General features: G+C 52.5%; 35 protein-coding genes, 1 tRNA gene and 3 pseudogenes (1 of these 39 running past the window's edge). 12 read left to right on the top strand and 27 right to left on the bottom strand.

The window, feature by feature from the left end; genetic code table 11:
- Positions 1–103 precede the first annotated feature (103 nt).
- Positions 104–397 (top strand): annotated as a pseudogene (locus BQ5591_RS04090) (transposase); the annotation flags it as partial.
- A 303-nt stretch (positions 398–700) separates the two neighbouring features.
- Here BQ5591_RS04090 and BQ5591_RS04085 read toward each other — a convergent pair.
- The 5 genes from BQ5591_RS04085 to thrA form a co-directional block, all read right to left on the bottom strand.
- Positions 701–774: transfer RNA gene (locus tag BQ5591_RS04085), tRNA-Asp, on the bottom strand.
- Positions 775–1031: 257 nt separating this feature from the next.
- Entirely contained in the window at positions 1032–1901 is an 870-nt protein-coding gene (locus BQ5591_RS04080) for a mechanosensitive ion channel family protein (protein ID WP_071148603.1), read from the bottom strand.
- Between the two features lie 196 nt (positions 1902–2097).
- The gene (thrC, locus tag BQ5591_RS04075; RefSeq protein ID WP_071148532.1) at positions 2098–3438 is read right to left on the bottom strand and encodes a threonine synthase; all 1341 of its coding nucleotides are present in this window, start codon (positions 3436–3438) and stop codon (positions 2098–2100) included.
- Between the two features lie 22 nt (positions 3439–3460).
- Positions 3461–4714, bottom strand: a complete 1254-nt coding sequence (locus BQ5591_RS04070; RefSeq protein ID WP_071148531.1) for a cofactor-independent phosphoglycerate mutase — start codon at positions 4712–4714, stop codon at positions 3461–3463.
- A gap of 106 nt (positions 4715–4820) precedes the next feature.
- Positions 4821–7253: a bifunctional aspartate kinase/homoserine dehydrogenase I gene (gene thrA / locus BQ5591_RS04065; protein WP_071148530.1), complete on the bottom strand. Its 2433-nt coding sequence runs from the start codon at positions 7251–7253 to the stop codon at positions 4821–4823.
- A gap of 458 nt (positions 7254–7711) precedes the next feature.
- Here thrA and BQ5591_RS04060 point away from each other — a divergent pair, with 458 nt between their 5' ends.
- The gene (locus BQ5591_RS04060) at positions 7712–8749 is read left to right on the top strand and encodes an asparaginase (RefSeq protein WP_071148529.1); all 1038 of its coding nucleotides are present in this window, start codon (positions 7712–7714) and stop codon (positions 8747–8749) included.
- Between the two features lie 147 nt (positions 8750–8896).
- Here the strand turns inward: BQ5591_RS04060 and BQ5591_RS04055 are convergent, their stop codons facing one another.
- The gene (locus tag BQ5591_RS04055; protein ID WP_071148528.1) at positions 8897–9439 is read right to left on the bottom strand and encodes a beta-class carbonic anhydrase; all 543 of its coding nucleotides are present in this window, start codon (positions 9437–9439) and stop codon (positions 8897–8899) included.
- A 158-nt stretch (positions 9440–9597) separates the two neighbouring features.
- On the opposite strand from BQ5591_RS04055, the gene radA reads away from it, so the two are divergent.
- From radA to BQ5591_RS04040, 3 genes are read left to right on the top strand one after another with little or no spacing between them, the layout of a single operon-like run.
- Complete coding sequence (gene radA, locus BQ5591_RS04050) at positions 9598–10965, top strand: DNA repair protein RadA (protein ID WP_022161581.1); 1368 nt, start codon at positions 9598–9600, stop codon at positions 10963–10965.
- A gap of 47 nt (positions 10966–11012) precedes the next feature.
- Positions 11013–11399: a GxxExxY protein gene (locus BQ5591_RS04045; RefSeq protein ID WP_022161582.1), complete on the top strand. Its 387-nt coding sequence runs from the start codon at positions 11013–11015 to the stop codon at positions 11397–11399.
- 39 nt (positions 11400–11438) lie between these two features.
- Positions 11439–13040, top strand: coding sequence for an NAD(P)/FAD-dependent oxidoreductase (locus BQ5591_RS04040; protein WP_071148527.1), 1602 nt, complete (start codon positions 11439–11441; stop codon positions 13038–13040).
- A 143-nt stretch (positions 13041–13183) separates the two neighbouring features.
- On the opposite strand, the gene BQ5591_RS04035 is transcribed toward BQ5591_RS04040, so the two are convergent.
- On the bottom strand, positions 13184–13672 hold the full coding sequence (locus BQ5591_RS04035; RefSeq protein WP_022161967.1) for a DUF805 domain-containing protein: 489 nt from the start codon (positions 13670–13672) through the stop codon (positions 13184–13186).
- Between the two features lie 250 nt (positions 13673–13922).
- On the opposite strand from BQ5591_RS04035, the gene BQ5591_RS04030 reads away from it, so the two are divergent.
- Positions 13923–14540, top strand: a complete 618-nt coding sequence (locus BQ5591_RS04030; RefSeq protein WP_022161968.1) for a response regulator transcription factor — start codon at positions 13923–13925, stop codon at positions 14538–14540.
- Between the two features lie 86 nt (positions 14541–14626).
- Entirely contained in the window at positions 14627–17077 is a 2451-nt protein-coding gene (locus BQ5591_RS04025) for a TonB-dependent receptor (protein ID WP_071148526.1), read from the top strand.
- A gap of 330 nt (positions 17078–17407) precedes the next feature.
- Here the strand turns inward: BQ5591_RS04025 and BQ5591_RS04020 are convergent, their stop codons facing one another.
- The 7 genes from BQ5591_RS04020 to BQ5591_RS03990 form a co-directional block, all read right to left on the bottom strand.
- Positions 17408–18478 carry a hypothetical protein gene (locus BQ5591_RS04020; RefSeq protein ID WP_071148525.1) on the bottom strand — a complete coding sequence of 357 codons (1071 nt, stop codon included), beginning with the start codon at positions 18476–18478 and terminating at the stop codon, positions 17408–17410.
- Between the two features lie 39 nt (positions 18479–18517).
- Positions 18518–20401 carry a peptidase U32 family protein gene (locus BQ5591_RS04015; RefSeq protein WP_071148524.1) on the bottom strand — a complete coding sequence of 628 codons (1884 nt, stop codon included), beginning with the start codon at positions 20399–20401 and terminating at the stop codon, positions 18518–18520.
- On the bottom strand, positions 20398–21315 hold the full coding sequence (metA, locus tag BQ5591_RS04010) for a homoserine O-acetyltransferase MetA (RefSeq protein ID WP_071148602.1): 918 nt from the start codon (positions 21313–21315) through the stop codon (positions 20398–20400). The genes BQ5591_RS04015 and metA overlap by 4 nt, the downstream gene beginning before the upstream one ends.
- A gap of 108 nt (positions 21316–21423) precedes the next feature.
- Positions 21424–22743, bottom strand: a complete 1320-nt coding sequence (gene fucP, locus BQ5591_RS04005; protein ID WP_071148523.1) for an L-fucose:H+ symporter permease — start codon at positions 22741–22743, stop codon at positions 21424–21426.
- Between the two features lie 341 nt (positions 22744–23084).
- Entirely contained in the window at positions 23085–23804 is a 720-nt protein-coding gene (locus BQ5591_RS04000; protein WP_022163516.1) for a hypothetical protein, read from the bottom strand.
- A 103-nt stretch (positions 23805–23907) separates the two neighbouring features.
- Entirely contained in the window at positions 23908–24555 is a 648-nt protein-coding gene (locus BQ5591_RS03995; protein WP_071148522.1) for an outer membrane beta-barrel protein, read from the bottom strand.
- Between the two features lie 23 nt (positions 24556–24578).
- A complete protein-coding gene (locus BQ5591_RS03990) occupies positions 24579–25079 on the bottom strand; it encodes a hypothetical protein (RefSeq protein WP_113740838.1) in 501 nt (166 codons plus the stop codon).
- Positions 25080–25688: 609 nt separating this feature from the next.
- On the opposite strand from BQ5591_RS03990, the gene metF reads away from it, so the two are divergent.
- The 4 genes from metF to BQ5591_RS03970 all read left to right on the top strand — a co-directional run bounded on the left by metF (position 25689) and on the right by BQ5591_RS03970 (position 30053).
- Positions 25689–26642 (top strand): methylenetetrahydrofolate reductase [NAD(P)H], encoded by a 954-nt coding sequence (metF, locus tag BQ5591_RS03985; protein ID WP_071148521.1) that lies wholly within the window; start codon positions 25689–25691, stop codon positions 26640–26642.
- Positions 26643–26708: 66 nt separating this feature from the next.
- Positions 26709–27875, top strand: coding sequence for a DNA polymerase III subunit delta' (gene holB / locus BQ5591_RS03980; protein ID WP_071148520.1), 1167 nt, complete (start codon positions 26709–26711; stop codon positions 27873–27875).
- Between the two features lie 56 nt (positions 27876–27931).
- Complete coding sequence (gene ricT, locus BQ5591_RS03975; RefSeq protein WP_071148519.1) at positions 27932–29548, top strand: PSP1 domain-containing protein; 1617 nt, start codon at positions 27932–27934, stop codon at positions 29546–29548.
- A complete protein-coding gene (locus BQ5591_RS03970) occupies positions 29526–30053 on the top strand; it encodes a gliding motility lipoprotein GldH (protein WP_071148518.1) in 528 nt (175 codons plus the stop codon). Before ricT ends, BQ5591_RS03970 begins: the two co-directional genes overlap by 23 nt.
- Here BQ5591_RS03970 and rodA read toward each other — a convergent pair.
- From rodA to BQ5591_RS03915, 11 genes and pseudogenes are all read right to left on the bottom strand, one after another.
- The gene (gene rodA / locus BQ5591_RS03965) at positions 30007–31467 is read right to left on the bottom strand and encodes a rod shape-determining protein RodA (RefSeq protein ID WP_071148601.1); all 1461 of its coding nucleotides are present in this window, start codon (positions 31465–31467) and stop codon (positions 30007–30009) included. The two genes, BQ5591_RS03970 and rodA, sit on opposite strands and share 47 nt — an antisense overlap.
- Positions 31468–31603: 136 nt before the next feature.
- The gene (gene mrdA / locus BQ5591_RS03960) at positions 31604–33469 is read right to left on the bottom strand and encodes a penicillin-binding protein 2 (protein ID WP_022163508.1); all 1866 of its coding nucleotides are present in this window, start codon (positions 33467–33469) and stop codon (positions 31604–31606) included.
- 55 nt (positions 33470–33524) lie between these two features.
- On the bottom strand, positions 33525–34028 hold the full coding sequence (mreD, locus tag BQ5591_RS03955) for a rod shape-determining protein MreD (protein WP_022163507.1): 504 nt from the start codon (positions 34026–34028) through the stop codon (positions 33525–33527).
- Positions 34029–34035: 7 nt separating this feature from the next.
- The gene (mreC, locus tag BQ5591_RS03950; protein ID WP_022163506.1) at positions 34036–34878 is read right to left on the bottom strand and encodes a rod shape-determining protein MreC; all 843 of its coding nucleotides are present in this window, start codon (positions 34876–34878) and stop codon (positions 34036–34038) included.
- A gap of 88 nt (positions 34879–34966) precedes the next feature.
- Positions 34967–35989, bottom strand: a complete 1023-nt coding sequence (locus BQ5591_RS03945; RefSeq protein WP_071148517.1) for a rod shape-determining protein — start codon at positions 35987–35989, stop codon at positions 34967–34969.
- Positions 35990–36166: 177 nt separating this feature from the next.
- Positions 36167–37693, bottom strand: a complete 1527-nt coding sequence (gene purH, locus BQ5591_RS03940) for a bifunctional phosphoribosylaminoimidazolecarboxamide formyltransferase/IMP cyclohydrolase (protein ID WP_071148516.1) — start codon at positions 37691–37693, stop codon at positions 36167–36169.
- An 833-nt stretch (positions 37694–38526) separates the two neighbouring features.
- A complete protein-coding gene (locus BQ5591_RS03930; RefSeq protein WP_071148514.1) occupies positions 38527–40563 on the bottom strand; it encodes a M13 family metallopeptidase in 2037 nt (678 codons plus the stop codon).
- A 48-nt stretch (positions 40564–40611) separates the two neighbouring features.
- Positions 40612–40860: pseudogene (locus tag BQ5591_RS22140) on the bottom strand (ABC transporter ATP-binding protein); the annotation flags it as partial.
- 158 nt (positions 40861–41018) lie between these two features.
- Positions 41019–42615 (bottom strand): annotated as a pseudogene (abc-f, locus tag BQ5591_RS03925) (ribosomal protection-like ABC-F family protein); the annotation flags it as partial.
- 136 nt (positions 42616–42751) lie between these two features.
- Complete coding sequence (locus BQ5591_RS03920) at positions 42752–43327, bottom strand: flavodoxin family protein (protein WP_071148512.1); 576 nt, start codon at positions 43325–43327, stop codon at positions 42752–42754.
- Between the two features lie 612 nt (positions 43328–43939).
- Complete coding sequence (locus BQ5591_RS03915; protein ID WP_159434429.1) at positions 43940–44470, bottom strand: hypothetical protein; 531 nt, start codon at positions 44468–44470, stop codon at positions 43940–43942.
- A 145-nt stretch (positions 44471–44615) separates the two neighbouring features.
- Here BQ5591_RS03915 and BQ5591_RS03910 point away from each other — a divergent pair, with 145 nt between their 5' ends.
- Entirely contained in the window at positions 44616–44882 is a 267-nt protein-coding gene (locus tag BQ5591_RS03910; protein WP_071148510.1) for a YajG family lipoprotein, read from the top strand.
- A 34-nt stretch (positions 44883–44916) separates the two neighbouring features.
- Here the strand turns inward: BQ5591_RS03910 and BQ5591_RS03905 are convergent, their stop codons facing one another.
- Positions 44917–46521, bottom strand: coding sequence for a hypothetical protein (locus BQ5591_RS03905; RefSeq protein ID WP_071148509.1), 1605 nt, complete (start codon positions 46519–46521; stop codon positions 44917–44919).
- Between the two features lie 7 nt (positions 46522–46528).
- Positions 46529–47108 carry the 3' portion of an HlyD family secretion protein gene (locus tag BQ5591_RS03900; protein WP_083380868.1) on the bottom strand. Its footprint extends 455 nt past the window's final position, so only the last 580 of its 1035 coding nucleotides appear in the window; its start codon lies off the right edge, out of view; the stop codon is at positions 46529–46531.

Raw genomic sequence — 47108 nt, 5'->3', positions numbered from 1 at the left:
TGTTGCTAATACAGAATGAGTTGATGGAAACTCCTTTGGGTTCGCCCTCGGTCTTGTAGAGGAACCACAGTCTTTCAAAATCTTTTTCGCTAAACATAATCTTTCGAGTTTTAAGTTTAGCACGAAGGTAAAGGAAAGGGACATACTAGTCAATACGCCAATTTTGGAAGCTTACCTGATGAGTATTGCCGACAAGATCTTGCTCAGAAAAAGAGCCCTGATCGAAACGGTCAATGACGAATTGAAGAACATTGCACAGATAGAGCACTCCAGACATCGTTCATTCAATAACTTTATAGCTAACTCTTTGTCGGCTATCGCAGCATACTGCTTTTTTGAAAAGAAGCCAGCTATTGATATAAATTTTGTCAATGACAGACAACTTTCTTTTTTTTGATTTTATATCGAACTCACGTTAAGTTAATACAAAGCAACAAAATTCTATGGCAAAAATAGCAAAAGCACGCAAAGAACAAAACAGTTCTTACAGGATTAACAAAGATAAACTGTCCACATTCATACAATATTTAAACGCAACTTGTTTTAAATCGCTCCATTCCATCTGTCAATACACCTATCCAATTCCATTCCCCCTTAATTTTCGTAGAACTACAGAATTTCATTTCCACCGAGGAAAATAAAAAAAGCTCCAATTCTACTATAGAATTGAAGCTTTTCTAAACTTATTTATTTACTTTCGCGGTGCGTACGGGACTCGAACCCGTGACCCCATGCGTGACAGGCATGTATTCTAACCAGCTGAACTAACGCACCATTATTTCATTGTTTTGTTGCTATCTCTCTCGATTGCGGTTGCAAAGGTAGGCATTTATTTCTAATCCGCAATAGAAGAACGATATTTTAACAGTATTTTATAATTTAAAATTATACCCTGCAAATAGAGGCGTCTTTATATCATCCTTATTTCTAGGCACATAAGCATCTAAAGGCATTTATATAGGAAGTCCGGAAACACTTCGATGAAATATGTTTCCGGACTATTTGAATCAGAAAAAGATTCCACAACCAAATCAGTCTGCGGCCTGGTGAACCGTCAGTTGCGGGAACGGGAAGCCAATGCCTTCCTTATTGAACTCGGCATAAATGTTCTTGTTCATATCGAAATAGACATTCCAGTAGTCTGAAGTCTTCACCCACACACGTATCACCACATTTACACTGCTGGCATCCAATGCATGTAAAGCCACATAAGGTTCGGGAGTAGTCAGAATACGTGGTTCAGCAGCTATGAGGCTACGAACGGTTTTCTCTACCTTGTCATAATCTTCTCCATATTCCACACCTACTATCCACTCTACACGACGATTTTCTTCACGGCTGTAATTGACAATCGTTCCGCTGCACAAGGAACCGTTAGGGATATAAATTACCTTGTTGTCGGCAGTAGTCAGCAAAGTATGAAAAATCAGAATTTCGCGCACGGTACCGGCTTGACCCTGACTCTCAATCCAGTCGCCCACTTTGAAAGGGCGCAAAATCAATATAATCAGTCCACCGGCAAAGTTCTGCAAATTGCCCGACAGCGCCATACCAATAGCCACACCGGCCGATGCCAGCAAAGCAGCAAACGAGGTAGTCTCAATGCCCAGCTTTCCGATAATAGCCACTACCAACAGAATTGTCAGCAAAATACTCATCACATTCCTGACAAAGCTCTGTATACCTGGATCTACCTTCCTCTTTATCATGATATTTGCAACCATCCGTTGCAAGAAGGAGATCAGAAAACGTCCCACTATGAAAATGATAATTGCACTGATCAGGTGTTTACCGGCATTGATGCCCCAGTCGTACATTTGTTCCGCAAACACCTGCAAACGGCTCAATTCATTTGTAGTTTTTTCAGCAGTCGCCGCTGCCGTTAACAAAATAGATAACATATACATTCTTCTTTTTTTAATAACTGATGCTAAACTAACAAAAAAGCAGCATTTTCGTTCACATTTCTCTCTGTTTTTCCGTAAAAAAGCAATATCCTCTTCACGCATGTCCGCCAATTTTCCTTTTCTGAAGATTTATAAGGAAAATCGGCGGACCAAGTTTCCGACTGTTCTGCAAACAGTCTCTACATATCTCTTATACCGTCATCAAGTACTGCTTGAAAGCTGCAAACTCCTTCGACATCGGGATGCTCTGTTTCTCGCCGCGCATAAAAGCCTGCAACTTCTCGGGGATGCTGATGGATTCGCCCAGAATACCCTCCACTGTGTCCTTAAACTTGGCCGGATGGGCTGTTTCGAGGAAGATACCAGTCTCTCCCGGTTGCAAACCTTCGCTAAGGGCACGATACCCGCAGGCGCCATGCGGATCGAGCAGGTATTGATGCTCCTTCCACACACAGCGCATAGTGTCGGCTATCTGCTCGTCGGTATAGGTAGCTCCGCTGATCTCGGCTGCAATGGCTGCATGACTATGTCCGTAGAGGTCGAGTACCCGGGCAAAGTTGCTGGGGTCGCCCACATCCATCGCATTGGCAATGGTAGCGATGCTAGGACGGGGGGTATAGATTCCCGTGCGAAGATACTGATAAAAAATGTCGTTACGATTGTTAGCAGCAATGAAGCGACTGACGGGAAGTCCCATACGCTTGCCGAACAGACCGGCCGTGATGTTGCCAAAGTTGCCGCTGGGCACACAGACTACAGGACCACGCGACAATACCGCAGCAAGCTGTTCGCCCTCGCCAAAGCGTGCCTTCATTTGCTTTACCCACTGGGCATAGGCATAGAAATAGTAGAACGCCTGAGGCAGGAAACGGGCCACGTTGATCGAATTGGCACTAGTTAACTGCAGATGCTCGTTCAGCTCACGATCCATGAAGGCCGACTTAACCAGTGCCTGGCAGTCGTCGAAGGTACCGTCCACTTCAAGGGCAGTGATGTTCTGCCCCAGCGTAGTGAATTGTTTTTCCTGTATCTCGCTGACCTTGCCTTTGGGATAGAGCACATACACGTGAATGCCCTCTACACCCAGAAAGCCATTGGCCACGGCACTGCCCGTATCGCCCGAAGTAGCTACCAGTACATTGACCTGCCGTTTGCCTTCCTTACGGATAAAATAACCCAGCAGACGGGCCATGAAGCGGCCGCCCACATCCTTGAAGGCAAGCGTCGGGCCGTGAAACAGTTCAAGCGAGAAGATGTTGTCGGTAACTTTGACCAGCGGCACGTCGAAGCTCAGCGTATCATATACAATCTGCTTCAACGTATCGGCGGGTACGTCCTCGCCAAAGAAGGCATCGGCCACCCGATAAGCTATTTCCTGAAAGCTCAACGTATCTATCCGGTCGTAAAACTCTTGCGGCAAGGCTTTGATGACATCGGGCATGTAAAGTCCCTTGTCGGTTGCCAGCCCTTTTACCACCGCGTCTTCCAGACTGACGTTGTTTTCCTGTTTATTGGTACTGTAGTATTTCATAGTTTCTGTTTCTGTGAGTTGCTTATGCTTGTTTCATAAATTCGTTGATAAACTCGTCTTCCTTCATCAGCCCATAGATGCCGTTGCAGGCAGCCACTTCGTCGAAGGTCTGCACTTCGTCGGGTTCGATGCCCGGATACCAGACGAGGAAAGGCACTGGCTCGGCCGTATGCGTACGCAGTTTGCAGGGCGTGGGATGGTCAGGCAGCACGGCGATGGCTACCGGTTCGTCCCAGTCTTTCACGGCTTCGTAGATAGGGCCTACGGCACGCTTGTCCAGATTCTCGATGGTACGCATCTTCAGTACGATGTCGCCCTCGTGTCCGGCTTCATCGCTGGCCTCGACGTGCAGATAGACAAAGTCGTCCGTCTTCAATGCCTCAAGGGCGGCGGCCACTTTGTTTTCGTAGTTGGTATCGTACAGTCCGGTAGCACCTTCCACGTTCAGGCGGCGCAAACCGGCATAGTAGCCGATGCCGTTGATCAGATCGACTGCCGAAATGACGGCTCCCCGCTTCACTTGCGGAAAGGTATGCGAGAACGGTTCCATCTGCGGACGATAGCCCGGACTCCAGGGCCAGATGCTGTTGGCGGGGTCCTTGCCTTCGGCCATGCGTTTCAGGTTGACGGGATGATTCTTCAACAATTCCTGCGAGCGGAAGATGAGGTCGTTCAGCAGGTCGGCCGTTTGTGTCGGCGTCAGGTCGGCATTGCCTTCGGGCACGCTAATGTGTTCGGTGCCTGCCTGCGGCTTCACCATGAGCGGGCGGAACGGCTTCAGAGGCACATCGTGAGGCGGTGTGCAATCGATACGTTTGTCCCCTCCTCTGACTACCAGCAGATGACGGTATTGCACGCCTGTATAGAAATGGATGCGGTCGTCGCCCAGCTGCTCTTGCAGGTAGCGCACCAGTTCGTCGGCCTCTTCGGTAGTGATGTGTCCGGCGGAGTGGTTCTTGATGTGGTCGCCTTCGATGCAGATAATGTTGCAGCGCATGGCCATTTCGCCCGGCTTCAAGTCCACACCGATGCTGGCGGCTTCGAGTGGTCCGCGGCCTTCGTACACCCGCGGCAGATTATAACCCAGTACAGACATATTGGCCACTTCGCTTCCCGGATGGAAACCATCGGCCACCGTTACCAGCCGGCCCGTGCGTCCCATGCGGGCCAGCCGGTCCATGTTGGGCGTGTCGGCTGCCTGCAGCAGCGTCTTGCCCCCCAACGAGTCAACAGGCCAGTCGGCCATGCCGTCCCCTAATATGATAATGTGTTTCATTTTTTAATGGATCATTGAGATTGGAAAATGGAATATGGGAAATGGCTGCCGCACCGATATTTGATATTTGCGAATGATCCATTAACCATTGTCCATTCTCCATTATTTATACGTTTGCAATGCTCATGATGTCGGCAAACACGCCGGCGGCAGTCACGCTGGCTCCGGCACCGTAGCCTTGTATCATCATCGGATATTCCTTGTAGCGCTCGGTGGTGAGCAGAATGATGTTGTTGCTGCCCTCCAGACCGTAGAACGGATGCCCCATGCCTACTTCCTGCAGACCAACCGAGGCCTTGCCGTCCTCCAGCTTGGCTACGAAACGCCAGTGCTTGTGCTCGGCTTCGAGCACCTTGCGGCGGGCTTCGAAGTCGGCGTCCAGGCTGGGCACCTTCTTCCAGAAGTCGTCCAGCGAACCTTCGAAGAAGTCGTCGGGTACGAAGAGGTGTTTCTCCACGTCGCTCTGCTCCAGGCGATAACCGGCTTCGCGGGCCAGGATGACCAACTTGCGGATAACGTCCTTACCGCTGAGGTCGATACGCGGATCGGGTTCGGAATAGCGCTCTTCCTGCGCCATGCGAATGGTACGGCTGAAGGGGATGTCGGCACTGATCTTGTTGAAGATGTAGTTCAGCGTACCGCTCAACACGGCTTCTATCTTCAATATCTTGTCACCACTATGGATGAGGTCGTTAATGGTATTGATGATGGGCAGACCGGCTCCCACGTTAGTCTCGAACAGATACTTCACACCACGCTGACGGGCAATCTGCTTCAGCGTGCGATAGTTTTCGTATTCGGACGAGGCGGCTATCTTGTTGGCTGCCACTACCGATACGTTGTGTTGCAGCAGGTCTTTGTAGAGCGAAGCTACTTCGGCACTCGCCGTACAGTCGACGAAGACGGAGTTGAAGATATTCATTCCGATAATCTCGTTGCGCAAAATGCCTACAGTGCTTTCCTTACCCTTTGCGGCGAGTTCTTCACGGAAGTTGGCCAAGTCGAGCCCCTCGCGGGCAAACATCGCTCTGCTGGCATCGGCGATACCTACAACATTGAGTTGCAGACCGTTTTCCTGCATCAGTTTCTGCCGCTGGCTGTGAATCTGCTGTATCAGGCTGCCGCCCACGGTACCAATGCCGCAAATGAAGAGGTTGAGTACCTGATATTCAGAGAGGAAGAACGAATCGTGGATAACGTTAAGCGACTTACGCAACGACTTGCTGTCTACTACAAACGAAATGTTGGTCTCCGAAGCTCCCTGCGCACAGGCTATCACATTAATACCGTTGCGTCCCAACGTGCCGAACAGCTTACCGGCGATACCTGGGGTATGCTTCATGTTCTCGCCTACGATGGCTACGGTAGCCAGGTTCTTCTCGGCCTGTATAGGCGAGATCTCGCCCATCACAATTTCTTTGGCAAACTCTTCGTTCAGTACTTCGCAAGCCAGGTCGGCATCGGCATTGCGCACACCGATGGATGTCGAGTTCTCCGACGATGCCTGCGACACGAGGAAGACACTAATGCCATTCTTGGCCAATGCCTTGAATATGCGGTAGTTGACACCGATGACGCCCACCATACCGAGACCCTGCACGGTAATGAGGCTCGTATCGTTGATCGAAGAGATACCCTTGATGGCCTTACTCTGCGGATCGGAAACTTCCTGCTTGATGATGGTACCTTCGCCCTCGGGATTGAAAGTGTTCTTTATCAGAATAGGAATGTTCTTGTGGCAGACGGGATAGATGGTAGGCGGATAGACTACCTTGGCACCGAAGTTACAAAGTTCGGTAGCTTCCACGTAGCTCAACTCCTTGATGGTGTAGGCAGTGGAGATGACACGCGGATCGGCGGTCATGAAGCCGTCCACATCGGTCCAGATTTCCAGACTGTCGGCATCGAGCGCAGCGGCCACAATGGCTGCCGTGTAGTCCGAACCTCCGCGACCCAGGTTGGTCACGACGCCCGTCGTCTTGTCGGTAGCAATGAAGCCCGGTATCAGCGTACGGCGAGGCAATTCGCGGAAGGCCTCACGCACCAGGCGATAGGTCTGGTCGGCATCGAGAATGTGTTTCGAGAATTTCTTTTCTGTCTTGATGAACTGACGCGAGTCGCGCCATTCGGCCCCTGTCAGACGTGCCGCGATGAGCGACGACAGGCGTTCGCCATAGCTTACGATGGTGTCGCTGGTCTTCTGCGACAGGTCTTTTATCAGGTATACGCCCTGAAAGATGTCCTTCAGTTCGTTGAGCAACTCGCCCACTTCGCGTTGCAAGGTCACCTGCTCTTCGCCTGCCGGAATAATTTCCTTCACCATCTCGACGTGGCGGTAGACTATTTCCTTGAATTCGTTCTCGTACGAAGCGTCGCCTGCCGCTGCCAGCCGCGAGGCATTGAGCAACTTATCAGTAATGCCGCCCAGGGCCGATACGACAACGATGACCGGCTCATCGACTGCTTCTACTATTTTCTTCACACTCAGGATACTGCTTGCGGTTCCTACGGACGAACCGCCAAACTTCATTACTTTCATTATATTAGACTGTTTTTATTGACGATAATAGATAATTGAAAAAGGAAACGAGACGAAAGAAAAAAGATCTTCTCTCCTCGCATCAAAAAAATAAAGCTGTTTTGAAATGGTGTAACACGTAGAAACACAAATACTATCCCCTAACCCCTAAGGGTCATGGTCCACATGGATGTGACGGTATGTTGGAAGTACTTGTTCATAGCTCTTGTTTCTATCGTTTCTGATAAGTGTTGCAAAAGTAACAATAAAAACGTTCATTCTATCACTTTTTGCCACTTTTTTACGATAAAAATATAGAAAGAGCCCAAAATATGCAGAAATATGCCGAATCCACAACTGACAAACTGTGCCGTTTACAGTCCTCGGAAAGAAGATTGGGATGTTCTTTTCTTACACTTTGTTAGAATTTACGATATATATCATTATCTTTGCACAGTAGAACCGAAAGAAACGAGCGTATGACCCCAGAGAACACTTCCGTTTTGTTAATATACACCGGTGGAACCATCGGAATGATCGAGAATCCGGAAACGGGCGCGCTGGAGAACTTCAATCTGGAGCAGCTCCAAAAGCATGTGCCCGAACTCCAGAAGTTTGCCTTCCGTATCGACACTTACCAGTTCGACCCGCCTATGGACTCGTCGGACATGGATCCCGAAGCGTGGCGAAGGCTGGTACGCATCATCAGCGACAACTACCAACAATATACAGGCTTCGTCATCCTGCACGGCACCGATACGATGGCCTTCACGGCCTCGGCCTTGAGCTTCATGCTCGAAGGGCTGAACAAGCCCGTCATCCTGACCGGCTCGCAACTGCCCATCGGCGTGCTGCGCACCGACGGTAAGGAAAACCTGCTGACCAGCATCGAGATAGCCACAGCCTGCCACAGCAACGGCCGCCCCATCGTGCCCGAAGTATGTATCTTCTTCGAGAACCACCTGATGCGTGGAAACCGGACAACCAAAATCAATGCCGAAAACTTCAACGCCTTCCGCTCGTACAACTATCCTGTACTGGCTTCGGCAGGTATACATATTAAATATAATAATGTGCAGATTCATCCCCACGGCATCCGCCGCGAACTGAAACCGCACTTCCTGCTCGACACCAACATCGCCATTCTGAAGCTGTTCCCCGGTATTCAGGAGAACGTCGTGCGCTCGCTCTTCGCCACCGAAGGACTGAAAGCCGTCGTACTGGAAACCTACGGTTCGGGCAACGCTCCCCGCAAGCCGTGGTTCCTACAGCTGCTGTCCGATGCCAGCCGCCGGGGCATCGTCATCGTCAACGTGACGCAATGCAGCTCGGGCACCGTCGAAATGGAGCGGTACGAAACCGGTTATCAACTCATCAGCGCAGGCGTCGTGTCGGGTTACGACATCACTACCGAATCGGCCGTGGCCAAGCTGATGTTCCTGCTGGGACACGACTACGAACCAGCCAAGGTAAGAGAGTTGATGAAGCGACCGCTGGCCGGCGAAATCACAGTATAAAAAACGTTTTTGAACCCCACTTGCAAGTGCCGCGAGCCACACTTGCAATACATTTGTGGGACACTTGCACGGCTCGCGAGCCGTACAAGTGTTGCTCGCGAGCCGTGCAAGTGTCCCACAAACCGGTCTCACAACCCCTTCAGGAAGCTATTCTACGGGAGTCAGCTCACCCGTTACGGAGTCTATGATGTAACCCGACACACGAATGTCGTGCGGAATAAGCGGATGATTCAGGATGGCACTGACCGTTTCGCGGACCGACTTCTCGGTATCGCCAAAACCGTAAAGCCACGATTCGAAGTCCACGCCGCAGAAACGTATCATGTCGATGGTCTCCTGATGGATGCCGCGGGCCTTCATGTGCTCAATCATCTGCTCGCTGCTCATGTGACACGCGCCGCAGTCCGAATGGGCAACCACCATCACCTCCGTCACGCCCAGCTCGTAAATGGCTACCAACAGGCTTCGGATCACACTGCCGAAGGGGTGCGAGATGATGCCTCCCGCATTCTTAATCATTTTCACATCGCCGTTCTTGATGCCCAAAGCCGCTGGCAGCAACTCCGTCAGCCGGGTGTCCATACACGACAGGATGGCAATCTTCTTGTCGGGATATTTCGTCGTGATGTACTTCTCGTATCCCTTGTCGGCCACAAACTGCTTGTTGAATTTCAGAATTTCGTCTATCATAATTTCAGTTGTTAAAGAATCGGTTCATATTCACATCGCGGAACACTGCCGTCGGCCCGTGCACCGCACGAACAAAAGTAAAAAAACTCCGTGAAACTCTGTGTACTCTGTGGTGAATAAAGTACCTTTGAGGCCACAATTCATTAAATCTTCCGATTATGGCCAAAGAGAAAACCGTCTACGTATGCAGCAACTGCGGACAAGAGTCGCCCAAATGGCAGGGCAAGTGCCCCGCGTGCGGACAGTGGAATACCTTCGTCGAAGAAATCGTACGCAAGGAGCCCACCAATAAACGCCCCGTTTCGGGCATCGAGACCGTCAAGTCCAAGCCCGTCACCCTAGACGAGATTGAAGCGGCCGACGAACCCCGCATCGACCTGCACGACGCCGAACTGAACCGCGTACTGGGTGGCGGACTGGTGCAAGGGTCGCTGGTGCTGATAGGCGGAGAGCCGGGCATCGGCAAGTCGACACTGGTGCTGCAAACCGTCCTGCGGATGCCCGAGAAACGCATCCTCTACATCTCGGGCGAGGAAAGCGCGCGACAGCTGAAACTGCGTGCCGAACGGCTGACGAAACAATCGTCGGACTGTCTCATCGTGTGCGAGACGTCGCTCGAACAGATCTACGTCCACATCAAGAACACACGCCCCGACCTGGTCATCATCGACTCCATACAAACCATTTCGACCGAAGCACTGGAATCCTCGCCGGGCAGCATCGCCCAGGTGCGCGAGTGTGCCGCCAGCATTCTGCGCTTCGCCAAGGAAACGCATACAGCAGTCATCCTGATTGGCCACATCAACAAGGAAGGCAGCATCGCAGGTCCCAAAGTGCTGGAACACATCGTCGATACCGTCCTTCAGTTCGAGGGCGACCAGCACTACATGTACCGCATTCTGCGCAGCATCAAGAACCGCTTCGGCAGCACCGCCGAACTGGGCATCTACGAAATGCGTCAGGACGGTCTGCGCCAAGTGAGCAACCCCTCCGAACTGCTGCTGAGTCAGGATCACGAAGGCATGAGTGGTGTGGCCATCGCCTCGGCCATCGAAGGTGTACGTCCTTTCCTCATCGAGACACAGGCACTGGTCAGTTCCGCCGTCTACGGCAATCCGCAACGCTCGGCCACGGGCTTCGACATCCGCCGCATGAACATGCTGCTGGCCGTGCTCGAAAAGCGTGTAGGCTTTAAGTTGGCGCAGAAAGACGTTTTCCTCAACATTGCGGGCGGCCTCAAGGTGAATGACCCGGCCATCGACCTGGCCGTCATCAGCGCCATCCTCTCCAGCAACATGGATGCGGAGATTGAGCCGGGCGTCTGCATGGCAGGCGAGATAGGTCTCTCGGGCGAAATCCGTCCCGTGAACCGCATCGAGCAACGCATCGGCGAGGCCGAGAAACTGGGTTTCAAACAGTTCCTCCTGCCCAAATACAACCTGCAGGGGCTGAACACGAAGAAACTGAGCATCGAACTGGTGCCGGTGAGGAAGGTGGAAGAAGCATTTAGGGCACTGTTTGGATAGAGATATAAAACGCAGATTAACGCAGATTGACGCAAAGTAAATTTACTATGGTAAATATAGATAAAGAAACAAACGAATTATCCTATCAAGTACTGGGATGTGCATATAATGTACATAAAGAGCTGGGACCTGGTTTATTGGAAAGTGTGTATGAAGCCTGTCTGTGTTATGAGCTGAGTGGAAAAAATATCCATTACGAACGGCAAAAGCCCTTACCGGTCTTATATAAAGGTATAACATTGGATTGCGGTTACCGCATCGATATCTTAGTAGAGAACAAAATCATTATCGAACTGAAAACTGTGGAGAAAATTTTACCTATCCATACAGCACAGATAATGACTTATTTAAGATTGAGCCAAGTTCATTTAGGCTTGCTTATTAATTTCTATAATATGAATTTGCAGAATGGCATAAGAAGATATGTCCTTTAATTTGCGATAATCTGCGATAATCTGCGTTTAATAAAACATATGATACAAGAATATAACATCAGAGTGCTACCCGAAGTAGCCGCCAACGAACAACGCCTGATTGACTATCTGGTCAACGAAAAAGGCTTGAACAAGAAAGAAATAAACGCCACCCGCATCCTGAAGCGGAGCATCGACGCCCGCCAGCGGACGGTGTTTGTCAACCTCACCGTACGTGCCTACGTCAACGAAGTGCCCAAAGACGACGAATATCGGCACACCGTATATAATAATGTAGAAGGCCGCCCCCAGGTCATCGTCGTAGGTGCTGGCCCCGGCGGACTATTCGCCGCCCTGCGCCTCATCGAACTGGGACTGCGCCCCATCGTGGTAGAGCGCGGCAAGGACGTACGCGAACGCAAGAAAGACCTCGCCCAGATAAGCCGCACGCAAGCCGTAAACCCTGAGTCGAACTACAGCTTCGGCGAAGGCGGCGCAGGTGCCTACTCCGACGGCAAACTATATACCCGCAGCAAGAAGCGCGGCAACGTGGACAAGATACTCAACATCTTCTGCCAGCACGGCGCATCCACCTCCATTCTGGTGGACGCCCACCCGCACATCGGCACCGACAAGCTGCCCCGCGTCATCGAAAACATGCGCAACACCATCCTACAGTGCGGTGGCGAAGTTCACTTCCAGACCCGTATGGACGCCCTGCTCATCGAAGGCGATGAAGTAAAGGGCATCGAAACCAACACGGGACAGACATTCCTCGGTCCTGTCATCCTGGCTACCGGCCACTCTGCCCGCGACGTCTATCGCTGGCTGGCCGCCAACAACGTAGAGATAGAAGCCAAAGGTATCGCCGTAGGTGTGCGACTGGAGCATCCCGCCCACCTCATCGATCAGATACAGTATCACAACAAAAACGGACGCGGCAAGTATCTGCCCGCAGCCGAATACAGTTTTGTCACGCAGGTCGAAGGCCGTGGCGTTTATAGCTTCTGCATGTGCCCCGGTGGCTTCATCGTGCCCGCAGCCAGCGGTCCCGAACAGATTGTGGTGAACGGCATGAGTCCCAGCAACCGTGGCTCGCGCTGGAGCAACAGCGGAATGGTGGTGGAAATCAGACCGGAAGACTTGGAGAATGAAGAATTAGGAATGAAGAATGAAGAATTACTACAGACAGGCGAAGGAGGTTCTTCTTTGAACATGCTTTTCCTGCAGGAACACCTTGAACGCCTCTGCTGGCAGCAGGGCAACCGCCGTCAGACGGCACCAGCCCAGCGCATGGCCGACTTTGTGAACCGCCGCCTCAGTGCCGACCTGCCCGAGTCGTCGTATGCTCCGGGGCTGATAGCTTCGCCCCTACACTTCTGGCTGCCTCCGTTCATCGCCAACCGCCTGGCCAAAGGTTTCCAGCAGTTCGGCCGCAATGCCCGCGGCTTCCTGACCAACGAAGCCGTGATGATAGCCGTCGAAACCCGTACATCGGCACCCGTACGCATTGTACGCGATCGCGACACCCTGCAACACGTCCGCCTTCGCGGCCTCTTCCCCTGCGGCGAAGGAGCCGGTTATGCAGGCGGCATCGTCTCTGCCGGAGTAGACGGAGAACGGTGTGCCGAGGCGGCAGCACAGTATTGCGAAGTTCTTTAAAACTATATACAGCCTATAAAATACCTGTACAAAAAATATCCGCAACTTCCTTCAAAGCTTCGGAAAGGCAACGGATAAACCCCGTATTGCCCTGTCCTTTGCGAATGATAGTTGCGGATATTCTTAATTCCTCAGAAGGAACGTTATTTTACCTCTTCTCCTTCGGCGGGAGCTGAAGAAGGAGCCTGCGAAGCCTGACTGGCTGTTTTTTCGCCACCTACGTTCACTGTTACGTTGATGGAAGAGGGCTGTTGCTGGTAAGGCATACGGTTCTTCGGGTCGGGACCATATTGGTTAGGACCTACCGTACCATCGGCAAACAGCATGTACAGACCCAGAATGATGTTAATAAGCGGAATAAGACCCAGCAAAATGAACCATCCGGACTTGTCAACATCGTGCAGACGCTTCACACCCTGCGCCAGACCGAACCATGCATCGGCAATGAGGACAACGAAACCAATCAGCACACCAAAACCAAAACCGCCAGCCGAATTGGAAGCTGCGCCTAAAAACATGGTTCCTACGCCCAGCGCCATAGCTATACCACCAAAAACAGAACTGATAACGGCAGACAGAAAATACTCGATTCTACGAATACGTCCGTCGAAAGAGAAAGGAGCTTTAAACATAATGATATTAAATTTAAGTAAATAATAAGTTTTGCGTCTTAATTGTGATAAGCAACAAAGATTATACAAATATACTAAAGAATGCACAAAAAGCAAACAATTATGTTCTTTTTTCCACCCGATTCTGAATGTCAGTCAGCTTTAGAGGAAATTCTTTATCAGCCTGTCACCGGTATTTTTGTTTCTGCCATTTGCCGGTTTCCGCAAAAATGACGTTCTTTGCAGACACATCAATCATTAATTCCAAAGTATGCCCTCGCCCGAAATCGCCATTATCGACCCGAACACACTGAGCAGCCTAGGCCTGTGCGGCCTGCTTGAAGAGCTCATACCGGGTGCAGTCATCCGCATGTTCCCCTCGTTTGCCGCCTTCGCAGACGACACGCCCGACATGTACGCGCACTACTTCGTTTCGGCGCAGGTCTATTTTGAGCATACGGTTTTCTTCCTGCCGCGGCGCCCCAAAACCATTGTGCTGGCAGCGGGCGAAGGCAACCCGCAACTGGCCGGCGTGCTGACACTGAACATCTGCCAGCCCGAGAAGGACCTTGTACGAAGCATCGTACACCTGCACGGCCACGGACACAAACACGGGCATCCCGGTAAGCTGCCCGCACCCGCCATGCCCGTCGGAGAGAAACCCGCCAACATGCCCGCCGGTCACGAACTGACGGCGCGCGAAATCGAAGTACTGGTACTGGTGGTAAAAGGCCTCATCAACAAAGAGATAGCCGACCGTCTGAACATCAGTCTGACCACCGTCATCAGCCACCGCAAGAACATCACCGAGAAGCTGGGCATCAAGTCCGTCTCGGGGCTTACCATCTATGCCGTGATGCACGGCTATGTGGAAGCCGACGCCATCTGACCCACCCCGATTTCCTCATAAGTGAGGATTGCACGTTCCGCCGATTTGCCTTTACTTTGCGGCCTGAATAGACAATACATCAGCTCATGAAGAAAATCATCCTGAACGTACTGGCGTTGCTGGCCATCGGAGCAACGCAGACAGTCCGCGGAGAAGAAGTTCCACAGGACACCACCAAAGTGGTCGATATCGAAGAAGTAGTAGTCATCGCCACACCGAAAGAGAACAGCCGACTGCGCCAACAGGCCCTCTCGGCCACATCGCTGTCGCAGGCCGACATGCGCAACAACGCCGTGCAGTCGGTCAAGAACCTGTCGGCCCTTGTGCCCAACCTGTTCATCCCCGACTACGGTTCGAAACTGACTACTTCGGTCTACGTGCGCGGCATCGGTTCGCGTATCAACACGCCCGCCGTCGGACTGTACGTGGACAACATTCCCTTCATCGACAAGTCGGCCTTCGACTTCAACTACTCCGACATCGAACGCATCGACGTGATGCGCGGCCCGCAGGGTACCCTGTACGGACGCAACACGATGGGCGGACTGATACGTGTCTTCACCAAATCGCCCTTCACTTATCAGGGCACCGACCTCACGCTGAGCGCCGCCACCTACAACAACTACAAGGCCAGCGTCAGCCACTACCATCGCATCAGCCAGCAGTTTGCCTTCTCGGCCAACTTCTTCTACGAGCATAAGGGCGGGTTCTTCAAGAACGCAGCACTCAATAACGAACGGGTGGACAAGGACGACGAGTTCGGCGGACGCCTGCGCGCCATCTTGTTGCCCAACGAGAACCTGAAACTGGACTTCACCCTGAACTACGAATACACCCATCAGGGCGGATATCCCTACGAATATACCGGCGTGACCGAAGGCGAGGAAGACCGTGCCGACTACATCGGCCGCATCGCCTACAACCACCGGAGCGGCTACAAACGTAACTTGCTGAACGGCGGTCTGAACCTGGAGCACCAGGCCGACAACTTTGTGCTGAGCAGCGTGACGGGCTTCCAGCTGCTCGACGACCACATGGATCTGGACCAGGACTTCACCGAACAGAACATCTACACCATGATGCAAAAGCAGAACTCGAAGACGCTGAGCGAAGAATTGGTACTGAAGTCAAAGCCCGGCCGCCGCTGGCAATGGACAACGGGAGCCAGTGCCTTCTACCAATGGCTGCACACCGATGCCCCCGTCACCTTCCAGAGCGACGGCATGGCATGGCTGAACAGCATGACCAACGACAATGCCAACCGCTACCTGCCCACCATCTCGCAAGGTCCCATGACCATGCAATTCGTGTTCAGCGACGTGATTGGCGGCAGCACATTGCCCATCAGCGGCGTGTTCGACACACCCGTGCTGAACGCCGCCCTCTTCCACCAGTCCACCTTCAACGACCTCTTCGGCGCCGAGGGTCTCTCGCTCACACTGGGTCTGCGCATGGACTACGAACGTCTGAAGCTGGACTACAACACTGGTTGCACCTATTCGCACACCTACTCGCTCAGCGGCAAGCTGACACCAGGCGACCGCGTCATCCCCATGGTGCCCGAAACCCGCTTCGACCAGAGCCTCAGCTACCGCGGCAAACTGAACCACGACTACATCCAGCTGCTGCCTAAAGTAGCCCTGCAATACGACTTCGACCGCCGCAACAACATTTACGCCAGCGTTTCCAAAGGCTACCGTTCGGGCGGCTACAACATACAGATGTTCAGCGACCTGCTGCAGACCGACATGCGCAGCGCCAACATGGGCGACGTGGCATCGGCCACCATCCCCGTCATCGAAGGCGTGGGCATGATAGACGACGCCACCAAACAGAAGATCATCGGCATGCTGAACGGCATGGCACAGAAAGCCGAAACCGACGTACGACAAGCCACCCTCTACCGCCCCGAATATTCGTGGAACTACGAAGTAGGTACCCACCTCACCCTGTTCGACGGACGCTTGCAGACCGACCTTGCCGCCTTCTACATGGACACGCGCGACCAGCAGATTTCGCGCTTCGCCGCCAGCGGACTGGGACGCATCACCGTGAATGCCGGAAAAAGCCGGAGCCTGGGAGCCGAAGCAGCCCTGCGCGCCCAGCTGACCAACGACCTGACGCTGAACGGCAGTTACGGCTACACTTACGCTACATTTACCGACTACGTCGTGAGCGACGAAGTGAACTACAACGGCCGCTACGTGCCCTTCGTGCCCAAACACACGTTCAACATCGGTGCCCAATACATCATCGGTCTGAAGAAAGGTGCCTGGCTGGACAACATCACCCTGAACGCCCACTACAAAGCTGCCGGACGCATCTACTGGACCGAGGAGAACAACGCCAGTCAGGCCCTGTACGGCACCCTGAACGGCCGCATCAGCCTGAACAAAGGCAACGGACAGATAGCCCTGTGGGTGAACAATGCGCTGAATACCTGCTATCAGGCTTTCTGGTTCGAGACCATGAGCCGCGGCTTCGCTCAGATGGGACGCCCCGTACAGATAGGCATCGACCTGCGCTGCCGTTTCTGAAAAATAAACATTTCATAGGTTCCCGCCTGTCGCCGTTACCCCCATCCGGGCTTGTGGCTGCAGGCGGGAATCTGTGTTTTCTACCCGCCGTCCACCTGCGCCACATCTACCCTTTTCAAGCCACTTGCAAACCGTTTGAGCAACACAAGTGTGGCTCGTGAGCCGTGCAAGTGTTGCTCACGAGCCGTACAAGTGTCTCTCACGAGCCACACAAGTGTTCTACAAACCGGGCACAACAGAGCTGCGCAGTTTGCGGGAATAACAAACAGATTATCAGAAGATTAAAACTGAAAAGTACTCAAAAAGCGAGCATCCGAAACAAGGTTGTCGTTACTCGTTCACCGCTCCGCAATGCGGGCATACACCTTTGTGCATCATCTTACCTCCGCAGTTGCCGCAACGGTAGCGGTCGGCACGCAATGAGAGCCGTAACCGGCGTACAAATATCCAGACAAAGACAGCCAGAAACAGATAGCCCACGTAGATGTGCGTGGTCAGGATGAAGAAGAAATAGCAGAAGATACAGCACGAAGCCAACCCCAACAGATAGCATACGGCAGCTGCTGGCGAAAGCTGGCGGAAAAGGTCGTCGAGCACGGCCAGCAACACGATGAGGAACAGCCAGATGCTGGTGAGGAACACCGACAACACGAACGGCACTTTGAAGGGCGACAACGTCGGATTGTAATAGAAGTGTTCCCACGTTGCGGGCACAAAAACCTGCATCGACTCGTAAATTGTGGCACTGAAGGCCATCAGCAGGCAGAGCAACAACGGATATACACTGTCAATATCGTCGAAGTAGACCAGTTTCAGCTGTTTCTTGCGGAATGCCCGGAACAGCCACACGGCTACGAACAGCGCAAATACGATGACGAAATAGGATGCATGCGTGTCGCTAAACAGGTAGATGGCCTGCGAAATGCTGTCGGTAGGCGCAAAGGCACGCTTCATGTCGCTTTGGCGTAACCATCCCTGCACCTCTTGCGTGTGGGCCAGCTTCACCCATACCGAGTCCACCGAGTCGGCCGGATGAATGGCAAACTCGGCCACTACCACACGGTCGCCCTTGTGGAGCGTCTTGTAGCTGTCCTTCACCGGCAGGCAGGCCAGCTCCACCGAGTCGGTCCGAAGCTCCAGATTGGTGTTCCACGCATAATTGTACTTGTACAGACATGCCAACGAATCGCGCTGACGTCCCGTCAGTTCCTCCGAATCGAGCGCAATGCGCGGATAGTGGCAGGAAGACAGCGAGAAAAGGAAGAATAAAAAAAATATATACCCGATCCGGGTATACAAAGAATGGGAAAAGGCACACAAAGTTTCGCCGACCTTCTTCAGACCGCCTGTCAGTATGCTCTTCAGTGTGCGTTCTCCCTTTACAAATTCTTCATTCCTCATGCTTCATTCTTTCTTTCAATACATTTTCATTGGCCGTTCTCACTCTCCCCTCTCTTTGGAAGTGGGGCCGGAAGCCAGGCTTACTTTCATCTGACACCGTTTGCAGTCAAACTCCAACCGGAAGCGGCGTCCGTCGGTTCCCACCAGATAGTAGGGCTCGCGATAGGGCGAACGACCGTGCTGATGCGTGGGACACCAGCCCATGCTGTAGCGCAGACAGTGCTTGCAAAACATCAGCACAGCCTCGGGCACCGACTGTTTCTCGAACGCCGGATCAATGGACTGTAGTCCGTGTTCCTGGTAAAAGCTTTGAGCAGCGGCATTCATCACGTTGCCCAGATATGTCAGCGAAGTGGCCGGGAAACGGTGAGTGGTAGGTTTCCACACCGCCAGCTCGCGACAGTAACCTGCGCGACGTACGGCTGTCAGTCGCTCCACCACCTGACGACGCCAGTCGGTCAGCACCGACGAGGGGATGAACCAGTTGTCCGACAAACGCAGCGCGATGTCGGGTGCACCCGTCTTCTTGTCCGTTGCCACTTCGAAGGGGCTGTTGCCCAGCTTGGACAGCTGTGTGCGCAGGTTGTCGGCCTGCGGGGTACGTGCCGGCTGCTTGTCGCTGGCAAATCCCAAGGTAACATGATAGCCGTCTTCGTCGGTCGCCGTCAGGGCAAATCCCCAGGGCGTATCGGCCAATTCCCAGCCGAGGGCGATTTTCCGCTCGGCCGACTTGCGTCCCAACAGTCGTTCAAAGTCCTGGTCGTAGTTGCGGAAGAGCGGCGTGCGCGGACGTATACGGGGCATTTCGCCCGCCGGATACAGTTTGTTGCCGTCCACACGGTTGATGCGGACCCCCTGCAGACGCCCCTGTTCGTCCAGATAGCAGACGCCGTCACCGTTGTGGAAAGGCTTGACACCTGCCACGCTGATCCAGCCGCCGCGCTGTTCCTTCATTGTTCCCATCGCCTCGCCCAGCGACTTGGGGGTATCGAACGAGGCGATGTCGCGCTCGCGTCCTTGCAGAAAGTAGTGGGTAAATCCACGGCTGAAGCTTTTGTCCAGACGGGGAGTAAACGTATAATGACACCGGCCCGACGAAGCACGTGCATACTCCGGACGGCGTGCCAGGATTTCGTCCAGCTTCTGCCGATAGGCTGCGGTGACGTTCTTTACGTAGGTCACATCCTTCAGCCGGCCTTCGATTTTCAGCGAAGTGGCGCCTGCGTCCAACAGTTGCTCCAGCAGTTCGCTTTGATTCAGGTCTTTCAGCGACAGGAGATGCTTGTCACGGACAATCACCTTTCCGTCGGCATCGACCAGACTGAAAGGCAGACGACAGAACTGCGCGCACTCGCCTCTGTTGGCACTACGTCCGAAGCAGGCCTGGCTGACATAGCACTGCCCACTGTAGCTGACGCACAGCGCACCGTGTACGAATACTTCCAACGGTACGTCGGGACAGGCACGGTGGATGCCTTCAATCTCGTGCAGCGACAGTTCGCGCGCCAATACCACTTGTTTGAAACCGGCATCGGCCAGGAAGCGCACTTTCTCGGGCGTGCGGTTGTCCATCTGCGTACTGGCATGGAGGGGGATGGGTGGCAGGTTGAGCCGCGTGATGCCCATGTCCTGCACAATCAGCGCATCTACGCCGATGCGGTACAGGGCATCGATCATGCGTTCCGTTTCCTGCAGTTCCTCGTCCTTCAGGATGGTGTTCACCGTCACATAGACGCGCACGCCATACAGGTGGGCATAGTCCGTCAGGGTCGCAATGTCTTCCAGCGAGTTGACGGCAGCAGCCCTCGCACCGAACTTGGGTGCACCGATATAGACAGCGTCCGCCCCGTGATTTACGGCTTCTATCCCGCATTCCAGATTCTTGGCGGGAGCCAGCAGTTCGATTTTCCGTTGTCTGATCATTCTATTTCGTTGATGTTATACGGAGTTTCCTGATATACAAAGTAATTCAACCAGTTGGAGAACAGCAGATTGGCATGGGCACGCCAACGCACAAGGACACCTTTTTCGGGGTCGTCGTCCACATAGTAGTTGCGGGGCATCTCGATGGGCAGGCCTTTGGCCAAGTCGCGGCGATATTCGGTATCCAGGGTCAGTGGAGAATATTCGGAATGTCCGGTAACGAAGAACTCACGGCCTCCGCGTGCCATCACCAGGTGTACGCCGGCATCGTCCGATTCGGAGAGCAACGTCAGTTCGGGCACCTTCAGAATGTCTTCCTTGCGGACTTCGGTATGGCGGCTGTGGGGCACGTAGAATACATCATCGAATCCGCGGAAGATGGGATGGAGCGGTTGCAGCGGACGGTGGGCAAAGATGCCGAACATCTTCTTGTCCAACGGATACTTGGGCACACCATAGTGGTGATAAAGTCCGGCTTGCGCGGCCCAGCAGATATACAGGGTCGAGGTGACATGCGTGCGTGCCCAGTCGAAGATGTCGGTGATTTCGTCCCAGTAGGTCACTTCCTCGAAGTCCATCTGCTCGACCGGCGCACCGGTGATAATCATGCCGTCGAACTTCTCGGCACGCATTTTCTCGAAGTCGGTATAGAACGCCTTCATGTGTTCGATGGGGGTGTTCTTCGAAGTGTGACTCTTTATTTTCATGAATTGTATCTCCACCTGCAACGGGGTGTTCGAGAGGAGTCGAATCAAGTCTGTTTCGGTGGTTATTTTCAGCGGCATCAGGTTCAGAATGACGATGCGCAACGGGCGGATGTCCTGCTGGGTGGCACGGGAGGTATCGATGACGAAAATGTTCTCCTCCTTCAGCAACTCGATGGCAGGCAGCTTATCGGGTAAATTTAATGGCATAACGTATTGATTTTCTTTAATCGGCAAAGGTAGCGTTTTTCCCCGAAAGGGAACGAATTTTACCCTTGCTTTTTAAGAACAGGCTATGCCCCGCCCGCACCCGACCTTCTAACGAATGCGCCTTACGCGGTGGCCGTAGATCACAATCACCACAAAGCACACCAGCGGCAGCACAAACGACAGGTTGACAGCAGGCATACCCATCAGCACCTTGCAGTCGATGATAGCAGCCTGTACCGGCGGCAGTACCGAACCTCCCAGAATGGCCATAATCAGTCCGGCGGCACCAAACTTGGCATCGTCGCCCAAGCCGTTCAGGGCTATACCGTAAATAGTGGGGAACATCAGTGACATACAGGCCGATACGCCCACCAGGCAATACAAGCCAAAGATGTTATGCAGGAACATGACTCCAAGAGTCAGTACACAAGCTACCAGCGCAAGCACCTTCAGCAGCGTGCCCGGATTGAGATACTTCAGCATAAAGGTACAAATGAAACGGCTGATGCAGAATATCACCATAGCCACGATGTTGTACTTTTGCGAAAGCACCTCGGCTGCCTGCTCTTCCATACCCTGCGACATGAAAAGATGTGTACCGTACTGGATGATAAACGTCCAGCACATGATTTGTGCACCAACATAGAAGAACTGTGCCACCACGCCCTCGCGATAATGACGGATGGAGAAAATGCGTTTCAACGTGGGCAGGAAATCGATGGAATGAGACTGGTCGCCGTTATGCGGCATGCGCACCGCGCGTATCACCAACAGCATAATCAGAATGATGACCCCAATCACCAGATAAGGAGCGATAAGTATTGCCAGGTCGGAATCGCGCACTTGCTCAAACTCGGCCTGCGTCAGTTGGCTTCGTTCGACGGTATCCATCGGATTCAGACGATTCTGAATGAAATTCATTGCCACAAACATGCCTAACAGTGACCCCATCGGATTAAAAGCCTGCGCCAGATTCAGACGGCGTGTGGCCGTCCGCTCAGTACCCATTGACAGGATATACGGATTACAACTCGTTTCGAGGAACGAAAGTCCACAGGTCATGATGAAGTAGGCTATCAGGAAAGGATAATAATCGCCCGTCAGTTTGGCGGGAAAGAACAGAAACGCGCCCAAGGCATACAGTCCGAGTCCCAGCAGTACGCCGGCCTTGTAAGTAAACCGCCGTATAAACATGGCAGCCGGAAAGGCCATGGCAAAATATCCGCCATAGAAGGCCACCTGCACCAGTGCTCCGTCGGTGACACTCATCCGGAATATCTTGGAAAAAGCTTTCACCATAGGATTGGTAATGTCGTTGGCAAACCCCCACAGGGCAAAACAGGAAGTTACAAGTATAAAGGGAATGAGATAACTGACTCCGTCCTTGCTGAGAATAGACTCTTTTGTTTGATTACTGTTCTTGTTCATGGTTCTTAGATTGTTGTTACTTCATTATTTCTGCTAAAGATACATAGCTGTTTCCACATCGTGTTCATCGAGGTTTCCGACTGTTTTCCGGCAGCGGATTCCACGATTCATCTGTGCTGAACTATACTGATGCAAAGAACTGCATTTTCGCGCAGAAAAGCAACATCCGAAGAAGTGTTTTACAACACATGAAGCAAAGATGCGGGATCGGCGACACTCCCAGCCCACATCCGGACAGCAAAATGCCGGGAAACAACGAGTATGTTCCTCCGGCATTTCTTTCACACAGTATATCAAAAAGAATACAAACATATATTCTTCTTGATTGAATATCCGTTTAGTTATCGTACAATTGTTTCTACCTTACCGTTACGGAAAAACAGATAGAACGAACCTGAATACATCCATTGAACCTCACCGTTATTCTCTTGAACAGAACGAGGCTTTCCAAAAGCCATAAGACATTCTTCTTCGGTCATTCCCTTCACGGGACGGCTGATAGCAATATCATCCCAATGAGTAATGGCACTCAGTTTATTGGTAGTTATGAAATCAAAAAGTTTATTCAAGACTTGCGATTCTGACAGAACAAAATCGTCCACTATTTCCTTATGCGATTCCTTCTTCTCAGGCTTTAATTTTTCCATAGGTGTCTGGCGTTTCATCATTAAAACTGATGATTCGATAAGAATGTCAGAAAGGAAATAGATCAATTTTCCTTCTTTTACTTGAAATTTGGCCTTGCAGTAATATACATTCTTTTGTTGGGAATCGGCATTTGAACCCAACACCCAGTCGCAATAAAAGCTTTTAGCCGTTATATTCAGTTCATGTATGCCCTTTCTAAACTCCGGACACACATTGTTTATGGTCCATAATAAAGTGTTGGCAAAAATAGTCTCATCCGACATGTCACTGAAAGGTATAAATCCACTTACGACATAGTTCTTGCCATCCGCACTGACAGGGTACTGTGTTTTTAGTTCGCTGAATGTTTGTCCCGATGCAGAAACAAATCCTGCAAGTAAACATATAATTATAAGAAAATGTCTTTTAATCATTGCCTTAAATAAAAAAAAGCATTCACCCTGCGTATGCTTCAAAACAATTCCGACATACGCAGGTGTGAACGCTGAATGTTATGATTTAGAGTTTAATATTGCATTAGAAAGCTACACCTAAACGAATCATGAAGTTGCTTGATTTTACACCATCCAGATCGGTAAATACATCAATAAATCCACGTTGGTAACTGAAGTCAAGGTTGAAGCGATCGTACCATACTCCTACACCCAAGTTAAGACCTGCATCAAAACGGTTGTAATCTACTTCACTGTAATCAGCGAAATCAGACCAACTGATGTCTTCGCCATCACCCTTCATCTTACTTGTATAGTCGCAAGATACGAACGCACCGATATGGGGATCAATAGAAATCGCATCAGTCACATCAAATTCCCAGCCAAATGTGAAAGGAGAAACTTGAACTGCATGAGCAATGCTTTTAATGTCATCGCCTTCACCCTCTACTTTAAATCCTCTGGAGGTCAAACCAAAGTCCATTCCCCAATAAGCGCCTTGAGCCCCCAGATTTTTAGTAAAGCCGAGCATTACATTATACCCCATCTTAGATTTCAGATCTTCTGCAGCATCGCCACTCAAATTCATAAGATTCATACCACCACGTACAAACCACTGTGTGTTACTTGATTGTTTTTCGGTTCTTACAATTGAGCTACGAGATGAAACTATTTGAGCTTGAGTGCCCATGCAAATTAACAATGCAGCAATAATAGATAATAACTTTTTCATTGTAATATGTTTTTAAGTTCGTATTAATTTCTGTTCTTTACGATGGGAGCTTTCTTGCTTTCCTCATTACCTCCTGTAGACTTTTGAATCTGTATCCATTCAAAATCTTCCTTGGTAGCAGGATGCCAGTTGGTAAACACTCCCGGGTAGCCAACAACAGTTACCGTGTATCCTTTAGATGCTTCATCATCTTCTACCTTGAACGTAGCACCCATAATAACATCGCACTGATGTTTCTGAACGGAAAGATAAGTGCCCCACGCACGGATATTGTCCAGTTTTCCTTCCATTCCTATTTCTACTTCTTCTTTGCTCAATACCCAAGTATCTACGATCTTTTTAGATTTACCGTTCTCTTTCTGTATTTCTACATCCACTACGGTAGGCTTTACAATAACCTCAGTTTCTGCATTACCGGCACGTGCTTGTGCATCACGAAATTTAAATACTGTTTTCTGCGCATACGACTCGAATACGCAAGCCAGCAGAATGGCGAACAATAGAATAATCTTCTTCATAATTATTTATATTTGAAATAACTAACTCTCCTCTAAAATTCCATAACGGAACAATGCTGCCAAAAAATGCTCTTCGCATACACAAAACGTCTATTTTCACTGCCATTAAACCATTTAGCAGAGAAATCTAGACCTTGCAAAGATAGACTAATTTCCAAAAAATTAGCAATTCGAAACCTTTTTTTTTCGCCCCTGAAAGGGGAGCAAAACACGTTGAAAAATCCGAAATCTGAACTAAACAGTCAAAACGTGACACTATCCGGACTTATTTTGAACTAAACAGAAAAACCGGCTCGGCAAAATTTTACAATATTATTTCTACCGCAGCAGTATTTTGCCTCTTTTTCCACCCCAGACGAACCGCTTTTCAGCAGCACTTGCATGGCATTTGTGGGACACTTGCACGGCTCGCGAGAGACACTTGTACGGCTCGCGAGCAACACTTGCACGGCTCACGAGCAACACTTGTGTGGCTCAAACGCCCTGCAAACATGCCTGCCGGAAGCCTCGAAAGCAAGAAGTAGGGAAGTCGTATGGTTTTCTCGTTTCTTTTTCGTATTTTTGTTCCCAATGTACAAGTCTGTTACCAGACAAAAGGAAATAGAAGAAAAGAAGATGAAAGTAATCGACCTGATAAACAGCACGCAGAAGACCGCCTTCTCGTTCGAGATACTGCCGCCATTGAAAGGCACGGGCATCGAGAAACTGTACGAGACCATCGACTTGCTGCGTGAATTCGACCCCAAATACATCAACATCACCACCCACCGCAGCGAATACGTCTACAAAGAACTGGGCAATGGACTGTTTCAACGCAACCGCTTGCGCCGCCGCCCGGGCACCGTGGCCGTAGCTGCCGCCATACAGAACAAGTACAACATCACCGTTGTGCCCCACATCCTGTGCAGCGGATTCACGCAGGAAGACACGGAGTATCAACTGCTCGACCTGCAATTCCTCGGCATCACCGACCTGCTGGTGCTGCGCGGCGACAAGGCTAAGCACGAGTCTGTCTTCGTGCCCGAACCGGGCGGACACGCCCACGCCGTCGAACTGCAACAGCAGATCAACAACTTCAACAAAGGTATCTTCGTCGACGGGTCGGAGATGAAAATCACCCGCACGCCTTTCTCGTACGGCGTAGCCTGCTACCCCGAGAAGCACGAAGAAGCCCCCAATCTGGAGACCGACCTGTACTGGCTGAAAAAGAAGATGGAGACCGGCGCCGAATATGCCGTCACCCAACTCTTCTACGACAATCGCAAGTACTTCAGTTTCGTAGAGCGTGCCCGCCAGGAGGGAATCACCATTCCCATCATTCCCGGCATCAAGCCCTTCAAGAAGCTGTCGCAGCTCAGCATGATACCCAAGACCTTCAAGGTAGACCTGCCCGAAGAGCTGACCCACGAACTGCTGAAATGCACCAACGACGACGAGGCACGCCACGTGGGCATCGAGTGGTGCGTCAAGCAATGCCGCGAGCTCATCGACCACGGAGTGCCCAGCCTGCACTTCTACTCGATAGGAGCAGCCGACAGCATCCGAGAAGTAGCCAGACAGATTTATTAATAAAGGAAGAACGAAGAATGAGGAATGAAGAATTTGGAATCCACCCATAAAAGGAGCTGAAATGACATGCCTCATTCACTAAAAAAGGATTTAAATAACGTGTTCAGTTTCAACGACATCATCGGACAAGAGCAGGTAAAACGACGCCTGATACAGGAAGTGCAGGAAGGACGTATCGCCCACGCACAGCTCTTCTGCGGCCCCGTGGGCAGCGGCAAACTGCCCCTCGCCCTGGCCTATGCACGCTACCTGTGCTGCCCCAACCGCACCGCCACCGATGCCTGCGGCACCTGCCCTTCGTGCGTGAAGTGGGAAAAACTGGTACACCCCGACGTCCACTTCATCTTCCCCATCGTCAACAAGGCCAAGAGCCCCAAAGTATCCGTCTGCAACGACTTTCTGCCCCAATGGAGGCAGCAGCTCATCGCCAATCCCTACTTCTACCTCAGCCACTGGCTGGACGACATGGATGCCGAAAACAAGCAGGCGCAGATTTTCACACAGGAGAGCGAGGAAATCATCCGCAAGCTTAGCCTGAAGTCGAGCGAGGGAGGCTATAAGGTGACCATCGTCTGGATGGCCGAAAAGATGAACGAAGCCTGTGCCAACAAGCTGCTCAAGCTGTTCGAGGAGCCACCCGCACGCACCGTCTTCCTGCTCATCACCGAAACGCCGGACATGATACTGCCCACCATACAAAGCCGCACGCAGCGCATCAATATCCCCCGCATCAGCGAGGCCAACATTGCCGCTGCCCTGCAAAGCAAGTACGGCGTGCAACCCGTCGACAGCGAAAAGATAGCCCACCTGGCCGGTGGCGATTTCATCAAGGCACTCGAAGCCATCCAACTGAACGAAGAAAACGAACTTTTTTTCAACTGGTTCGTCAGCCTGATGCGGCTGTCCTACCAGCGCAAGATACGTGAGATGAAGCAATGGAGCGAGCAACTCGCCTCCATCGGCCGCGAACGCCAGAAAAGTTTTCTGGACTACTGCCAGCGCATGATACGCGAGAACTTCATCTACAACTTCCACCGTCCGGACATGAACTACATGACCCTGCAGGAAGAGAACTTTTCGACACGCTTCGCCCCCTTCGTCAACGAGCGCAACGTCATGGGCATCGTTCACGAACTGACCGAAGCGCAGATACACATCGAACAGAACGTCAACCCGCGCATGGTCTTTTTCGACTTCGCACTGAAGATGATCGTTCTGCTGAAAACGGGATAAGCAACACCCCGCACACTTGAGAACCTGAAAACTAACATTATATTCAACCAAACGATATGAATGAATTCAAACTACATAACGGAAGCGGAAACCTCTGCTGCAAAAGCTGTGGCAGACAAGACAAGCAGCTGAACACCTACGACTGGCTGGCCGACATTCCCGGCAATGCCGAAGAAAGCGAGTACGTAGAAGTGCAGTTCAAGAACACCCGCAAAGGTTACTACCGCAACAGCAATAAAATTCCCCTCGAAAAGGGCGACATCGTAGCCGTAGAGGCTACTCCCGGCCACGACATCGGTGTCGTAACCCTGACCGGACGACTCGTGCCCCTGCAAATGCGCAAAGCCAACCTCAAGTCCGAGGCCGACATCAAGCGCATCTACCGCAAGGCCAAGCCCGTGGACATGGAGAAATACAACGAAGCCAAGAGCCGCGAGCACAGCACCATGATCCGTGCCCGTCAGATAGCCCTCGACCTGAAGCTGGAAATGAAGATAGGCGACGTCGAATACCAGGGCGATGGCAACAAAGCCATCTTCTACTACATAGCCGACGAACGTGTTGACTTCCGCCAGCTCATCAAAGTCCTGGCCGAAGTATTCCGCGTACGCATCGAGATGAAACAGATCGGAGCCCGGCAGGAAGCCGGACGTATAGGCGGCATCGGTCCCTGCGGCCGCGAGCTGTGCTGCGCCACCTGGATGACAACCTTTGTCTCCGTATCGACCAGCGCCGCACGCTACCAGGACATTTCCCTCAATCCGCAGAAGCTGGCCGGACAGTGTGCCAAGCTGAAGTGCTGCCTGAACTACGAAGTAGACTGCTACGTGGAAGCCCAGAAGCGCCTGCCCTCGAAGGAAATCCAACTCGAAACCAAGGACGGTCTCTTCTACTATTTCAAGGCCGACATTCTGAGCAATCAGATTACCTACTCCACCGACAAGAGCATCCCGGCCAACCTGGTAACCATCAGCAGCCGCCGTGCCTTCGAAGTGATTGGCATGAACAAGCGTGGCATCAAGCCAGACAGTCTGCACGAAGAAGCCAACCGAAACGACAGCAAGAAGTCAACCGACCTGCTCGAACAGGAAAGCCTGACCCGTTTCGACCGCAACCGCAAAGCCAAAGGCAATAACAATGCCGAAGCCAAAGAAGCCGGCGAGAACAACGGCGGCGGAAACTCGCGCAAGAAGAAGAAAAAAGGCAATGCCAACCGTCAGCCGGACAACGCACAGCAGGCTGCCGCACCTGCCAAGCAGCAACCCGCACGCGCACAAAACGCCGAGCAACCCGAAGCCGTAGCCGCCAAACAACCGGCCAAGCAGCCAAACAACGGCGAAGCCGGCGAAAACAACAAGCGTCAATCGGGTGAAAACAAGCGCAAAAACGGACGCAACAACCGCCCTAAACAACAGCAGGAAGCCGCTTCGCAGCCGCAGCAGGGCAATGCCCCTCAAGGCGAAAAAGCTCCCAAAGCTGAAAAGCAACCCGCTGGCAGCGAACGTCCGCAACAGCAGCCCCGAAAGAACCAGCCGAAGGAGAAGAACCAGCAAGGCGAAAGAAAACAACAAGGCGACAAGCCCCGCCAGGAAGCAAAACCCCAGCAGGAGCCTAAGCCACGGCAGGAAGCCAAACCAACTCAAAGCAACAATGAACAGCCGTCGCAAAACTAACCCGACGGCATTCTGCCGGAATCTGTTACAACTGCTTGCCGTATGTGCCCTAAGCGCATGCGACAAGCAGGCTGTATACCATAACTTCCACTCCCTGCCCAGCGAGGGCTGGAGCAAGCAGGACACGGTTGTGTTCGACGTCGCTGTGCCCGACTCGCAAACGCACTACAGGCTCGACATCGAAATCAGAAACACCAACCGTTACCCGTATCAGGACATCGGATTAGGACTGTGTTACTGCGGTCCGGGCATCAGCCAGACGACAACCGACAGCCTGCACTACATTCTGGCCGACCGACAAGGGCACTGGAAAGGCGAAGGCTGGGGCGGACTGTATCAGACACGCTTTCCGGCAGGTACCATCCGCATCGACAGTGCTGGCACCTATCGCCTCAAACTGATCCATACCCTGCCCAACGAAACACTGCCAGGCATCAACGACATCGGCATCCGCCTTGTCAGACAAGCCGGCGGTTCCTACCCGCATCAATCCGCAGAAAAATAAACAGCAGAATCGTAAAACCCCACAACGACGAGCCACCATAGCTGAAGAACGGCAAAGGAATGCCGATTACAGGCGTTAGTCCCAGCACCATACCGATGTTGATAAAGAGGTGGAACAGAAATATACTCAGCACCGAATAGCCATACACCCGCCCGAAGGGGGATTGCTGACGCTCGGCCAGCGCAATAAGACGCAATATCAGCGTCAAGAACAGCAGCAGAACAAAGACAGAGCCAACAAAGCCCTCTTCCTCACCTACTGTACAGAAGATGAAGTCGGTATCCTGCTCGGGCACGTATTTCAACTTCGTCTGTGTGCCGTTCAGGAATCCTTTACCCGTCAGACCGCCCGAACCGATGGCAATCTTCGACTGATTGACGTTGTATCCTGCACCGGCCAAGTCTTCCTCCATGCCCAGTACCACCTTGATACGCACCTGTTGGTGGGGTTCCAACACCTTGTTGAAGAAATAATCGCTGGAATACAGAAAGCCGATGGAGCCCATAGCAAACAACCCTATCAGCAGATAAGACCAGCGACGCTCACTCAGAAAAAGATAAAACAGATAGCCCACGGCAAGCGCACAAAGCCCCCACTGCGCCCATACCAGGTTGAAAGGAACGATATACTCTGACACGATGAATGCCAGCAGCACTCCTCCTACCGAGCCAATAAGCATATTGCGTACCGGCACCCAACGTTTCTCGTACACCCACACCATCCCCGCAGCAAACAGCAACACCATCTGCAACACAGCAAACTCGCCGATCGGTGTCGGCGTGTCGGCTATGCATTCTTCGGCAAAGCGAATGCCCACTACAAAATAAAGGACAGCACAGATACCCGAAAACAGCACTACTCCAGGCATTCCCTCGCGATAGAGCATCAGGAAAAAAGCCAGGTAAACCAGTGCCGAACCCGTCTCGCGCTGCAGAATAATAAGCATCATTGGAAAAAGTATCAGGAAAGCCACCATCAGCACTTTCTTCCAATTCCGAAGTGTAAACGAATAGGCACTCATGTACTTGGCAAGTGCCAGAGCCGTAGCAAACTTGGCAAACTCCGCCGGCTGCAGGCTAACAGGCCCCAATATGAGCCATGAACGCGACCCTTTCGTATCGGGCGCAATGAAAATGGTGACGATAAGCAGCAACATCAGGCCTATATATATAAGGTAAGCAAACATGTCGTACAGCGTATCGTCCAGCATCAGCAGCACAAACCCAAGTCCGAACGAACAGATAATCCAGACGAACTGCTTGCCTGCACGGGTCGAGAAATCCAGAAAATCGCGGTCGCCGTAATCGTAGCTTGCCCCGCACACGCTGAACCAACCGCATACAATCAGCAGCAGATAGACGATAATCGTCGCCCAGTCAAGCGACTTCCAGATGCTGTCCCTCCTTGTTGCCAAATTCTCTATCATAGTCAAATCTTGAATTTCTAAGTTCGTTTAAGTTTTTAAGTTGCACTTATACCTTTCTTCAGTACTGATCACATCCTCCCCCCCTCTCCTTGGGAGAGGGGCCGGGGGTGAGGCCTGGCTTCCCCTACCGTTCTTCGTCGCCGTAATAGATAACCCGATTGCTGAAATCTTCTGCCAGTTTCTCGTTCTCGGGCGACAGCTTACCATGCAGATACTGGTCCATCATCATTGCACCAATCGGCACACCAAACGTAGCCCCAAAGCCACCGTTCTCCACATACACGGCTATGGCTATCTTCGGATTGTCCATCGGTGCAAAACCCATAAAGACGGAGTGGTCTTTTCCGCGGTTCTGCGCCGTTCCCGTCTTTCCGCAGGCTTCTACACCCGGCAAAATGGTTCCAACCATACGACAGGTAGCACTACCCGTACTGCCCGTAACGGCTGCCCGCATACCTTCTACAATATCTTCGTAATACTTGCGGTCGATACTCGTATAGCGGCGGGTGCGATACAAACTGTCCAGTTCGTTGTCCTGTATTTCCTTCACCACATGGGGCGTTATGAAGTAACCACGGTTGGCAATCGTAGCTCCCAGATTGGCAATCTGCAAAGGTGTAGCCAGAATTTCACCCTGCCCGATGGCGATACTGATAATGGTAAGTCCATTCCACGAGCCGCGGTAAACTTTGTCGTACGTACTGGCGTTGGGGATGAAACCACGTATCTCGCCCGGCAAGTCTGTGCCAAGTTTGTAACCGAATCCTTGCGAAACCATGTAGTCCTTCCAGACGGTCAAAGCCTTTTGGGGTGAACCATACTTGCGGTCGCCTATCATGCGAAACAAGCCCCAGCAGAAGTACGAGTTACACGAAGTAGCAATGGCCGGCACCAGTGAAAGCGGCGAAGCGTGTCCGTGGCAACCTACATGCAAACTACCGTAGCTGAAACCGTGAGAACAGGGATACAACGTTGTTTCTTCGTGTATGATGCCTTCCTGAAGGAAAGTGAGTCCCTGTGTCGTCTTGAATGTCGATCCGGGCGGATAGGCTCCCATAATGGCACGGTTCAGCAAAGGCTTCCGCTTGTCAAGCTGAAGAAGGCGATGATTCTTTCCGCGCTGACGGCCAATCAGTATATGTGGATCGAACGAGGGCGACGATACCATACAGAGAATCTCGCCCGTAGAGGGTTCGATGGCTACGATGGCACCAATCTTATGTTGCAACAGCCGTTCGCCCAGCATCTGCAAGTCGATATCGATGCCCAGAGTAAGGTTCTTGCCAGGAATGGAAGGGCGATCGAGCTGACCGTCCATGTAATGCCCCTGAATGCGGCCGTGGGCGTCGCGAAGCAACACTTCCACGCCTTTTTCGCCACGCAAGTAAGTCTCGTAAGAACGTTCTATTCCCTGCTTACCGATGTAGTCGCCTCGGATGTAATAATCGTCCTTCTCGATGTCGCGTTTGGATACTTCACCGATATCGCCCAGCACGTGTCCGGCAGAGTTGTAGGTGTATTGCCGGATGGTACGACGCTGTATGTAGAAACCGGGGAACTTGAACAATTTCTCCTGAAACACACCACATTCCTCAGACGAAAGCTGTGTCATAAAAGTCTGATGGGTGTATTTCGAATATCCGGGATTCATCCACCGGTTTTTCACATCCTTCATGCGCTTGTCGAACTGTTCGCGCGTGATGTTCAGGGCACGGCAGAAGTCGGCCGTATCGAGTTGTGTCACTTCGCGGGGTACAAAGGTAATGTCGTAAGCAGGCTGGTTGAATACAAGCAACTTACCGTTACGGTCGTAGATGGCTCCGCGCGAAGGATACTGTATTTTATTCAGGAAAGCGTTGCTGTCGGCATTCTTCTTGTAATCATCTGTCATGATTTGCAGGTCGAAGAGGCGCAGGATATAAATGAATACAATAATCACTGCCGCCAAGCCGATTACAAACTTCCGTTTCTCTAACTGATAGTCCTTCATTGAACGAATGGGTAAATAGATAATTGAGTAAATGTACGATCAGGCCAACGGACTACTACCGCTTTTTCCGTATACCTTCGACCGCCATGACACACGCCACTGTAAGCACACTGCTCGACAGGATGCGCAGCAACAGCGTGCCCAAATGGGCAAACGAAAAGAATTCGATGGAGAGCAGCACGGCATGATGGACCAGCACACTGAACGAAAGATACTTCAGAAAAGGCGAAATACCCATGGTGCGGACAGCCGGTACAAAACTTTCGACCGTATCGCGCGGTGTGAACAGACGCAACAGTACCGGACGCAAAAAGGCCAGAAAAACCGTTGCCGCAGCATTCATACCCGGCGTGTCGGAAAAGACGTCGATGGCAAGGCCCAAAAAGAAAGCCCACAGCATCAGCGCGTTGCGCGAAGTCTCCGACTCGAACTTCAGTATCAGATAGACGTACAGAAAGGGAGTGGCATATCCGACGATATGCATATTGTTCAATATCAGCACCTGCAACAACAGCAAGCCGACGAACCATCCTATTTTATGCAGATAATTGTGTACCAATGGTGTATTAATTCGTTTCTTCTACCTCCAAATTGTTTTGTTCTTCCTGACCGTTACGGGCTATGACGCGTACGTCGCTCACCTTACCGAAGTCTGTAGCCAGTTTTATCTTCAACAGGTACGAAAGCCCGTCGTGCGAGTCGGACATATCGTCCACCGTACCCACCATGACACCGGCCGGAAACACAGCCGAATAGCCGCTTGTCACCACCGTATCACCCAGGTTGAACTCGGCATGACGGGGCAAGTCTTTCAGATAGGCAAAGCGTGAGTCACCACCTTCCCACTTCAGGTAACCGAAGTATTCACTGCCCACAATCTTGCAACTGATGCTCGACTTGCTGTTCAGCAACGGAATAACGAGCGAATAATGAGGCGAGGTTTTGTAGACAATGCCGACTACTCCGTTTGCATCAACCACTCCCATGTCGGGCCGTATACCTGCCGATGCACCCTGATCGAGGGTGATGTAGTTGTCGGCACGGTTCAGCGTATTCTTGATAACGTTTGCCTTGAAGATGCGGTAATCGCCTGCCTCCATGTGGTCCAGACTGTAGAGGCGCGCCGAGTCGGCTCCCTTGTCGCGCAGCATCTTTTCGAGCTGTGCCACACGCTGTTCAAGCAGCAGATTGCGGTCGAGCAAGTCTTCGTTCACCGACTTGAGGTGGAAGTAAGAGCTGATGCCTCCGGATATCTCGTAGACGCGTCCCGCCACTTCGTTAGCCGAGGTAAAGAACACACTCTGCTGGTAGTGATTGAAGCGGAACAATAAAACAAAACTGGCTACCTCCAACAACAGAAAGAGGAACCAGTAATTGTATTTAAGAAGGAAGTTCAGTAGATTCCGCACGAGTTCTATACTAATTAACAATGGATAATGGATAGTTGATAACCGACAGATGTGTTATCAAATATCCATTCACTAATCCGTTTACAAATCACCGCATCAGGAACGAGAAGCGGTCAACGTTCTTCAACGCCACGCCCGTTCCCTTGGCTACGGCGTGCAAGGGGTCTTCGGCGATGTGGAAGGGGATGTTGATCTTGTCCGTCAGACGCTTGTCGAGTCCGCGAAGCAGGGCACCACCACCGGCCAGGTAAATGCCGTTGTGCACGATGTCGGCGTAGAGTTCGGGCGGCGTATTCTCGAGCGCGCTGAGGATGGCTGTCTCGATCTTCGAGATAGACTTCTCCAGACAGTGTGCCACCTCCTGATAGCAGACAGGCACCTCCATAGGCAGGGCCGTGATGCGGTTCGGGCCGTGTACAATGTAGTCCTCGGGAGCGTCCTCGCCCAGTTCGGTCAGGGCGGCGCCTACGTGTATCTTGATACGCTCGGCCATGCGTTCGCTGACCTTGACGTTGTGCTGGCGGCTCATGTACTCCTGAATGTCGGCTGTCAGATCGTCGCCGGCAATGCGGATGGAGTTGTTCGACACGATGCCTCCGAGCGAGATGACGGCAATCTCGGTAGAGCCACCGCCTATATCGACAATCATGTTTCCTTCGGGAGCTTCCACGTCGATACCGATACCGATGGCTGCCGCCATGGGTTCGAATATGAGGTAAACGTCACGTCCGCCGGCGTGTTCGGCCGAGTCGCGTACGGCACGGAGTTCGACTTCGGTACTGCCCGAGGGAACGCCAATCACCATGCGGAGCGAAGGCGAGAACAGGCGGTTACGAGTGTTCACCATCTTGATAAGTCCGCGGATCATCTGTTCGCAGGCGTAGAAGTCGGCTATCACGCCGTCGCGCAGCGGACGGATGGTGCGTATGTTCTCGTGGGTCTTCTCGTGCATCAGCTTTGCCTTCTCGCCCACGGCTATCATCTTGTCAGTACGACGGTCCAGTGCTACAACCGAAGGCTCGTCCACCACAATCTTGCCACCGGCGGTGATGATGGTGTTGGCTGTGCCGAGGTCCATCGCTATTTCTTGTGTAAAAGAGAAAAATCCCATCTTATAAATGAAGAATTATAAATGAAGAATGAAGAATCTTTTTGAATGAAGAATCTTTTTGAATGAAGAATCTTTTTGAATGAAGAATGAAGAATGGAGAATGAAGAATTCGGGTAGGCCACTACGAGCCGCCGCATGGAAATTCTTCATTCTTCATTCTTCGTTCTTCATTATCGATTAGTGCTTGAAGTGACGGAATCCGGTAGTCACCATGGCGATTCCGTGTTCGTTGCAGTAGTCAAAGCTCAGCTGGTCCTTGATGCTTCCACCCGGCTGGATAACGGCTGTGATGCCTTCGTTGCCGGCTATCTCGACACAGTCGGGGAAGGGGAAGAAAGCGTCGCTGGCCATCACGGCACCGTGCAGGTCGAAGCCGAAGCTCTTGGCTTTCTCGATGGCCTGCTTCAGGGCATCGACGCGGCTGGTCTGTCCCACACCGCTTGCCAGCAGCTGTTTGCCCTTGGCCAGCACGATGGAGTTGGACTTGCTGTTCTTCACAATCTTGTTGGCAAACAGCATGTCGTCGATTTCCTCGGCGGTAGGAGCCTTCACGGTCACTACTTTCAGGTCGGCAGGAGTCTCGATCTTCAGGTCGCGATCCTGTACCAGCACGCCGTTCAGCAGCGAGCGGAACTGCTTCTTGGGCAGCTCGGCAGGCTTGCGCACCAGGATGATGCGGTTCTTCTTCTGTCCCAGTATTTCGAGGGCATCCACGTCGTAATCGGGAGCGATGATGACTTCGAAGAAGATTTTGTTGATTTCCTCGGCCGTCGCCTTGTCGATGACGGTATTGGTGACGAGCACTCCGCCAAAAGCCGAAACGGGATCGCCGGCCAGGGCGTCTTTCCAGGCTTCGAGCAGGGTCGGACGTGTAGCCAGACCGCAGGCATTGTTGTGCTTCAGGATGGCGAAAGTGGTGTCGTTGCCGAACTCGTTGATCAGGTCAACGGCAGCATTGATGTCGAGCAGGTTGTTGTAGGAGATTTCCTTACCGTGTATCTGGTCGAACATCGCATCCAGATTGCCGTAGAAGTAACCCTTCTGATGCGGGTTTTCGCCGTAGCGCAGGGTCTTCTGATTGTTGGCCGAGTAGCGGAAGGCGCTGCCTTCGTCGCCGTCGAAGTAGTTGAAGATGGCCGAGTCGTAGTGCGAAGAAACGGCGAAGGCTTCTTTCGCAAACCAGCGGCGTTCTTCGAGCGAGGTAGTGGCACCGTGCTCCATCAGCATGTCGCGGAAGGGCTGGTACTGTGCCTGCGAGGCGATGATGACTACGTCGTTGTAGTTCTTGGCAGCCGCACGGATCAGCGAGATGCCGCCTATGTCGATCTTCTCGATAATGGCCGGTTCGTCGGCGCCGCTGGCCACCGTGGCTTCGAACGGATACAGGTCAACGATGACGAGGTCTATTTCGGGAATTTCATATTTTTCGATTTGTTGCATGTCTTGTTCCAGTCCGCGACGGCACAGGATGCCTCCGAAAATCTTCGGATGCAACGTCTTCACACGACCGCCCAGGATAGAGGGATATGTGGTAAGGTCTTCCACTGCCTTGCAGGGGTAACCCATGGATTCGATGAACTGACGGGTTCCGCCTGTCGAGAGGAACTCTACACCTTCTTCATGCAGTTTGGTGATGATTTCATCCAAACCTTCCTTATGGTACACAGATACCAAAGCTGTTTTGATTCTTTTTGTTTCGGACATGATTCAGTTATTTAAATTACGCGCAAATTAAATCTATAATGCCGCAAAGTTACAAATTTTGTTCGTAAGGTGACGCATACACAGACAATTAATCGCATAAAATTATACTTTTTAATGACAAGCCCCCATACAGCGTCCCATTTGCGGCCGGCAGCTACGAATGCCACTGTCACGAAAGCCCGAAGGGCAGATTCGCCACCGGGATCGACGCCAGGCACCGTCCTTGACAATGTGACACTTTGCTCGGCCAACGCCGCGAGAATCGCGTATTTCCGTCCGAAGGCCCGACCGTTCCGGATTTTGGAAGCGAAAATCCGCATCTCGCTGCCTCTTAGCACGATAGCGAAATCCTTACATCCGAAAGAGAAAAACTTCTCCCCTCCGACTCCCCCGAAAGCCCTGTTTTCGCCGCCGGAAAGCCATCCCGTCGAGCGCAACAAGCATTGCTGACGAACCACACAAGCACGGTTCGCGAGCCACACAAGCGTAGTTCCCGCTCCGAACAAGCACGGAGCGCGCGCCGAACAAGCATTTTGGGGACAAAAAACACATAAAACCCGCATAACGGGCGCATATTCATGCAGATTCAACACCGGTTTCGCCCATTTCCGACGCTTTCAGCCCGTTTTTGCAAAACAGGTCTGTCAGCCGAAAAGCCCGTTTTCTGACATTTTGAAAGCAAAATATATTATCCGTCAAACGCATCGTCAAATCCTCTTCCACCCCTTGCCGCCACCCGCCGACAGGCACAAAAAAAGGGGAGGATTCCCCGCCGCAGACAGTCTGCGAAGAAGAATCCTCCCCTCCCGGTATAGGGTTACATCACCACGCTGTTACCAGATGGAGACGCGCTCGGCCTGCGGCACGAACATCGGATCTTTCTCGGTCACGCCAAAGGCATCGTACCAGGCACCGATGTGCGGCAGTGCGCCGTCCACACGCCATTTGCCCAACGAGTGAACGTCAATCTTGGTCATCTGCAGCACAGCTTCGGGACGGATGTTGTTGGCCCATACGCCGGCATAAGCCAGGAAGAAGCGCTGTTCGGGGGTGAAGCCGTCCTTCACGGCCAGCGGAGCCGTGGCAGTAGCGTTCTTGAAGGCCTGGAAAGCTACCTGCAAACCACCGTGGTCGGCAATGTTCTCGCCCAGCGTCATGCGGCCGTTGGCGTGTACACCCGGAGCCACTTCGATGCTGTCGAAGAAGGCTACCATCACGTTGGCACGTTCCTCGAACTTCTTGGCATCTTCTTCGGTCCACCAGTCTTTCAGGTTACCGTCCTTGTCGTACTGACGGCCCTGGTCGTCGAATCCGTGTGTCATCTCATGTCCGATCACCACACCGATGGCACCGTAGTTGAAGGCGTCATCCGCATTCATATCGAAGAAAGGCGGCTGCAGGATGGCGGCGGGGAAACAGATTTCGTTCGTCGTCGGGTTGTAGTAAGCGTTCACGGTCTGCGGCGTCATCAGCCATTCGTCCTTGTCAACAGGCTTGCCTGCCTTGGCCACCATCTCGGCGTGATTCCACAGGTTGGCACGTTCGATGTTGGCCCAGTAGGAGTCGTTCTTGATTTCGAGCGAGCTGTAGTCTTTCCATTTGTCGGGGTAACCTATCTTCACGTGGAAGGTAGCCAGTTTCTCCAGGGCTTTTACCTTGGTCGAATCGCCCATCCACGACAGGTTCTGGATGCGTTGTCCCAGTGCATCCTGCAGGTTCTTCACGAGGGTCACCATACGCTCTTTGGCTGCGGCGGGGAAGTACTTCTCGACATACATCTGTCCGACAGCCTCGCCCAGTGTAGAGCTTACTACACCGACAGCCGTCTTCCAGCGGGGTTGCATCTCTTGGGCGCCCGACATCGTGCGACTGTAGAAGTCGAAGTTCTGCTCCTTCAGCGCGTCGTTCAGATAGTCGGCAGAGGCATCAATCAGTTTCCATTGCAGGTACAGGCTCTGGTCGGCCAGGGGCAGTGTGTCCAGAATCTTCACCGAAGCCTCCAGCGAAGCGGGCTGTCCGACGATGATTTCCTTCACATCGTTCAGGTCAAGTCCTTTCAGATAAGCATCCCAGTCGAAGGTGGAGTACTGCTTCTTGATGTCTTCCATCGACATCTTGTTATAATTGGCATGAGGGTCGCGCAGATCGACACGCGAGCGGAAAGCCTGTGCCAGACGGGTTTCTACATCCATCACTACCTTCACGGCACGGTCAGCGTCGGCATCAGAATATCCGGCCAGACCGAACATTTTCTTCACATGTACTTTGAAAGCCTCACGAATTTTAGTAGTAGCCTCATCGTCCAGCAGATAGTAGTCACGGTCGCCCATGCTCAGTCCGTACTGGGCTATCTGTACAGCGTTCATGTTGCTATTCATTTCGTCGGCTGCCACGTAGAGGGCCAGATAGGCTGCGATGCCTTTCTTATAGAGCTGTGCCAGCAGCGGATAAAGCTGTTCCTTGCTCTGCATCGCACCGATTTCCTTCAGTTCGGCCTGAATGGGGGCAACACCGTCCTGATTCAGCTTCACGCTATCCATGGCAATCTTGTACAGGTCGCCTACCTTCTGTGCCACGCTGCCGGCTTCGTGTTGCGAGGCAGCCAGTTCTTCGATAAGACCCTGAATCTGCTTGCGGTTGTTCTCGGCCAGCACGGTGAACGAACCATACTGCGAATATTCATCAGTCAGCGGATTGTTTTTCATCCAGCCACCGCAGGCATACTGATAGAAGTCGGTACCCGGCAGAGCCGTGGTATCCAGATTGGCAAGCTGAATGCCGGCTGTCTGTTCGGCCGTCTGCTTGCCCGTGTTGCACGATGTTGCCAGCAGGCAGATCGCTGCAACGGGAAGAAAATGTTTCATGTTCATTGTTATACTGTTTTATAAAGTTGTTTTCCGTTCTTCACCCGGCGGCCATCAGGCTCCCTTTTGGGCTTCCTCCAGCTCCGTCGATGCTGTCTCCCACTCGTCCATTACGTGGTCGAGCTGTTCCTTCAGCTTGCGGTGCTGCTCGTAGAGCGACATGTCCGAGGCTCCTTCGGGAGTAGCCATTTTCTCCTCAAGAATGGCGATGGCGCTTTCGGTCTGTTCGATTTCGGCTTCGCAGTCGGCCACGCGGCGCTCCAGCTTCTTCAGGCGTTTGTTGAGTTCCTTCTGTTCCTGCCAGAGCCTCACCCCCGACCCCTCTCCCGAAGAGAGGGGAGTGGTAGCGGTATTCTTTTTCTTATTGTCATCAGAAACAAAGAGGGAATCCAACCTTCCTCCCCTCTCCTTGGGAGAGGGGTCGGGGGTGAGGCCTGTGGGGGCGGAGGTGAGACTCTTACTCCGTATAAAGTCGTAAATGCCTCCCAGGTGCTCCTTCACCACTCCGCCGCCGAACTCATAAACTTTAGTCGCAAGTCCGTCCAGAAAATCACGGTCGTGGCTGACAATAATTACTGTTCCGTCGAAGTCGCGGATGGCTTCCTTCAGTACGTCCTTCGAGCGCATGTCCAGGTGATTGGTGGGCTCGTCGAGAATGAGGAAGTTCACCGGCTCCAAGAGCAGCTTGATCATGGCCAGACGGGTGCGCTCGCCGCCGGAGAGCACCTTTACCTTTTTGTCCGAGGCTTCACCGCCGAACATGAAAGCGCCCAATATGTCGCGTATCTTCAGACGAATGTCGCCAACGGCCACACGGTCGATGGTGTCGAACACCGTCAGATTCTCGTCCAGCAGTTGTGCCTGGTTCTGGGCAAAGTAGCCTATCTGTACGTTGTGTCCCAGGGTAAGGCGGCCGGTATAGTCGGTTATCTCGCCCATGATGCACTTCACGAGGGTGGATTTTCCTTCACCGTTCTTGCCCACAAAGGCCACCTTTTCGCCACGGTTGATGGTCAGGTTGACGTCGTGAAAGACAACGTGGTCGCCGTAAGCTTTCGCTACGTCCTCGCAGATGACGGGATAGTTGCCGCTGCGGCTGGAGCAGGTAAACTTCAGGCGCAAGGTGGAGTTGTCTTCCTCGTCCACCTCGATGCGTTCTATCTTCTCCAGTTGCTTGATGCGGCTCTGCACCTGTACGGCCTTGGTGGCCTTGTAGCGGAAGCGTTCGATGAAGGCTTCGGTGTCTTCGATCTGCTTCTGCTGGTTTTCGTAGGCACGCAGCTGCTGTTCGCGGCGCTCGCGGCGCAGGGTGACGAACTCGTCGTACTTCACCTTATAGTCGTAGATGTGTCCGCAGCTGATTTCGATGGTGCGGGTGGTGACGTTGTTCAGGAAGGCGCGGTCGTGGCTGACGAGCACCACGGCGTTGGCGCGGGTGGCCAGGAAGTTTTCGAGCCACTGGATGGACTCGATGTCGAGGTGGTTGGTGGGCTCGTCGAGCAGGAGCACGTCGGGGCGGCGAAGCAGGAGCTTGGCCAGCTCGATGCGCATGCGCCATCCGCCGGAGAACTCGCTCGTGGGGCGGTCGAAGTCGGTACGGCTGAATCCCAAGCCCTGGAGCGTGCGCTCTATCTCGGCATGATAATTGGTGCCTCCCATCATGAGGAAACGTTCATTCTCGTGGGTGAAGCGGTCGATGAGTTTCTGGTAGTCCTCGCTTTCGTAGTCGGTGCGTTCGGCCAGCTCGCGGTTCATGCGGTCAATGTCAGCCTGCATCTCGAAGATGTGTTCGAAAGCCAGCTCGGCTTCCTGCATCACGGTTCGCGAGTCGCTCAGCACCATGACCTGCGGCAGATAGCCGATGGTACAGTCGCGGGGAACGGCTACCACGCCTTCCGTGGGCTGCTGCAGTCCGGCCAGTATCTTGAGCATGGTGGACTTGCCGGCTCCGTTCTTACCGACCAGCGCAATGCGGTCTTTCTTATTGATGACGTAGGACACGTCCTCGAACAGCGGCGTGGCGTTGAATTCTACTTTCAGTCCTTCTACAGATATCATAAAGTCAATAATCTTAAGTTGATACGTTTTTCGGCCTGCAAGCCGGAGCCTCGCAAGGGGGCACGGACCTGCAAACGGCAAAAACCTATAAAACCGGACAGTTACATCGCGGTTTGCAAGGGCACAAAGGTAGTGATTATTTGCACAACTTCCGCATCACTTTCCTGCAACGATTCAAATCTTTTTCGCCGACGGGCTTCTGCCGCACCCCTCCCCGCTCGATGCGGCGGTAGATGTGGAAGCCGCTCCACTTCAGAATGGCTTTCAGGGCGCGTACGGTGCCGCTGGTCTGGTGGAACAGGATGTTGAAGGGGAAAGCGGTGGTACTGGTGGACACTAATACGGCGTCCTTGCCGGCGTGCAGCGGGCGCGGAAGTCCGGTGCCGCTTTGCTCTATCAGGCCATAAACCATGCGGTCGAACAATACTTTCAGGGTGCCTGGCATGTTGCCCCAATAGCAGGGGGCGCCGATGACGAGCACCTGACATTCGCCCAGCAGGCGCACCACGCATTGGGCGTCATCTTCGGGCAAGGTGCAACGCTGGGCGGTACGGCAGGTCATGCAACCCGTACAGGGACGCACCTTCAGGTCGGCGACACGCAGGTTCACCACCCGGGCTCCGCACGCCAGGGCTTCTTCCTCCATGGCCTGCAACATGCGCGCGATGCCTCCGTTGGGACGGGGGCTGGCATTCAGGATAAGTATGTTCATAGTGCTTCCGTTTTTAAGCCTTCGTTCCCACGAATAAATATCCGGAGAATATCCGCAAATATACATATTATTTCGGACAAACGGCCCGATGGGCGGAAGAAAAGGAGAAACGGGCCAACTATCATTCTGACACTTTGCACACCCAAGTCCGCGAGAATCGCGTATTTGCGGCCAGAAGGACGGGCAGCCGATTTTTTCAAAGCGCACACGCACTATTCGTCTATCAGCCAAACAGATAGCGAAATACTTACAACCAAAACAGACGAAAAAAGCGCCCGAATGCCCCGCCGAAAGCTTTGTTCCTCCCTATAACATACCTTCCGGCCGAGCCGCACAAGCATTGTTGCCGAGCCACACAAGCGTTGTTCGGCAACCGGACAAGCACAGAGCACGTTCCGCACAAGCGTTTCAGACGGCAAAAAGATGCAATTCCGGCATCCGCAGCGTATATTCATGCGGTTTTAGCGCCGTTTTATGCAGTTCCGGCATCTGTTTCGAGGAATTCAGCGGGAGGGCATGTTACAGAAAAAGGCGTTTCCGACTCTTTTTGCAAGCAGAAACGCCTTAACTGAAACACAAAGACAAATGCTGCCTTCCACCGCCCTGCGCCCGTCACTCGTCGGGCTGCGAGCGGAAACGAGCAAAATACTCCTTCAGCTGTCCGAAATACAAACTATCCGGCATCTCCCAATGGGTCTGAAGAACAACCTTATTGTCCTTATCCAACAGACAATAGTCCGAAGCCCCCATCTTATCTGTCGGAATATCCAACTGCTTGTGCAGAAGTTTACAAGTAAACTTAATCGGATTATACAGATCGATCATTTTAATTTTCCGCTTTTGGTTAATCAGGTAGATTGTTTCCGAAAACCCATTTCTTTTCAGATACTCTGCTACTTCCCCATAGCCTTGCGCGCAAATAGGAAACAAAGCGACATCCGAATTGCCTTTCAACACCTCCAACAGTTTCGGAAAACGTTCGACAGACGGACGACAGTAATCACAGAAAACGTAAATCAGTTTATAAGGCTTGTCGGAAGCAGTAATGACAGACTTCAAAGAATCGTTGTCGACTATCCGAACCTGCGAGTAAGAGACTCCGCCAAGCGCCATGAGAATCAATAAAAGAAAGACTTTCTTCATAGCGTGATACTTTTAATCTTTACGTTGTAAAGGTACAATTCAAACACGCCCAGTGTTATTTGCAATAAACATCTTTAATCAAATTAACCTACTTTAAACATCATGCCACGAAAAAACAACTAACTTTACAAAAAATACGATAGTCATGAAGAAGTTGATATACGCTTGCCTGTTAGGATGCTGCTTAGCCCTCTCTGCCTGCCATTCTGCAAAGAGCACCAGCACAACCAACCCTTACCTAACACATTACCTTTCTTCCGACTCAACGGTCGCCGGAAACGGAAAGGCAGTATCCTCCAAAGTGGACGACTTGAACAAGGAACGGTTGCACGAAACTGTCGCCCCGGAGAAAAAAGCATCATGGGCTGATATTTTGCGGGATATTTTACAATATTATCAGGTAGGGCGTTAACATTCCATTTACTTCAGGTCCAAACACGTACCCGTCACTCGTCGGGCAACGAGCGGAAGCGGAAGAAGGAATTCTTGACGTCACGCCCTACACTCTTCCAGCTGGGCATCTCCTTCAGATAACGCCGCACCGGCATGTCGTAGAGCAGGAACAACAGCAGCAACAGGATGCAGCCGTAGAGCACCCACCCGTATATCTGGCGGATGCTGACTTCCATCATTTGCGAAACGAACGTCTCCATATATTCACCTAACGGGAAGGGCGAACTGCTGAACGACACGCGGTCGATGGCACTGCCGTAGCGAGCCATGTTGTCCGTCATGTAGTAGGAAAGGGCACGCCCGTAAAGAGCCGAACCCAGCACGCCGCCCACCACCATGTGGAGCATGTTGAAGACGCTGAGTGCCTGGAAGAAGTGCTGGAAGGTCATAATCTCCTCCAAGCAAACCATAAACGTGGCACTCAGTATGGCGTAGCCGAAGCCGCGGCACAGCGTCGGCAGATAGAGCTGCGACAGATGTATCTCGCCCGAAAACTGGAAGTAATAGCCTGCCAGGTAGCACACCAATGCCATGACGCCCACGATAAGGAGCCGCAGGTAGTTGAAGCGGCGCACGTGCATCCACCAGTAGGCAAACAGACAGCCCGCCAGTATGCCAGCCAGCGCCAGCCAGTCCAACTGCACGCTGACGGTCTCGGCATAGTGCATCACCCCTTCGTAGAAACTTTCCTCCAGCACACGCTCCGTGGCCAGAATGGCTTCGACCACAGTAATCAGTATCAACACAGGCCACAGATAGCGGTAAGTCCACATCTTGGGTTCCAGAAAAGCATGGCGGATGGCGCGCATCCGTTTCACACAGACGTAAGCCGTCAGCACAATGGAACAAGTCAGACGGCAAATGACGGGACTGTCCCACCAGTCGTACCAGTCGCCATAGTCGAACAGGTAGGCTACCTGCAGCAGCAGGGCCGCCCACAGCATCGCGCCTGTCCAGTCGATACCCACCAGCGGGAACTTTTTCATGAAACGAAAATGACGTACACAAGTCGAAAGTATCAGCAGGTCCACCAGCATCAACCCTGCCATGAACAGGTGCATGTACGTCCAATGATAGTGGTGCAGCAACCAGGTGGTCATCAGGTCGGACAGCTGCATGCTGCCCAGGATAATGATGTGCAGCAGAGGAAAGAAGACGGTGAAGTCGCGCTTGGGCGTCATCCACAGCTGAATGTTCGACATACACTCGAAGGTGCCCTGAATCTTGCAAATGCCTTCGACAAAGCACACCGCCCACAGCAGGGGCAGAAAGGTGATGTAGGGCGCCACAAGGTTGCAAACTAACACGCCCAATGCGGCTGCCGTGAGTAGCGTTTTGTTGGTAAAACGAAACTTCATGCGAAACAGCAACGGGAAGTAAATGGCCATGCCAGCCAAATTAGAGTAAAGGCACATCAGCAGGTCTTCGCGCATCAGCGACATGCCGCCCACCATCTGGTTGAGTGCGCCTAAATAAAGCCCGCCGGAAAGCTGGAAGGTAACGGCGAAGAATACATAAATCCACGGCTGCATCTTGCGCGGTACAAACTCGCGGAACATGGGCATCGTGAACGGCCCGTTAAGAATCGGTGCTCCCATAGTCTGCTCAATATTTCACCTCACACTCCAGATTGAACCCGGCACGCAGTCGTTGCAGGTCTTCGGGACGATTGCCCTGCAGGCTGATGCGCACGGGGACACGCTGCTCTACCTTGACGAAGTTGCCCGTAGCGTTGTCCTGGGGAATGAGCGAGAAGGCGGCTCCCGTAGCGTCGGAGATGGACTCTACCGTACCTTTGTAGACGATACCCGGCACGGCGTCGGCCGTAATCTCTACCTCGGCTCCCTCGTGGATGTTGGGCAGCTGTGTCTCGCGGTAGTTGGCCACTACCCACAGGTCGGTGCCATCAACGATGTCCACCAGCGTCTGTCCCGGCTGAACCAACTGGCCTTCGTGGATGTCCTTACGGCCGGTCACGCCGTCGCAGGTGGCCAGCACAACGGTATACGACAGGTTCAGGCGTGCCAGCTCTACGGCCGCTTCGGCCAGGCGGACACCCGCTTCGTTCTGATCCAGACGGTGGGTCTGTTCATCCTTTACCAGCGAAGTAGAGCGGCGGGCACGGAGTACCTGCTCGTAGCGTGCCTTGGCAGCATCGTAAGTGGTGCGCACGTTGTCGTATTGC

This window comes from Bacteroides ndongoniae, assembly GCF_900108345.1.
Classification (GTDB): Bacteria; Bacteroidota; Bacteroidia; order Bacteroidales; family Bacteroidaceae; genus Bacteroides; species Bacteroides ndongoniae.
Note: the sequence above shows the minus strand (reverse complement) of the source record. Positions and strands in the feature narration are given on the sequence as shown.

What these genes read in the sequence shown, in the direction of transcription:
- BQ5591_RS04080 (WP_071148603.1), bottom strand. Translation starts at nt 1,901, where the DNA reads ATGTTATCTATTTTGTTAACGGCAGCGGCGACTGCTGAAAAAACTACA.
- thrC (WP_071148532.1), bottom strand. Translation starts at nt 3,438, where the DNA reads ATGAAATACTACAGTACCAATAAACAGGAAAACAACGTCAGTCTGGAA.
- BQ5591_RS04070 (WP_071148531.1), bottom strand. Translation starts at nt 4,714, where the DNA reads ATGAAACACATTATCATATTAGGGGACGGCATGGCCGACTGGCCTGTT.
- thrA (WP_071148530.1), bottom strand. Translation starts at nt 7,253, where the DNA reads ATGAAAGTAATGAAGTTTGGCGGTTCGTCCGTAGGAACCGCAAGCAGT.
- BQ5591_RS04060 (WP_071148529.1), top strand. Translation starts at nt 7,712, where the DNA reads ATGACCCCAGAGAACACTTCCGTTTTGTTAATATACACCGGTGGAACC.
- BQ5591_RS04055 (WP_071148528.1), bottom strand. Translation starts at nt 9,439, where the DNA reads ATGATAGACGAAATTCTGAAATTCAACAAGCAGTTTGTGGCCGACAAG.
- radA (WP_022161581.1), top strand. Translation starts at nt 9,598, where the DNA reads ATGGCCAAAGAGAAAACCGTCTACGTATGCAGCAACTGCGGACAAGAG.
- BQ5591_RS04045 (WP_022161582.1), top strand. Translation starts at nt 11,013, where the DNA reads ATGGTAAATATAGATAAAGAAACAAACGAATTATCCTATCAAGTACTG.
- BQ5591_RS04040 (WP_071148527.1), top strand. Translation starts at nt 11,439, where the DNA reads ATGATACAAGAATATAACATCAGAGTGCTACCCGAAGTAGCCGCCAAC.
- BQ5591_RS04035 (WP_022161967.1), bottom strand. Translation starts at nt 13,672, where the DNA reads ATGTTTAAAGCTCCTTTCTCTTTCGACGGACGTATTCGTAGAATCGAG.
- BQ5591_RS04030 (WP_022161968.1), top strand. Translation starts at nt 13,923, where the DNA reads ATGCCCTCGCCCGAAATCGCCATTATCGACCCGAACACACTGAGCAGC.
- BQ5591_RS04025 (WP_071148526.1), top strand. Translation starts at nt 14,627, where the DNA reads ATGAAGAAAATCATCCTGAACGTACTGGCGTTGCTGGCCATCGGAGCA.
- BQ5591_RS04020 (WP_071148525.1), bottom strand. Translation starts at nt 18,478, where the DNA reads ATGAGGAATGAAGAATTTGTAAAGGGAGAACGCACACTGAAGAGCATA.
- BQ5591_RS04015 (WP_071148524.1), bottom strand. Translation starts at nt 20,401, where the DNA reads ATGATCAGACAACGGAAAATCGAACTGCTGGCTCCCGCCAAGAATCTG.
- metA (WP_071148602.1), bottom strand. Translation starts at nt 21,315, where the DNA reads ATGCCATTAAATTTACCCGATAAGCTGCCTGCCATCGAGTTGCTGAAG.
- fucP (WP_071148523.1), bottom strand. Translation starts at nt 22,743, where the DNA reads ATGAACAAGAACAGTAATCAAACAAAAGAGTCTATTCTCAGCAAGGAC.
- BQ5591_RS04000 (WP_022163516.1), bottom strand. Translation starts at nt 23,804, where the DNA reads ATGATTAAAAGACATTTTCTTATAATTATATGTTTACTTGCAGGATTT.
- BQ5591_RS03995 (WP_071148522.1), bottom strand. Translation starts at nt 24,555, where the DNA reads ATGAAAAAGTTATTATCTATTATTGCTGCATTGTTAATTTGCATGGGC.
- metF (WP_071148521.1), top strand. Translation starts at nt 25,689, where the DNA reads ATGAAAGTAATCGACCTGATAAACAGCACGCAGAAGACCGCCTTCTCG.
- holB (WP_071148520.1), top strand. Translation starts at nt 26,709, where the DNA reads ATGCCTCATTCACTAAAAAAGGATTTAAATAACGTGTTCAGTTTCAAC.
- ricT (WP_071148519.1), top strand. Translation starts at nt 27,932, where the DNA reads ATGAATGAATTCAAACTACATAACGGAAGCGGAAACCTCTGCTGCAAA.
- BQ5591_RS03970 (WP_071148518.1), top strand. Translation starts at nt 29,526, where the DNA reads ATGAACAGCCGTCGCAAAACTAACCCGACGGCATTCTGCCGGAATCTG.
- mrdA (WP_022163508.1), bottom strand. Translation starts at nt 33,469, where the DNA reads ATGAAGGACTATCAGTTAGAGAAACGGAAGTTTGTAATCGGCTTGGCG.
- BQ5591_RS03945 (WP_071148517.1), bottom strand. Translation starts at nt 35,989, where the DNA reads ATGGGATTTTTCTCTTTTACACAAGAAATAGCGATGGACCTCGGCACA.
- purH (WP_071148516.1), bottom strand. Translation starts at nt 37,693, where the DNA reads ATGTCCGAAACAAAAAGAATCAAAACAGCTTTGGTATCTGTGTACCAT.
- BQ5591_RS03930 (WP_071148514.1), bottom strand. Translation starts at nt 40,563, where the DNA reads ATGAACATGAAACATTTTCTTCCCGTTGCAGCGATCTGCCTGCTGGCA.
- BQ5591_RS03920 (WP_071148512.1), bottom strand. Translation starts at nt 43,327, where the DNA reads ATGAACATACTTATCCTGAATGCCAGCCCCCGTCCCAACGGAGGCATC.
- BQ5591_RS03915 (WP_159434429.1), bottom strand. Translation starts at nt 44,470, where the DNA reads ATGAAGAAAGTCTTTCTTTTATTGATTCTCATGGCGCTTGGCGGAGTC.
- BQ5591_RS03910 (WP_071148510.1), top strand. Translation starts at nt 44,616, where the DNA reads ATGAAGAAGTTGATATACGCTTGCCTGTTAGGATGCTGCTTAGCCCTC.
- BQ5591_RS03905 (WP_071148509.1), bottom strand. Translation starts at nt 46,521, where the DNA reads ATGGGAGCACCGATTCTTAACGGGCCGTTCACGATGCCCATGTTCCGC.